General features: G+C 42.8%; 49 protein-coding genes, 1 tRNA gene and 1 pseudogene (1 of these 51 cut by a window edge). 23 read left to right on the top strand and 28 right to left on the bottom strand.

The features are described from left to right. A protein-coding gene (clpS, locus tag MARME_RS06775) for an ATP-dependent Clp protease adapter ClpS (protein ID WP_013660520.1) crosses the window boundary here: on the bottom strand, positions 1–123 show its beginning. 231 nt of this gene lie to the left of the window's left edge; the window shows 123 of its 354 coding nt (coding positions 1–123); the start codon lies at positions 121–123; its stop codon lies beyond the left edge, outside the window. Positions 124–415: 292 nt separating this feature from the next. Here clpS and MARME_RS06770 point away from each other — a divergent pair, with 292 nt between their 5' ends. The 9 genes from MARME_RS06770 to MARME_RS06730 all read left to right on the top strand — a co-directional run bounded on the left by MARME_RS06770 (position 416) and on the right by MARME_RS06730 (position 9,878). Further along, entirely contained in the window at positions 416–670 is a 255-nt protein-coding gene (locus tag MARME_RS06770) for a cold shock domain-containing protein (protein WP_013660519.1), read from the top strand. Between the two features lie 113 nt (positions 671–783). Next, positions 784–1,482, top strand: coding sequence for a pseudouridine synthase (locus tag MARME_RS06765; protein WP_013660518.1), 699 nt, complete (start codon positions 784–786; stop codon positions 1,480–1,482). Next, positions 1,424–1,819 (top strand): NUDIX domain-containing protein, encoded by a 396-nt coding sequence (locus tag MARME_RS06760; RefSeq protein ID WP_049787759.1) that lies wholly within the window; start codon positions 1,424–1,426, stop codon positions 1,817–1,819. The genes MARME_RS06765 and MARME_RS06760 overlap by 59 nt, the downstream gene beginning before the upstream one ends. Positions 1,820–2,093: 274 nt before the next feature. Beyond that, entirely contained in the window at positions 2,094–3,209 is a 1,116-nt protein-coding gene (gene mnmA / locus MARME_RS06755; RefSeq protein WP_013660516.1) for a tRNA 2-thiouridine(34) synthase MnmA, read from the top strand. Positions 3,210–3,304: 95 nt separating this feature from the next. Beyond that, entirely contained in the window at positions 3,305–3,928 is a 624-nt protein-coding gene (gene hflD, locus MARME_RS06750) for a high frequency lysogenization protein HflD (RefSeq protein ID WP_013660515.1), read from the top strand. 369 nt (positions 3,929–4,297) lie between these two features. Further along, a complete protein-coding gene (locus tag MARME_RS06745; RefSeq protein ID WP_013660514.1) occupies positions 4,298–6,517 on the top strand; it encodes an NADP-dependent isocitrate dehydrogenase in 2,220 nt (739 codons plus the stop codon). 206 nt (positions 6,518–6,723) lie between these two features. Next, a complete protein-coding gene (gene purB / locus MARME_RS06740; protein WP_013660513.1) occupies positions 6,724–8,097 on the top strand; it encodes an adenylosuccinate lyase in 1,374 nt (457 codons plus the stop codon). Between the two features lie 151 nt (positions 8,098–8,248). After that, positions 8,249–9,442, top strand: coding sequence for a cupin domain-containing protein (locus MARME_RS06735; RefSeq protein WP_013660512.1), 1,194 nt, complete (start codon positions 8,249–8,251; stop codon positions 9,440–9,442). Positions 9,443–9,461: 19 nt separating this feature from the next. Beyond that, positions 9,462–9,878 carry a GNAT family N-acetyltransferase gene (locus tag MARME_RS06730; RefSeq protein ID WP_013660511.1) on the top strand — a complete coding sequence of 139 codons (417 nt, stop codon included), beginning with the start codon at positions 9,462–9,464 and terminating at the stop codon, positions 9,876–9,878. Between the two features lie 44 nt (positions 9,879–9,922). Here the strand turns inward: MARME_RS06730 and MARME_RS06725 are convergent, their stop codons facing one another. Next, the gene (locus MARME_RS06725; RefSeq protein ID WP_013660510.1) at positions 9,923–10,543 is read right to left on the bottom strand and encodes an FKBP-type peptidyl-prolyl cis-trans isomerase; all 621 of its coding nucleotides are present in this window, start codon (positions 10,541–10,543) and stop codon (positions 9,923–9,925) included. A gap of 294 nt (positions 10,544–10,837) precedes the next feature. Here MARME_RS06725 and MARME_RS06720 point away from each other — a divergent pair, with 294 nt between their 5' ends. From MARME_RS06720 to MARME_RS06710, 3 genes are all read left to right on the top strand, one after another. Continuing rightward, entirely contained in the window at positions 10,838–11,026 is a 189-nt protein-coding gene (locus MARME_RS06720; protein ID WP_013660509.1) for a hypothetical protein, read from the top strand. A gap of 92 nt (positions 11,027–11,118) precedes the next feature. Next, the gene (locus tag MARME_RS06715) at positions 11,119–11,601 is read left to right on the top strand and encodes a universal stress protein (RefSeq protein ID WP_013660508.1); all 483 of its coding nucleotides are present in this window, start codon (positions 11,119–11,121) and stop codon (positions 11,599–11,601) included. 80 nt (positions 11,602–11,681) lie between these two features. Beyond that, positions 11,682–13,703, top strand: coding sequence for a DNA topoisomerase III (locus MARME_RS06710; protein WP_013660507.1), 2,022 nt, complete (start codon positions 11,682–11,684; stop codon positions 13,701–13,703). A 50-nt stretch (positions 13,704–13,753) separates the two neighbouring features. Here MARME_RS06710 and MARME_RS06705 read toward each other — a convergent pair whose 3' ends face one another. From MARME_RS06705 to MARME_RS06690, 4 genes are all read right to left on the bottom strand, one after another. Beyond that, positions 13,754–14,371 (bottom strand): LysE family translocator, encoded by a 618-nt coding sequence (locus tag MARME_RS06705; protein ID WP_013660506.1) that lies wholly within the window; start codon positions 14,369–14,371, stop codon positions 13,754–13,756. A gap of 88 nt (positions 14,372–14,459) precedes the next feature. Then, positions 14,460–15,248: a hypothetical protein gene (locus MARME_RS06700; RefSeq protein WP_013660505.1), complete on the bottom strand. Its 789-nt coding sequence runs from the start codon at positions 15,246–15,248 to the stop codon at positions 14,460–14,462. An 83-nt stretch (positions 15,249–15,331) separates the two neighbouring features. After that, positions 15,332–16,033 (bottom strand): hypothetical protein, encoded by a 702-nt coding sequence (locus MARME_RS06695; protein ID WP_013660504.1) that lies wholly within the window; start codon positions 16,031–16,033, stop codon positions 15,332–15,334. Positions 16,034–16,352: 319 nt separating this feature from the next. Further along, complete coding sequence (locus MARME_RS06690) at positions 16,353–17,930, bottom strand: inorganic phosphate transporter (RefSeq protein ID WP_013660503.1); 1,578 nt, start codon at positions 17,928–17,930, stop codon at positions 16,353–16,355. A 414-nt stretch (positions 17,931–18,344) separates the two neighbouring features. Here MARME_RS06690 and MARME_RS06685 point away from each other — a divergent pair, with 414 nt between their 5' ends. The 3 genes and pseudogenes from MARME_RS06685 (at position 18,345) to MARME_RS21795 (ending at position 21,692) form a co-directional block, all read left to right on the top strand. Beyond that, positions 18,345–18,785: a universal stress protein gene (locus MARME_RS06685; RefSeq protein WP_013660502.1), complete on the top strand. Its 441-nt coding sequence runs from the start codon at positions 18,345–18,347 to the stop codon at positions 18,783–18,785. A 15-nt stretch (positions 18,786–18,800) separates the two neighbouring features. Further along, positions 18,801–20,345 (top strand): alanine/glycine:cation symporter family protein, encoded by a 1,545-nt coding sequence (locus MARME_RS06680; RefSeq protein WP_013660501.1) that lies wholly within the window; start codon positions 18,801–18,803, stop codon positions 20,343–20,345. 123 nt (positions 20,346–20,468) lie between these two features. Further along, positions 20,469–21,692: pseudogene (locus MARME_RS21795) on the top strand (IS3 family transposase). Positions 21,693–21,830: 138 nt separating this feature from the next. On the opposite strand, the gene exaC reads toward MARME_RS21795, so the two are convergent. Next, the gene (gene exaC / locus MARME_RS06665; RefSeq protein ID WP_013660498.1) at positions 21,831–23,348 is read right to left on the bottom strand and encodes an acetaldehyde dehydrogenase ExaC; all 1,518 of its coding nucleotides are present in this window, start codon (positions 23,346–23,348) and stop codon (positions 21,831–21,833) included. Positions 23,349–23,544: 196 nt separating this feature from the next. Between exaC and MARME_RS06660 the strand changes: the two genes are divergently transcribed. The 3 genes from MARME_RS06660 to MARME_RS06650 all read left to right on the top strand — a co-directional run bounded on the left by MARME_RS06660 (position 23,545) and on the right by MARME_RS06650 (position 26,812). Further along, positions 23,545–24,468 (top strand): AraC family transcriptional regulator, encoded by a 924-nt coding sequence (locus tag MARME_RS06660; RefSeq protein WP_013660497.1) that lies wholly within the window; start codon positions 23,545–23,547, stop codon positions 24,466–24,468. Between the two features lie 96 nt (positions 24,469–24,564). Then, on the top strand, positions 24,565–25,494 hold the full coding sequence (locus MARME_RS06655) for an adenosylmethionine decarboxylase (RefSeq protein WP_013660496.1): 930 nt from the start codon (positions 24,565–24,567) through the stop codon (positions 25,492–25,494). A gap of 100 nt (positions 25,495–25,594) precedes the next feature. Next, on the top strand, positions 25,595–26,812 hold the full coding sequence (locus MARME_RS06650) for an MFS transporter (protein WP_013660495.1): 1,218 nt from the start codon (positions 25,595–25,597) through the stop codon (positions 26,810–26,812). A gap of 106 nt (positions 26,813–26,918) precedes the next feature. Here the strand turns inward: MARME_RS06650 and MARME_RS06645 are convergent. From MARME_RS06645 to folM, 4 genes are all read right to left on the bottom strand, one after another. After that, positions 26,919–27,003, bottom strand: a tRNA-Leu gene (locus tag MARME_RS06645). A 57-nt stretch (positions 27,004–27,060) separates the two neighbouring features. After that, positions 27,061–27,390, bottom strand: a complete 330-nt coding sequence (locus MARME_RS06640) for a hypothetical protein (RefSeq protein WP_013660494.1) — start codon at positions 27,388–27,390, stop codon at positions 27,061–27,063. A 64-nt stretch (positions 27,391–27,454) separates the two neighbouring features. Then, on the bottom strand, positions 27,455–28,141 hold the full coding sequence (folE, locus tag MARME_RS06635; protein ID WP_013660493.1) for a GTP cyclohydrolase I FolE: 687 nt from the start codon (positions 28,139–28,141) through the stop codon (positions 27,455–27,457). Between the two features lie 53 nt (positions 28,142–28,194). Then, positions 28,195–28,920, bottom strand: coding sequence for a dihydromonapterin reductase (gene folM, locus MARME_RS06630; protein WP_013660492.1), 726 nt, complete (start codon positions 28,918–28,920; stop codon positions 28,195–28,197). A 544-nt stretch (positions 28,921–29,464) separates the two neighbouring features. On the opposite strand from folM, the gene MARME_RS06625 reads away from it, so the two are divergent. Beyond that, the gene (locus MARME_RS06625) at positions 29,465–30,370 is read left to right on the top strand and encodes a dienelactone hydrolase family protein (protein ID WP_013660491.1); all 906 of its coding nucleotides are present in this window, start codon (positions 29,465–29,467) and stop codon (positions 30,368–30,370) included. Positions 30,371–30,473: 103 nt separating this feature from the next. Here the strand turns inward: MARME_RS06625 and MARME_RS06620 are convergent, their stop codons facing one another. The 11 genes from MARME_RS06620 to MARME_RS06570 form a co-directional block, all read right to left on the bottom strand. Beyond that, a complete protein-coding gene (locus MARME_RS06620; RefSeq protein WP_013660490.1) occupies positions 30,474–31,559 on the bottom strand; it encodes an MJ1255/VC2487 family glycosyltransferase in 1,086 nt (361 codons plus the stop codon). Continuing rightward, positions 31,556–32,074 (bottom strand): phosphatase PAP2 family protein, encoded by a 519-nt coding sequence (locus MARME_RS06615; protein WP_013660489.1) that lies wholly within the window; start codon positions 32,072–32,074, stop codon positions 31,556–31,558. Before MARME_RS06615 ends, MARME_RS06620 begins: the two co-directional genes overlap by 4 nt. Positions 32,075–32,282: 208 nt before the next feature. Then, complete coding sequence (locus tag MARME_RS06610; protein ID WP_013660488.1) at positions 32,283–32,852, bottom strand: hypothetical protein; 570 nt, start codon at positions 32,850–32,852, stop codon at positions 32,283–32,285. Between the two features lie 116 nt (positions 32,853–32,968). Continuing rightward, on the bottom strand, positions 32,969–33,964 hold the full coding sequence (locus MARME_RS06605; RefSeq protein WP_223295016.1) for a phospholipase A: 996 nt from the start codon (positions 33,962–33,964) through the stop codon (positions 32,969–32,971). A gap of 20 nt (positions 33,965–33,984) precedes the next feature. After that, positions 33,985–34,332 (bottom strand): 5-carboxymethyl-2-hydroxymuconate Delta-isomerase, encoded by a 348-nt coding sequence (locus tag MARME_RS06600; RefSeq protein WP_013660486.1) that lies wholly within the window; start codon positions 34,330–34,332, stop codon positions 33,985–33,987. A gap of 282 nt (positions 34,333–34,614) precedes the next feature. Next, on the bottom strand, positions 34,615–35,559 hold the full coding sequence (locus MARME_RS06595; RefSeq protein WP_013660485.1) for a 2-hydroxyacid dehydrogenase: 945 nt from the start codon (positions 35,557–35,559) through the stop codon (positions 34,615–34,617). Between the two features lie 17 nt (positions 35,560–35,576). Beyond that, positions 35,577–37,979, bottom strand: coding sequence for a putative bifunctional diguanylate cyclase/phosphodiesterase (locus MARME_RS06590; RefSeq protein WP_013660484.1), 2,403 nt, complete (start codon positions 37,977–37,979; stop codon positions 35,577–35,579). 448 nt (positions 37,980–38,427) lie between these two features. Beyond that, positions 38,428–40,311, bottom strand: coding sequence for a PhoX family protein (locus tag MARME_RS06585; RefSeq protein ID WP_013660483.1), 1,884 nt, complete (start codon positions 40,309–40,311; stop codon positions 38,428–38,430). A gap of 214 nt (positions 40,312–40,525) precedes the next feature. Then, a complete protein-coding gene (locus MARME_RS06580; RefSeq protein WP_013660482.1) occupies positions 40,526–41,602 on the bottom strand; it encodes an FUSC family protein in 1,077 nt (358 codons plus the stop codon). A gap of 165 nt (positions 41,603–41,767) precedes the next feature. After that, positions 41,768–43,132 (bottom strand): molecular chaperone, encoded by a 1,365-nt coding sequence (gene yegD, locus MARME_RS06575; RefSeq protein ID WP_013660481.1) that lies wholly within the window; start codon positions 43,130–43,132, stop codon positions 41,768–41,770. A gap of 201 nt (positions 43,133–43,333) precedes the next feature. Next, positions 43,334–45,877, bottom strand: a complete 2,544-nt coding sequence (locus MARME_RS06570; RefSeq protein WP_013660480.1) for an ExeM/NucH family extracellular endonuclease — start codon at positions 45,875–45,877, stop codon at positions 43,334–43,336. A 412-nt stretch (positions 45,878–46,289) separates the two neighbouring features. On the opposite strand from MARME_RS06570, the gene MARME_RS06560 reads away from it, so the two are divergent. Then, entirely contained in the window at positions 46,290–47,858 is a 1,569-nt protein-coding gene (locus MARME_RS06560) for an HD domain-containing phosphohydrolase (protein WP_013660479.1), read from the top strand. Between the two features lie 2 nt (positions 47,859–47,860). Next, positions 47,861–49,237 carry a sensor histidine kinase gene (locus MARME_RS06555; RefSeq protein ID WP_013660478.1) on the top strand — a complete coding sequence of 459 codons (1,377 nt, stop codon included), beginning with the start codon at positions 47,861–47,863 and terminating at the stop codon, positions 49,235–49,237. A gap of 68 nt (positions 49,238–49,305) precedes the next feature. Here the strand turns inward: MARME_RS06555 and MARME_RS06550 are convergent, their stop codons facing one another. The 4 genes from MARME_RS06550 to MARME_RS06535 all read right to left on the bottom strand — a co-directional run bounded on the left by MARME_RS06550 (position 49,306) and on the right by MARME_RS06535 (position 52,842). Beyond that, entirely contained in the window at positions 49,306–49,746 is a 441-nt protein-coding gene (locus MARME_RS06550; protein ID WP_013660477.1) for a pseudoazurin, read from the bottom strand. After that, a complete protein-coding gene (locus tag MARME_RS06545) occupies positions 49,736–50,626 on the bottom strand; it encodes an ABC transporter ATP-binding protein (protein ID WP_013660476.1) in 891 nt (296 codons plus the stop codon). The genes MARME_RS06550 and MARME_RS06545 overlap by 11 nt, the downstream gene beginning before the upstream one ends. Before the next feature lie 4 nt (positions 50,627–50,630). Further along, positions 50,631–51,683 carry a FecCD family ABC transporter permease gene (locus MARME_RS06540; protein WP_013660475.1) on the bottom strand — a complete coding sequence of 351 codons (1,053 nt, stop codon included), beginning with the start codon at positions 51,681–51,683 and terminating at the stop codon, positions 50,631–50,633. Between the two features lie 64 nt (positions 51,684–51,747). Next, positions 51,748–52,842 (bottom strand): ABC transporter substrate-binding protein, encoded by a 1,095-nt coding sequence (locus tag MARME_RS06535; RefSeq protein ID WP_013660474.1) that lies wholly within the window; start codon positions 52,840–52,842, stop codon positions 51,748–51,750. A gap of 202 nt (positions 52,843–53,044) precedes the next feature. Between MARME_RS06535 and MARME_RS06530 the strand changes: the two genes are divergently transcribed. Then, positions 53,045–54,133: an ABC transporter substrate-binding protein gene (locus MARME_RS06530; RefSeq protein WP_013660473.1), complete on the top strand. Its 1,089-nt coding sequence runs from the start codon at positions 53,045–53,047 to the stop codon at positions 54,131–54,133. A gap of 97 nt (positions 54,134–54,230) precedes the next feature. Here the strand turns inward: MARME_RS06530 and MARME_RS06525 are convergent, their stop codons facing one another. Further along, complete coding sequence (locus MARME_RS06525; protein WP_013660472.1) at positions 54,231–55,172, bottom strand: DMT family transporter; 942 nt, start codon at positions 55,170–55,172, stop codon at positions 54,231–54,233. A 231-nt stretch (positions 55,173–55,403) separates the two neighbouring features. Between MARME_RS06525 and MARME_RS06520 the strand changes: the two genes are divergently transcribed. Further along, positions 55,404–56,510, top strand: a complete 1,107-nt coding sequence (locus tag MARME_RS06520; protein ID WP_148231007.1) for a GGDEF domain-containing protein — start codon at positions 55,404–55,406, stop codon at positions 56,508–56,510. Between the two features lie 95 nt (positions 56,511–56,605). Here the strand turns inward: MARME_RS06520 and MARME_RS06515 are convergent, their stop codons facing one another. After that, complete coding sequence (locus MARME_RS06515) at positions 56,606–57,454, bottom strand: delta-class carbonic anhydrase (RefSeq protein ID WP_013660470.1); 849 nt, start codon at positions 57,452–57,454, stop codon at positions 56,606–56,608. Positions 57,455–57,671 lie beyond the last annotated feature (217 nt).

Below are 57,671 nucleotides of genomic sequence, written 5' to 3'. Positions count from 1 at the left end.
CAAAACCACCTGATACATGGAAGGAGGTGACAACTCCACATCATCGGGTGCCGTAGCGACTGACGAGTGTCCGTATTGATCCTCGTCTTCTAAATTTAGTTGAATTTGTTGAAAAACAAACATCTTAAGCCTCAAAGACTACAAAATTACACGTAACCCACCTAAAACAACGCACAGTACGTTAGTTTATAAACAGATCACTCTTACATTTTACAAATTGCCAAACCAGTTCTAATCTCATTTATGAGGGCTTTGGTTTGCGCAATCAATGATTATTTACAAATTTGTTAAAAATAATCTTTTCATGGTAGCACTCTTCGAAGTTCGAATCTTGAACCAAATGTGAGCAATACGGCTGCCAACGCGCCGCAGCCACGTAGAGTGTTTAACATAAAGAGTGTTTAAGGAGTAACTGATGCACCGTGGATCTGTTAAATGGTTTAATAATGCTAAAGGATATGGCTTTATCGTATCAGACAGCTTTGATGAGGATTTGTTCATTCATTATTCAGCAATAAATGTGGAAGGCTACAAAACACTTAAAGCTGGTCAATCCGTCACATTTGACGTAAGCCCAGGCAAGAGAGGACTCCATGCCGTCGATATAACCCCAGTCGATCAGGCAACCCCTGAAGAAGCTGTCGAGAACAAAGAAACACAGCCAGCCTGATTACGTTTTTGCTCGATACAACGTATGAAATCAGGCTCACCCTTCCCTTACAGGATAAGCTTGGAAGGTGGTATCATTGTGTCTACATCTTTTAGAAAAACGACAGACACTGTATGCCGGAAAAGCTCATCATTTTAAACAAACCTTTTCATGTGTTAAGCCAATTCACGGCTGACGATGGTAAAGACACATTAGCGAACTACATAGACGACGAAAACGTTTACGCTGCAGGTCGATTAGATTACGACTCCGAGGGATTGCTGCTGCTGACAAACAATGGTTCTCTCCAGCACTTAATCGCATCCCCTAAATTTAAAATGCCCAAGACTTATTGGGTACAAGTTGAGGGAGAGATTACTGACGACGCAATAGGCTCGCTATGCAGAGGTGTTGAACTAAAGGATGGAATGACAAAGCCAGCTGAATGCAGAAAAATAGACCAACCGAATATTTGGGATAGAACGCCTGCCGTTAGATACAGAGCCAACATCCCCACGTCGTGGGTGGCACTTACTATCACAGAAGGGAAAAACCGCCAAGTAAGAAGAATGACTGCCGCGGTCGGTTTCCCTACCCTAAGGCTAATTCGTTACTCAATTGGCCCTTATACAGTAGACTCATTACGCTCAGGTGAATCCAAAATCGCTGAGCTGACATCACAACTTCGTGAACAGGTATCTGAATTTGAGCAAAAAAAACGGGCAACCCCACCTAACCGTAGCCGCCATCGTTCAAAAGGACAATCACTTCCTGATGGTAAAGGAAATACAAGACGGCATAGAAGTGCTCAATCAGCCCGCAGGCCACGTTGAAAATAACGAAAGCCTCACGAGCGCAGTCATTAGAGAGACATTAGAAGAATCAGGCTGGCTGGTCGAGCCTAAAGGCGTTCTCGGCTTCTATACATTGACCCCCCATCCAGAAGCAGATACCTACCACCGAATTTGCATTGTGTGTGATGCCATAGAGCAAACATCAAAAGAGCTGGATCTCGATATAATTGAAAGCATGTGGGTTCATGAGAATGAGATCGAAAAACACGCTCTAAGAAGCCCATTGGTGAAAAAGTGCATAGACGATTTTCTGTCATCACAAAAGCGGAATGCGTCACTAATTCCGCTTAACGTAATTTGTAATGACTATTTATAGTGTTTTTTGCTGTTTTTGTGGATAGGTCGTTGTTTCTATGGAGATCAGTACTTAATAGAAAAACAACGACTTGTGAGAATGGTTACCTGCAAAAACAGTGATCTGTAAAAAATGCAGCAAATATTAAGTTCAATACAAGCGTATCGTCCCTTTCACCTAACTGGTGTACAATTAGACTAATTTACCCAATAGATGTGAAGTTTTCGCTGAGCTAGGTCGACAAATTACCTCGACGATTCAGAAGAAGACAAGCTTCAATACATTTTGAGACCCAATGAACAGTTCAGAACAAAATTCCAACACAAAAGTAATCGTCGGCATGTCTGGCGGCGTTGATTCATCCGTTTCGGCTCTACTCCTTATGCAACAAGGCTATCAAGTAGAAGGCTTGTTTATGAAAAACTGGGATGAAGACGACGGAACAGAGTATTGCACCGCAAAAGAAGACTTAGCAGATGCTCAAGCCGTCTGCGACAAGCTTGGAATCAAGCTTCATACCGCTAACTTCGCCGCCGAATATTGGGATAACGTATTTGAACATTTTTTAGAGGAATACAAAGCGGGAAGAACGCCAAACCCCGATATTCTGTGTAATAAAGAAATTAAGTTCAAAGCGTTTCTTGAATACGCGATGGCTTTAAAAGCGGACTACATTGCAACAGGCCACTATGTACGCAAAGGATTCGACGAAAATGGCAATGCGCTTCTATTAAAAGGTCTTGATAACAACAAAGATCAGAGCTATTTTCTTTACGCCGTTGGGAAAGGTGAGATCGCTAAGACCTTTTTCCCAGTAGGGGAACTTGAAAAGCCAGAAGTGCGCCGTCTAGCGGAAGAGCACGACCTAATAACTCATAACAAGAAAGACAGTACTGGCATTTGTTTTATTGGCGAGCGACGCTTTAAAGATTTCTTAGAACAATATTTGCCTGCTCAACCTGGTGATATTGAAACTCTCGAAGGCGATAAAATTGGCCGTCACCACGGTCTGATGTATCACACAATTGGGCAGAGACAAGGGTTAGGTATTGGTGGTCTATCCAAATATCCCGATGAACCTTGGTACGTTGTCGCAAAAGACTTAGAACGCAACGTGCTTCAAGTTACCCAAGGTGGACAGCATCCTTCTCTGTATAAAACACACCTTATCGCTGATAACTTTGATTGGGTTGCACGAGAGAAACCATCATTACCACTAACGTGCAAAGCAAAATGCCGCTATCGCCAGCCCGATCAAGATTGCACCATCAGTGAATTGAAAGATGGTCGTATTGAAGTGAGCTTCTCAGAGCCACAACGTGCTATAACACCAGGGCAGTCCGTAGTTTTTTACCTCGACGAAAACTGTCTAGGCGGCGGAATCATTAACATCGCATTTAATAAGAGTTAACTTTTGTTTGTTCTATCTGTCAGACCGCCTATTGCTTAATCATGACAGCATGGGCCTTTGATCAATAGAACAAGCCTTTAGATTTGGATAAGCCAGTGAGCCAACAAGAAAAACACCAAGCAATCGCTCTATCTGCCGTATTTCAGGCTGCCGACCTCGTATCTCAACTTGCGAAGAGTGGCGGCGCTCCAAGAGAGGAAACACTGCCTTTAATCAAAAGTATCCTTACCGTTAACGCGAACAGTGCTGAAGATATTTATGGCGGCCAATGGGACTATAAACAAAACTTAAGCCTTGGACGTCGCATTGCGCGCCAAACATTTGGCAAAGACAGAGCAGAAGTTAACCCTGAAACGCTTAGGTACGCATTAAGCCTTGTTCACCTCGAAAACAAACTTCGAAAATACCCTGATATGCTCAGCGCAATAGGAAACAGAATACAGCAAATAGAACGCCAATCGGAGCACTACGAAGACGCCATGCATGAAAACGTCATCGCTGGTATTGCAGGAATGTATCAAGATACCTTAAGTACACTCCCTTTTCGTGTCCAAGTGCAAGGCGACAGTCGCTTTCTGCAACAGCCCCATGTTGCTAACCAAGTGCGCGCAATTTTAATGGCAGGGATCCGAGCATCGATGCTTTGGCGTCAATTGGGAGGAAAACGCTGGCATTTAGTTTTTAAACGCAAAGCATTACTAAAAGCCCTAGACGCATAACACACTTTTGAAAAAATATTTATTTGACAATAATTTAAGAGAATTTTAGGCGGATATAAGTTAAGCAATTATTGTAAACACGCCTGTAAAAATAGGACTATATAGGCGGCATCAATTCCCACTATATCCTCCTGCAATGTCACTCTGAATTAATTTTATGTACTATATTCGCGAGTTTATACTCGACATCATTTGATAAAAACGCACATTTGGCCTTGGACGACACTCGAAGTCGATATCTAAATGTAAAACACGATGTCGAAACAAAAACCTTAAAAAGTCATTTTGAGGTTTTTAAAAGGAATGGCGACCATAAGTCACCTTCTATTCATTGGCAAACAATCAGGCCATAAACGTTAGGGGAATTACATGTCAAAGCACACTATCTACTATACACTGACAGACGAAGCGCCAGCACTTGCTACCGCATCTTTACTGCCTATTTTTCAGGCATTTGCAAAAGAAGCTGATATCAACTTGCAACTGACGGATATCTCATTGGCAGCGCGCGTATTGTCTTTATTTACTGACCGCCTACCTGAAGATAAGCAAGTTGAAGACGGTCTTTCTTTCCTAGGTGAATTAACTGCAGATCCAGATGCTAACTTCATCAAACTGCCGAACATCAGTGCTTCTATTCCTCAATTAACGGCAACAATTAAAGAGCTTCAATCACAAGGCTACGAAATCCCTGACTACCCAGAAGCGCCAGCAACAGATGAAGAAAAAGAAATTAATTCTCGCTACTCTAAAGTGCTAGGTAGTGCTGTAAACCCAGTACTGCGTCAAGGTAACTCTGACCGTCGTGCGCCTGCAGCAGTAAAAGGTTTTGCTCGCAAACACCCTCACTCCATGGGTAAATGGCAAAAAACGTCTCAAACTCACGCTGACTATATGCGTGATGGCGACTTTTTCTCTTCTGAACAATCCGTCACTATGGACAAAGCTCAAGAAGTACGCATTGAGTTTGTAAACAAATCAGGCGAAGTAGACGTTAAGAAAACGTTGCCTTTGTTAGAAGGTGAAGTACTTGACGGAATGCGCATGAGTGCAAGCAAACTTCGCGACTTCTTCGAGCAATCTCTTCAAGAAGCAAAAGAAGCGGGTATCATGTGGTCACTGCACGTAAAAGCGACCATGATGAAAGTATCTCACCCTATCGTATTTGGTCACGCTGTAACGGTTTACTACAAAGAAGTTTGGGATAAATTTGGCGACCTTTTTGATGAACTTGGCGTTAATCCAAACAACGGTATCGGCAGCGTTTACGATAAAATCAAAACTCTTCCACAGTCAACTCAAGACGAAATTTTAGAATCTATCCACGATTGCTACGAGCACCGTCCAGAAATTGCAATGGTAGACTCAGTTCGTGGTATTACAAACCTGCACGTACCAAGTGACGTAATTGTTGATGCTTCTATGCCTGCTATGATCCGTAGTTCTGGTAAAATGTGGGGACGTGACGGCAAGACTAAAGACACTAAAGCCGTTATGCCTGAAAGCACATACGCTCGTATTTATCAGGAAGTTATCAATTTCTGCAAAACAAACGGTGCATTTGATCCAACAACAATGGGTACTGTACCTAACGTTGGCCTTATGGCTCAAAAAGCAGAAGAGTACGGTTCACACGATAAGACGTTTGAAGTTCAAGAAAACGGTACAATGCGCGTGCGTGATGCAGAAGGCAATGTCCTAATGCAACACGACGTAGAAAAAGGCGACATTTGGCGCGCATGCCAAACAAAAGATGCTCCGATTAAAGACTGGGTAAAATTAGGTGTTACACGAGCTCGTAACTCTGGCACTCCTGCAGTTTTCTGGTTAGATGCAGAGCGCGCACACGATAATGAACTACGCAAAAAAGTAAAACTATACTTGCAGGATCATGATCTTGAAGGTCTTGAAATTCATATCATGTCTTACAACGAAGCGATTCGTTTCTCTATGGAGCGAATGATGCGTGGCCAAGATACTATCTCGGTTTCTGGTAACGTACTTCGTGATTACCTAACCGACTTGTTCCCAATCATGGAGCTAGGCACATCAGCGAAAATGCTATCGATCGTTCCTATGTTGAATGGTGGCGGAATGTACGAAACAGGTGCAGGCGGTTCTGCTCCTAAGCACGTACAACAGCTTCAAGAAGAAAACTACTTACGTTGGGATTCTTTAGGCGAATTCCTTGCAACTGCCGTTTCTTTTGAAGAATTGGGCATTAAGCAAGATAACGCTAAAGCAAAAGTACTGGCTGCTGCCCTAGATCGTGCGACTGAGCAACTGCTGGATAACAATAAATCTCCATCTCGTAAAGTAGGTGATATTGATAACCGCGGAAGTCATTTTTACCTAACAATGTACTGGGCTCAAGCATTAGCGACTCAAACTGACGATGCTGAACTTGCTGACAAGTTCGCAAGCGTTGCAAAAGCGTTGGTCGAAAATGAGTCTAAGATTGTTGAAGAGCTTAACTCTGTTCAAGGTAAAGATGCTGGTCTAGAAGGTTACTACCACATGGATCTGGATGCCGTTACTAAAGTAATGCGTCCAAGCGCAACCTTTAACGAGATTCTTGCTGCGATCTAATTTTAGCAAACTCTAAGATCCCTCCCTAGCCCTCCCCTTATAAAGGGGAGGGAAATATAGGCCAAATGGTTTACACCTCCCCCTTGCTAAGGGGGAGGATGGGAGGGGGTCTTTTTCTATCTATCCCTCTGTTCCAATAGAACTCGAAACCACTTTCACCTATAATAGCGGCTCCCTGAAAACCACATGGTCGAGGCGTTATCTCAATGCAATTAACCAGCTTAAATGCTATCTCTCCTATCGACGGTCGTTACGGCTCTAAAACTAACGTACTTCGTCGTTCTGTAAGCGAATTTGGCTTACTACGTATGCGTGTTATTGTTGAAGTCCGCTGGCTTCAAGCTTTGTCAAATCACCCTCAAATTTCCGAAGTGCCTGCTCTTAGCGCTGAAGCGAATCAGTTGCTAGACAATCTGGCGGAAAACTTTAGTGAAGAAAACGCACAAGCGATTAAAGACATTGAGAGAACGACTAACCACGATGTGAAAGCGGTCGAGTACTTCATTAAAAATCAAATGGCGGATAACGCTGAACTTGCCGCCGTTTCTGAGTTTGTTCACTTCGCATGTACATCGGAAGATATTAACAACCTTTCACACGCACTTATGCTTCGCGAAGCATTAGCTGAAGGCGTGTTGCCTGACTTGAAAGCAGTAACAGAAGCCATCGAAGGCCTTGCTATTGAGCATGCTGATCAACCAATGCTGTCTCGCACACACGGACAAACGGCATCGCCATCAACAATTGGTAAAGAGATGGCAAACGTCGCAGCGCGTCTACGTCGCCAACTTAAGCAAATTGAAGCAGTTGAATTCTTAGGCAAAATTAACGGTGCAGTAGGTAACTACAACGCCCATCTATCTGCCTACCCTGATGTCGATTGGCAAGCTCATGCTGAACAATTTGTTACGTCACTTGGCCTAACTTGGAACCCTTACACAACCCAAATCGAGCCACATGACTACATTGCCGAACTGTATGATGCAATCGCTCGTTTTAATACAATCTTGATCGATTTCGATCGCGATGTATGGGGCTACATCTCAATGGGCTTCTTCAAGCAAAAAACCATTGCTGGCGAAATCGGTTCTTCAACAATGCCGCATAAAGTTAACCCAATCGATTTCGAAAACTCAGAGGGTAACTTAGGCATCGCAAATGCGGTTATGAACCACCTAAGTGCCAAACTGCCTATTTCTCGCTGGCAGCGTGACTTAACCGATTCCACTGTATTGCGTAATTTAGGTGTTGGCCTTGCCCACAGTTTAATCTCTTACCAAGCAACACTTAAAGGGATCAGCAAGCTAGAAATCAATGCTCAGCGCTTAAATGATGATCTGAATGCATCATGGGAAGTGCTGGCTGAACCTATTCAAACGGTTATGCGTCGCTACGGCATCGAATCTCCATACGAAAAACTGAAAGAGCTTACTCGTGGACGTGATATCGATCAGGAAACCATCAGTGAGTTCGTTGATACTCTGGAACTTCCAGAATCAGCAAAAGCAGAGCTTAAAGCACTGACGCCAGCAACGTATGTTGGTAACGCAGCGGCTCAAGCAAAAGCAATTCGCAATTAACAGCTAATTTAGCGGCAACGTTAATAAATGCTGAATATAGGGCGTTGGTTTCTTCTAAAGAGTCAACGCCCTATTTTTTTCCAGCACGGTTCGAATACACTATACGAACAAGCTAATCACAGAATGCTCGCAACTAGAAATGGAATGTAACATGACACCTGATACTCCGATCAGCATTTTAGGCGGAATAACACTTGAAACCTTTTTAAGCGAATACTGGCAAAAGAAGCCTCTTATTATTCGCAAGGGACTGACGGACATCGAACTTCCGCTAGATGCAAATGAACTCGCTGGCTTATCAATGGAAGAAGAAGCGGAAGCACGAATTGTCATCGAAAATGGAAAGACTTCATGGCAACTAATGCAAGGTCCATTTCAAGAAGACACATTCCAAAACCTACCTGAAAAAGAATGGACGTTATTGGTACAAGCCGTCGATCATTGGGTTCCAGAAGTACAAGCATTAAAAGAGCGCTTTTACTTTTTACCCAGCTGGCGTTTAGACGATGTGATGATCAGCTACGCTACTGAAGGCGGCAGTGTTGGCCCACACTATGACCAATACGATGTATTTTTAGTTCAAATGTCAGGAAAGCGACGCTGGCAAGTCGCAGAACCGACCGAATACGAAGACTCTGCTGTTGAGGGTACTCAACTTCACATCCTCGACAATTTTCCTAGTACCCCATCCATTGAATGTGATCTAGAACCTGGGGATATTCTCTACCTCCCGCCTAATTTTGCTCACAACGGAAGAGCACTCAATAGCGAATGCTTAACTTACTCCATTGGTTTTCGTGCTCCATCTTCAAGCGAAGCGCTTTCTGGGGTAAATTCGTTAATAGAAGAGCAATTAGGCGAAGACAAATCTCTTGAAAAGCGTCGATTCTGTGCTGAAGAACCTCTAGAGCGCGCCCACCACGGAGAGATTAGCCAATCAGATGTTGACCACCTGCGTACAAAATTAATTGAGCTCATCGATCAACCAGAGTTACTAAAAGACTGGCTTGGCGAGACAATGAGTGAAAGCAAGTACCCTGAGTTCAACCCAGCGCTAAACCAGGAAGAAGAAGATCAAGCTTTTGAATTAGCAATACAAGGTGCTAGTTTTATCAGACCAGGTGACGCTCGTATTTGCTATTATCAAAGTGGCGACCATACCTCTGTGTACTGTAATGGCGAAAAAATGACGGTTCCGCTTGAACTCACATCCTTTGTCCAAGCGGTGAGCGACGACACAGAGTTTGATTTTAGTGGCCTAGATTTATCTCAATCAAGTGATCTAGAGCCCTTGTTACGCTTTCTTTTAAAACGTCAGGCCTTGGTCGCCTTACCAGCAGAATAAGAACACGAGGATACACAATATGAAAGTGCTTACGTCCGATTGGGAAAGCAGCAAAGCCCAACTGACTTTCGTTCGAAAACAGGTCTTTATTCTAGAGCAAGGGTTCGATGAACAAGACGAGTGGGATGGAAAAGATGACGAAGCTGTACACTTTGTCTCATTTGGCACCACCGCGGTTCCTACTGGCGTATGCAGACTTACTGAGAACGGACAAATATCTAGGTTAGCCGTTCTCCCCAACTACCGTAGTCAAGGCTATGGGATTATGCTTATGAGGCGTGCCGTTCAGGTAGCTCGTGAAATGGGACTAGACAGTGTTTTTTTGAACGCTCAAATTGAGGCTCAGGTGTTTTATGAGCGTATAGGGTTCAAAACAGACGGGAAGATCTTTCTGGATGCGGGTAAACCGCATGTTCGCATGGAAAGAAAAATTTAAAAAAATGGACGGCAGCACCGTCCATTTTTAATCTAACATCAAACTTATTTAACTTCTAAAAGCTCAACGTCAAATACAAGTACAGAATGAGGCTTGATCATCGCGCCTGCACCCTGAGCTCCATATGCTAGCTCAGCAGGGATAGTGAAGCGGTATTTTGCGCCTTCTTTCATTAGCTGAAGACCTTCAGTCCAACCTGCGATAACGCCACCTAATGGGAATTCGATTGGCTCACCACGTGCAATTGAGCTGTCAAATACTTGTCCATCAGTCAAACGACCTTCGTAATGAACTTTTACAGTAGACTGTGCAGTCGGTGTTGCGCCATTACCTTCTTCAAGAACAAGGTATTGCAAACCACTGTCTGTCACTTGAATGCCTTCAGCAGCTTTATTTTCAGCTAAGAATGCTTCGCCAGCGGCAACTACTTCTTTGGCAGACTCTTTAGATTTTGCTTCCATTTCTTCTTGAAGCTTCGCAAATGCAGCTTCCAACTCAGCGCCAGGTACACGCATAGCAGCACCATTTAACGCATCTTCAATGGCAGCATATAGATGTGGAAGAGACAATTCACCCAAATCTCCACCTTTAAGTTGATCACCAATTTGACGACCTATGCCGTAGGCAATTTTTGCTTCATTCGTGTCGAAAGACAGTTCTGACATGTTCAATACTCTTAGTCATTTTAAAAAGAAGCCGAATATTAACATAACGAACAGTTGACTGACGACAGGTACACCTCATCCAAAAACGAAAACATCGCTGCTTAGAGACTCATCATTAAAATATGGCCGTAGATACCATTTATTGGGACTCGTGCAGCCAACTTAATAAGAAACAACAAGAAACACCTAATGAGCAAATATAAGACATAAAAACATTGAATGATATTGATTATCATTTATAATTAGAATCATCGTCTCTTGCTCACGCTCTATTCGCGAAGGAAAAAGAACATTATGAATAAAATGCCACCTCAAAACACGGAAGTATGCAGCCAAAAACAAAATCGCTGGACCGTTGCATTTGCTAGCTTCGTATTAATTTCAGCCGCAACAGGCTTTTTGTTCGACGCTCATTACGAACAACGAACAATTGAAAAAGCAATAAGTACTATTGATCTATATCAGTTCGAATATTTGGGATGAGGCTACACTAAAGTTGTCGGGAGATATTCCCTAAACAATAAGAGGGCGCAGCGAATAGACGTACTGCAAAAGCCTCTCTAAGGAGAAAAGCTATGTTACCCCAAATCAATACTATTCTTTACGCTTGTGACCTTTTAGACAACAAAAGCAGCGAAGCGCTTGGCTACGTTATGCAGTTAGCAAAAATCAATGAAGCAAACGTTGTCTTAATGCATGCGATGGAACCATTGACGACGCATTCTTCTTATATGATTAACAATTACATTCCGGAAGAAACGCTGGAAATGGTTCGAAAAGAAACATTGCAAGCGACCACTGATAAAGCAGAAACCCAACTCGCTAACTTTTTAGAAGAGCATAAAAGTGACTTAGCGGGCATCCCAAAACCTGAAGTATTGATTACGACAGGTGCACCCGCGGATGCTATTGAGCAGACGGTAAAATCAAAAGACGTTGATCTCATTGTTATGAACAGTCGCACACACAGCACGATTGGTCAGATGATCATTGGTTCTACCGCGAATAAGGTAATTCATCATAGTAATGTACCCGTACTCGTTGTACCGATCAAATAACGATATAAACAGTACACCTTACAAATCTTCTGAAGATTCGATAAACTACTGTATATATACCCATATATGCAGTAGTTTTTATGATTCTTTATATAGCCGAAAAGCCCAGTCTAGCTCGTGCCATTGCCGCAGCCCTTCCCTCCCCTCAAAAAAAAGAAGATGGGTGTATTTGGCTCCCCAACGGTGACTGTATTTCATGGTGTATTGGCCACCTTCTAGAACAAGCCGAACCGCACATTTATAACCCTGCATACAAAAGCTGGTCTCTCGATCACCTACCCATTATTCCCGACGACTGGCAATGGCAAGAAAAAAGCCAAACAAAAAAGCAGCTTAGCAAGTTAAAAAAATTGATTAAGCAAGCCGATCAATTGGTTCATGCTGGTGACCCTGACCGCGAAGGGCAACTACTGGTAGATGAAGTATTGCACTACACGAACGTCCCAAAGAAAAAGCTTGAAACGACAAAACGCCTACTCGTAAGCGATCTAACGCCCTCTTCTATCAAAAAATCGCTGGGTAAGCTCAAGCTAAACAGTGAATATTCAGCACTGTCTCGATCAGCACTCGCAAGAGCAAGAGCCGATTGGATATATGGACTAAATCTTACCCGAGCTTATACTATCAAAGGCCGCCAAGCTGGATACCAAGGCGTACTATCAATAGGTCGGGTACAAACGCCTATTCTGGGGCTTGTGGTTAAAAGAGACTTGGAAATAGAAAACTTTGTGACAAAAGATTATTTTCAAGTACATGCCCACTTAGCCACCGAAGCGAATGAACACTTTGTTGCAAATTGGGTTCCAAGTGACGCCTGTAAACCACACATGGATGAAGATGGAAGGGTTATTAATCGAGCACTAGCAGAAAATGTAGCAAGGCGAATTACACACAAACCAGGGACGGTCGTGAAAGCGGAATACAATACCAAGCGACAGTCACCTCCTCTCCCTTACAGCCTATCTAGCTTACAAATCGATGCAGCCAAACGTTGGGGCTTGTCCGCGAAACAGGTTTTAGACACCTGTCAGGATTTATACGAAAAGCACCAAATGATCTCCTACCCACGTTCTGACTGCCGATATTTACCCGTAGAACAAATGTCAGAAATATCGTCAATTATCAAAGTACTAAAAAGCACCTCTTCAGAAATCAATAACTGGTGTGAAAACGCAAACCCACATCTAAAAAGCAGTGCTTGGAATGATAAGAAAGTCGGCGCACACCATGCCATCATCCCAACCCAAAAAAGTGGTAAATACGCCTCACTTAGTCATAGAGAAAAACAGGTATACGAACTCGTCGTCCGACAATATTTAATGCAGTTTTATCCAAATTATGAATATTTAGCCGCGAAAATCGTCGCAGAAATCGAGGGTGGTACCTTCTCGGCAACGGGGAATACACCGCTAACGCTTGGATGGAAGTCGCTTCTTGGCGCTACTTTAAACAATGACGACAAAAAAACGGAAGAGACCGAACCAAATTTACCAAAGCTAACTCAAGGAGACCCTCTTTTCTGCCGCTTAGGCGAAGTCGTTCAAAAGCAAACCAAACCTCCAGCTCACTTTACAGACGCCACCCTATTAGCGGCCATGACAGGAATCGCAAAGTACGTCGAAGACAAATCAGTCAAAGACATACTGAAAGAAACGGACGGACTTGGCACAGAAGCCACCCGAGCAAGTATTATCGAGCTTTTGTTCAAGCGTCAGTTTCTGTTTAGGGACAGCAAAAAAATCAAAGCAACAGAGGCAGGAAGGCTATTTGTCAGCTGTCTGCCACGCTCGACCATAACACCCGATATGACGGCAGTTTGGGAGTCAACGTTAAGTGCGATCAGCGTCAAGCAAGCTTCTTATGAGGCTTTTATGACATCCCTCGAAGCGACATTAACGCATTTACTTAATGAAGCGAGAAATACTCCTCTAACGTCATTAACGTCGCTCGCTAAAAGTACGCCCGCCAAAACAGCATGGAAAGCACGTCGATCAAGCTCGTCACGAAGCTCAACAAAAAAGGAGCCAACCAAAAGAGGATCAAAAGGTACGGGGCAGAAAACAACCTACAAAAAGAAAACAACGTACAAGAAAAGCAATTAAACTTTGATCGCTAAAGATACACACGCTAAAAATAACAATGCAATTAAGCGCTATCCAAAGGCAAGCCAAACACCGACCATTAGCATCAAAGTTCCTGCGATTCGATTCATCGCTTTAACATTGCCATTTTTCATCAACAGAGACTTCATACTGCGTCCACCCGCAGCGTAAATCAACAAACACATAAACTCGAGTACAAGAATGATAGACACTAAAATCGATAATTGAGAAAGCAGAGAGGAATCGGCAGATAAAAAGGGGGGAAGCAATGCAACAAAGAACGCCCAACCTTTTGGGTTCGATACTGCGGTCAAAAAGCCTTGGGTAACAAGCTCGATTTTAGAAGCGGGTTTTACCTCCTCTTCCATCTTGATCGCCATTTTCCCCTTTGAAAGCCACATCTGAACACCTAAATAAGCCAAATAGGCACCACCAGCGTATTTCAACACTAGAAAAGCACTCGGGTAACTCAACAAGATAGTTGCGACGCCAATCGCAGTAAGAACGACAACGAGACCGACTCCAGCGAGCTCCCCCACCATCATCCACAAAGCACGGCGAACACCGACCGTCATACCCAATGTCATAGCAAGTGTCATGCACATGCCAGGGGTAATGGAAACAAAGAAAAAAGTGGGAACAAAAACAGAAAGCAAGTTCAATGTCACGAGTGTGCCTACTACATGTAAGAATTAAAGTCGTATCGACTAGTATGGATTAAAACTCAACTGAGAATTCGACCGAGAGTTCAACTTATTAAAAATGTTTCTTCTTTTTGAATGTGTTTTGATCCATAAACTGACTCCATTCATCATCCAAATTTTCTTCTGCTTGCTCATCTTCTTCGGTGTTCGACGAAAGCGCCTCTTCCTGCCGCTGAAGCTCCAAATCACTTTCTATTTCATCAATGATTTGTTGATAACCCGCGATGGCAGATTTGGCTTCAGGGTTTTCACTGATAGGCTCAAGCTGTGACATTGCTTCTTTGTACAATTCAATCGCTTTGTCGAACTTTTCCGTCAGGAAGGCCTGACGAGCCATATAGACATGGTAATCGGCATTAACACGGTAACCATAAAAGCTAAACAAGTCCTTATAGCGAACATACAAGTCGGGGTTAATTTTTTTGTTTTGCTTCGCAAAATCAAGATAGGCAGAAAAAGAATCAAATAACCGTCGTAGCTCACTAATTTGCAATTCATCATTAATCGGCTTTGCTTTACGCTTCGTTTTGCTTTCCTCGAACTGTTTCAGCTCTTCAACAAAAAAACCACGGTGACGACGCAACGTATCATCGGCTTGCAGATCGATTAATTCATCATATACAGAAACCAATCTGCGCAAAATCCAAATGCGCATATCCTTAGGCTGATATTGTGGAGGAAGATCGTCAAGGTAGCGCCTTAACTGACGCGTCTGGTTCCCAAGCGCTGCGGATTTTCGTAAGCGTTCTAGACGGGCTTGTTCTTTTAATTGTAAATAGATAGCAAACGCAATAAAGCCCCCAATTGCTATCAACATCAGTGTAATAGCAATTGCAGTCATATTTCTTCTAATACAAGTAACGTCATAAAATTGCTCGAAATATCATCCAACATAGGTAGAGGGCAGATTTAAGTGTTCAGAAGCTATCCGTTGTCTTCATTTTGTTTCTTTTTAAATAATATACCTTCAATCGCTTGGATTCTATTTTTTAGTGTATTTATTACACTATTTGACTCAGGAACAAAGCTAACTGTTTCCATTTCAGCCAATGCCGTACGATATTTCTCCAACGCTCGGGCTTTTTTGTCTAAATCAAGGTCATCTCGCGCTTCTTTCATCAACATATCACAGTGAGCTAAAAGGTAACCGTACCGAATCATAGTCAGTTGTTGCTTCGCAGACGCCATGTCTATTGTTTTGTTTGATGCAAACGCTTTCACCAAGGTTATCAACGCCTTTAATGCTCCTTGAACCCTAACCAGCTCGGCCTGCGCAACGACCTTCTCTTTTTTTGTCGCTTGTTCTGCATACATTAACTCTTTACGAAGGCCAATATACTCTTCCTGCTTCTCAATTAAGGCAATCGAATTAGGCAGCGATTTTACTGTTACCATCGATTCAAGAACATAATTAACAAGCACTAGCTTTGTCGTAATGGGAATATAGCGGTCTGAAAGAACGCTTAGCAACTCATCAATTCTATAGCAGCGTTTAAGCAACAAATTATTCGCTTCCAACTGCAAAGTGCGTTGTTTTTTACGCCACCGCATTATTGATATAGCGAGCGCAACAGAAAACAGAAAAGCTAAGCCTGCAGCAATTAGAATAATTTCTAAACGTAACATAAAATGTTTAGCATCCTTGGAAAAGGGTCGCATCGGAAAGTTGCACTTTAAGAAGCTTCAAGTCCCTTTTCTAAAGCATAGTTTAAAGAAGTGACTACGAATCTAAACCTCACCTTTTCTATTCTAGTACCTCAGAATCAATCCTAAATAAAAGAGTTCATCAATTCTGCGGCTCTAAAACGCCAAAAAGAGAGATCTATAAAATTAGTTCCCGTTATTTATATCACAAAAGATTACAATTCAAGAAACAAAAAAGGCTGGTTAATCCAGCCTTTTTTGTCATTGACTTACGTTCACCTGCAAGATGAGCGTAATAAGATCAACTATTTACAAGATCGAATCCCACTAACGTGTAGAAAATTAGGGCCGACAGTAGTGCAGAAGCAGGCACAGTGATAACCCAAGCAGCAGCAATTCGAAGTAACGCAGAGCGCTTAACCAACTCTTTCTTGGTCGCTCGTTTTAGCTTTTTACGATCCTGCTTCGAGATAGGCGCCATGTTCTTTTCTGACTTAAGCTCACTCAGAATCGCTCGCTTCTCATCGACATCCGCATTTTTGAAGCGCTCTACAAATAATGATGTTTGCTCCAGATCGTGACCTGCTCGCTTAGAATGCTCCATCACTTCATTAAGCTTTCGTTCGTACGCCGCTTTTAGATACTCGCGCAGGAAACCAACACCAAATATTCCACCTACCGCAATGTGTGTTGAACTAACAGGAAGACCCAATTGAGAGGCGATAATCACCGTAATCGCAGCGGCCATTGCGACACAGAACGCACGCGTTTTGTCCAGATGTGTAATTTCTGAACCCACTGTTTTAATCAACTTAGGACCAAATAATGCAAGACCTACAGCAATACCAATACCACCCACTAGCATAATCCATAATGGTATCGATGCTTTGCTGGATATCCCTCCGCTAATTAACGCATCATTGATCGCTGCCAACGGTCCAATCGCATTTGCGACATCGTTTGCACCATGAGCAAAGCTCAATAACGCGGCAGAAGCAATAAGTGGTAACGTGAATAAACTATTCACAGAATCTTTTTCATTTTTCAGCGTAGAAGCTACTTTTGCAATCATAGGTCGAACGATAAGATAGACTGCAATGGCGATCAAAAGACCTATACTCAGCGCACTAACGAAGTCAACTTTGAACAGTTTCTTCAAACCTTTAACAATCAGATAGGTCGAGAACGCCCACACCATAATCGCAATGAGAAGAGGCACGACTTTCTTAGCTGCGCCGATCATGTCATTTTTATAGGTGACTGCACGCTTCACATAAAAAAGAAATACCGCTGCAATGAGCCCCCCTAACACAGGAGAAATCACCCAACTAGCAACGATCGCACTCACTTTACTCCAGTTAGCAATATCCCAGCCACCCGCTGCGATACCGGCTCCCATAACACCACCAACAATAGAGTGTGTCGTCGAGACTGGTGCGCCAAGATACGTAGCAAGGTTTAGCCAGATCGCACCTGCTAATAGAGCGGCCATCATGACCCATATAAAAGTCGTCGCATCAGCAATAGCTGCAGGGTTAATAATACCTTTCTTTATTGTACCGACAACGGAACCGCCTGCAATAAGAGCGCCACTTGCCTCAAAAATAGCGGCAATCAGAATGGCACCTGTCATCGATAATGCTTTTGCGCCCACCGCAGGGCCTACATTATTGGCGACATCATTCGCGCCAATATTGATCGCCATATAAGCACCTATCGCGGCGGCGATAGCTAAGATAGACAAATTGGAAACTTCAACGCCATTTGAAGATGCGTAATAGCCTGCGCAACAAATAAACGCTAAAGCAATAAGAACTTTAACAAAGTCAGAGCTGCGAGAAGTTGTGGTCGATTCGGTGGTGTTGTTTGATAAATCCATAAATAGTTCTTTATGTAGAGTTAAACAATGCTAAGTATCACGGAGTAGCAACCTTTTCCCATCCCTATATAAACAGGCTAGTATCATGCACTTAATCCAGTTCTCGCCCAACCCGCAACATTATGGAAATATTTCTGAAACCATACTGTCACATTTTGAGGCACGGCAATTTTACACATCCAAGTTTCAGATAAAACCCCTAGCGGGTAATTTCTCATAAAACAGCAAGAATATCTGCTTATTTAGACGAATAGACGGAGGAAAACCTTCTTATGAAGCAAAAATAGCATTAAATATGGCTAAAAAGTGCAAATTTAGTTTGAGTTCTCAATCAACTTTCAGTTTAATAATAGTGAAACAACGTATGTAGCCCCAAAATGGTGCGCATAATAATAAACGAAAGGATGGGGAATTATGTCCGTTACATTTATAGTCGGAGTTGACGGTAGTGACGCTAGTAACCGCGCTTTGGCCTTTGCAAAAAGACAAGCTACTTTAGTTGGCGACGAGTGTAAGCTTTTGCTTGTGTGTGTTGTCGAGTGGTCTCCTTACAAGTTCCAAACGACAGAGGAAAATGCCATTCGCCATAAGCAGAAATTAGATGAGATTAAGAGTGCCCAGCAGCGCGTCATTGATCCTCTTTTGGAAGAACTAAAGAATGATGGCGTTCAAGCTGAAGGCCGTGTTATTCATGGTAAAGCATCGACCATTCTCAACAACATGGCAGTTGAAAACAACGCCGAACAAATCTTCGTTGCTCGCTCGACAGAACAAGGTTTAAGTGCACGTGTTTTCGGTAGTGTTACCGCTAACCTTGTCATGAGCTCTAATGTTCCAGTCACTGTCGTAAGCTAATCTCAGGTATTTTCTATGATTTCAAAACTGTTTGCGGCTTTGACCGTTTCGTTTTTTTCACTTTTCAGCTCTCTAGCATCCGCTAGTTCTATTGATGAAACTATTAATAGTGTTTTCTCTTCTGCCACTGGCTGGTTTGTCAGCCTTATTTTCTCTCCACTTCCTGGTACAAGCTTTCCTTGGATCGTCCTTTGGTTGGTAGTAGGTGCAAGTGTCTTCACATTGTATTTTGGTTTCATCCAATTCCGAGCAATTGGTCACTCGATTTCCCTAGTAAAAGGCGACTACTCAAACCCAAACGACGCGGGTGAAGTGAGCCATTTTCAAGCTTTGACAACAGCACTTTCAGGAACGGTTGGTCTAGGTAACATTGCAGGGGTTGCAGTAGCCGTTAGCATCGGTGGTCCTGGCGCGACATTCTGGATGATCTTAGCAGGTCTTTTAGGTATGGCTTCGAAATTCGCAGAGTGTACTCTGGGTGTTAAATACCGTAATGAATACGAAGACGGGCGTGTATCAGGTGGTCCAATGTACTATATCTCCAAAGGATTTATAGAACGTGGTCTACCAGCAGGTTTCGGTAAGTTTCTAGCAGTCATGTTTGCTATCTTCTGTATCTTCGGTGCACTTGGTGGCGGCAACATGTTCCAAGCAAACCAAGCACACGCTCAATTGAGTGGTGTAATCGGTGACTACCCAGGCTGGATCACGGGTATTATATTCGCTGTAGTGGTCTTCCTTGTTATCGTTGGTGGTATCAAATCGATTGCGAACGTGACCGAAAAAGTAGTGCCTTTCATGGGTGTTATTTACGTCGGTGCTGCGCTTGTTATCATCCTGATGAACGTTGATAAAATCGGTTGGGCATTTGGTCAGATTTTCGAAGGCGCCTTCACAGGTTTGGGCGTAGCAGGCGGTATGGTTGGTGCCTTGATTCAAGGCTTTAAACGAGCTGCGTTCTCTAACGAAGCTGGTGTCGGTTCTGCTGCAATTGCTCACTCTGCGGTAAAAACCAACGAGCCAATTACCGAAGGTCTTGTTTCCCTACTAGAACCTTTCATCGATACCGTTGTTATCTGTACGATGACGGCTTTGGTTATCATCATCACTCAACAGTTAGTCACTGATCCAGAAACAGGCCTATATGTATTAAATGCATCTGGCACGATTCAGACAGCTGACGGTTCGTCAGGTGTTGCCTTAACCTCTGCTGCATTTGCTTCTGCGTTTAGCTGGTTCCCATACATCCTTGTAGTGGCCGTTGTATTGTTTGCATTCTCTACCATGCTAAGCTGGTCTTACTACGGTCTAAAAGCTTGGACTTACCTATTTGGTGAGAGCAAAGGCGCAGAACTAACGTTCAAAGTGATTTTCTGTATCTTCGTATTCATTGGTGCATCAATTAGTCTTGGTCCTGTTATTGATTTCTCTGACGCTGCTATCTTTGCAATGGCGGTCGTGAACATCATTGGTTTGTACTTCTTAATGCCTATCGTTAAGAAAGAACTAAACTCTTACATGACCCGCCTTCGTGCTGGTGAGTTCAAGAAATACAAATAAGTATTAGATCGCTCATAGACGATGAGCCTGTTATCTAATCTAAAAAGCCGATGCTAAATAAGCATCGGCTTTTTTTGTGGAACTGTTCCGTCCTGAAATAGGTTTACACCTAGGAGACCTATTATGGGGACATCAAGTAATACCAAGCGCAAGCGTACTCAACGTGACTATACAATGGGCTTTAAACTACAGATAGTGATGGCCGTCGAAAAAGGCGACATGACTTACAAGCAAGCTCAAAAGATCTATGGAATCCAAGGCCGATCAACAGTGCTGACTTGGCTTCGAAAACACGGCAAAATGGATTGGTCTACCAAAGTGAGGCGACCCATGTCTAAATCCCCGAAAGCAAAAGAAACACCCGCTCAAACAATCAAAAGACTAGAGCGAGAGTTGGAAGATGAGCAACTGAAAAATCGTTTACTCAATACGGTGGTTGATATTCTGGACGCTGAGCACGGGATGAGCCTTAGAAAAAAGTATATAGCCAAGGAGCGAGATGCCTTCAAGCTGAAGAAAAAATCAGTTTAAGTCGTTCTTGCCATTAGTAGGCAGGCCGTCTACCAACAAGAGCAGAGACAGTTAATACGACAGGATAGTCTATCAATCATTAAAGACTTGGTCATGGATATCCGTCGTTTCATGCCTAGACTTGGAACAAGAAAGTTATATTTTTTGCTGAAAGACAAGCTTAAAGAACGGGATATAAAACTCGGTCGAGATGGCTTGTTTCGTTATTTAAGAGAAGAAGGTCTCTTGGTTAAGCCAAAACGCAGCTATACCAAAACAACGGACAGTAAGCATTGGATGAAGAAGTACCCGAATCTCTTAATAGGTCATCAACCGACAAGGTCAGAAGAGGTGTTTGTAAGCGATATTACCTATGTTGAAAGTGATGAAGGTGTGCATTATCTCTCGCTTGTGACAGATGCTTTTAATCGAAAAATCATGGGATATAAGCTCAGTCATGATATGAAAGCAGACAATGTCGTTAAAGCCTTAAAGAAAGCGGTTCAGTCTCGTAAAACGACAAAGCCATTAACGCATCATTCAGACAGAGGGTCGCAGTATTGCTCGGCTCTTTATCAAAAAGAATTACAGCGTAATAAAATACGACCGTCGATGACAGATGGCTATGACTGCTACCAAAATGCGTTAGCAGAAAGGGTGAATGGCATATTGAAGCAAGAATTTTTGGTTGAACGGTGTAGGACCTTTAAAGACTTAGAAAGGCATGTAAGTGAGTCTATTGATATTTATAATAGATATCGACCACACTTAAGCCTTAATATGAAAACACCTGAAGAAGTACATGAAAAAGCCAGCATGGAATCCATACTGGCTTAACAAAAATCGTCAACGTATTTTAGGACGAGACAAACAACTTTGTATTGTTATGTCGATATTAGTTATTCATCTCAATCCTATCCATCTCGACCTTATCCACTTAGACCCAAAGCTTTAGAAGCCGCTATCTACAAGTCGCTAAAAGAAGCCCAATGGGTTGATATCATAGCTAACTAGCATATTCTTAGTTTGCTGATAGTGTTCCAGAGCCACTTTATGAGTTTCACGGCCAACACCAGATTTTTTGTAGCCACCAAACGCCGCATGAGCAGGGTATTGATGATAACAATTCATCCAAATACGGCCAGCTTCAATGTTTCTCCCCATGCGATACGCTAAATTGGTATCTCGAGTCCATACCCCTGCACCAAGACCAAATTCAGTGTCGTTCGCAATAGCAAGCGCTTCAGCTTCGTCTTTAAAAGTAGTAACACTCACGACTGGACCAAAAATTTCCTCTTGGAAGATCCTCATATCGTTATTGCCTTTCATTAACGTAGGCTGAATGTAAAAACCGTTGTTAAAGCCATCTAAACTCTCCGCCGCACCACCGCATAGCACCTGTGCGCCCTCTTTACGACCAATATCAATATAACTAAGTATCTTATCAAATTGCTCTTGTGAGGCTTGAGCGCCGACTTGCGTTTCCGTATCTAAAGGGTTGCCACGTTTAATTTTTGCTGCACGCTCTAAAACATGACCAATGAAATCATCGTAAATCGATTCTTGAATAATCGCACGAGAAGGACACGTACAAACTTCACCTTGGTTAAAGAAAGCCAAGACTAAACCTTCAGCTGCTTTTTCAACAAATGCGTCTTCCTGCTGCATGACATCTGCGAAGTAAATGTTAGGAGACTTACCGCCTAACTCGACGGTCGATGGAATGATGTTTTCTGCTGCACATTTTAAAATGTGAGAACCGACGGGCGTTGAGCCTGTAAAAGCGATTTTGGCAATGCGCTTGCTGGTTGCTAGCGCCTGCCCTGCTTCTGCGCCAAAACCATTTACGATATTGAGAATGCCTGCGGGCAACAGATCTTCTATCACCTTGATCAATTCTAAAATGGAAACTGGTGTTTGTTCTGCAGGTTTCAAGACAATACAGTTACCCGCAGCCAGAGCAGGCGCGATTTTCCAAGCGGCCATCAGAATCGGGAAGTTCCACGGAATAATTTGACCAACAACACCTAAAGGCTCATGAAAATGATAGGAAACGGTATGTTCATCCAACTCTGCCGTACTGCCCTCTTGTGCACGTAGGCACCCAGCAAAGTAGCGGAAATGATCCGCCGCCAGTGGAATATCGGCGGCCAATGTTTCACGCACCGCTTTACCATTATCCCAGGTTTCTGCAACGGCGATTTTTTCTAAGTTTTGCTCGATTCGATCCGCTATTTTTAGAAGGATATTTGAACGGGCAGTAACGGATGTTTTTCCCCACGCAGATTTCGCGGCATGGGCGGCATCTAACGCCAAATTAATATCGTCTTCACCAGATCGAGGAATACGGCAAAACACATCACCATCAACAGGACTGACATTATCGAAATACTGACCCTTTACAGGTGCAACCCACTCTCCGCCAATGAAGTTTTCATATTGGCTCTGAAAATTAACAACGCTACCTTCGGTTCCGGGTTTTGCGTAAATCATATGAGCTCTCCGTTTTATTTATTTTATTTGAACCCTGAATTTAGTCAGCACGACAAAGAAACGCTTGCCTGAGAGTCTAAAAAGCTTGCCCGCTAGTCTCGAACTCAATTTTTTAACCCATCTTGGTACATTTAGGTATAGACTTAGGGCACGCTCTCATCATAAGTAACAATAAAAAATAGGTAGGGTAGGCTTCATGGAGCAGACTTTGAAACAGGTTATTGCCAGAACAAATAAATCCGTAAAACCATCAAAGCTAATAGAAAATCGTATTTGTTATGCGGGGCCAGAATCGGAGCTCAGTGTCTATGACACCTATGAGCAAGCCAATCGGGTAAGCCTAAAAGCAGACTCTTTACTGTATTGCGGTATGGTGACAGGTTCAAAGGTAATGCATACTAAACGCGAGGAAAACATTCCTTTTCTTCCTCATGAATCTTTTATTTTGGCCCCGAAAGAAGAAGTGTTTATCGACTTCCCTGATGCCAATATGGACGCCCCCACGACCTGTTTAACCATTGAAATATCTTCTGAACGCATTGCTCAACTGTGCGATAGAATGCATGATGTGACACAATCTTCGTCCATTTATGTGCCCTATACTTTCAGCGCAGATCAACCTCTCCATACTCTTCATAATCAGGCAACCGAGCACCTACTTAAACGACTCGTCAGCGACTTTGTCCAAAATGACCCAGATCGAGACTTATTAGTTGATTTTGGCGTCAGTGAATTGGTGACACGAATTCTGCGCCATCACGGCCGCGAGACGCTTCTTAAATACTGTCAGCAAGACCCTGAAGCAAATGGATTGAATCTAGCCGTTACTTGGATAGAGACCAACTTGGCTGAGCATTTGGATATCTACGAATTAAGTAAAATGGCGTGCATGAGCCGTAGTCGCTTTTACCGAGAATTTAAACGCCACTTAGGTTGCACGCCAGCGGAATATCAACATCAGCGACGCATGAGCACTGCCTACCAAAAATTAAAACAAAACGGCTCTGTTACACAAGTCAGCTATGATTTAGGCTACCAAAGCCTCAGCCATTTTAGTCGACGCTTTCATCAGCACTTTGGTATTCCACCAAGCCAAGTATTCAGCAAGAGTTTAAACTAAATTATCTAAAAAATTGCTATCGATTTTTAGCAATATAGATACAATACCCCTTTTAAAAAAAAGGCATTTTTAGCCGTTAGGGGGAAACAATAATTGATGTTCTTTGAAGGTTCCGAAAAAAAGGTTGAAGTGGTCGTCAGTGAGCTTGCTCCATCACTTCGATCACTAGGAAAAAATTACTGGAGCAACATTGTCTCTCAAGCAAACGCGGAGATACTCTCTACCGTATCCAACGAGCAATGTGACGCCTATCTCTTGTCCGAATCAAGTTTATTCGTATGGGATCATCATTTTGTGATGTTAACGTGCGGAACAACAACGCTTGTAAGTGCAGTCCTTAGTTTCCTTGAAAGCTATGAAAGCGACCAGCTTCTATCACTCATCTTTCAGCGTAAGAATGAGTACCTTTCGCACTTACAAAAATCATCCTTTAGTGAAGACATCGATAAACTTCAACAAAATTTATCGGGTAAAGCTTATCAGTTAGGTAACTTAGACACACACCACAACTACGTTTATCATCTAGATAAACCTTATGTGGCAACACCGGACGACTACACCTACGAACTTTTGATGTACCATATCCACGGCGACGCCGCTCAATATTTGAGGAGCGAACATCAATCCGCCGCGACAATTCGAGAGTTGCTCGAGCTGGATAAGCTGCTACCAGGGTTTGAAATAAATGACTTTGTTTTCGCGCCGTTTGGCTATTCTATGAATGCGATAAAAGGCCATCAATATGCAACAATCCACATTACCCCACAAGAAGAAAGCTCTTACGTTAGCTTTGAAACCAACTTGGATTTGAGCACGCCCAACTCCAATGTAATTGAAAGGCTGACATCTATTTTACAACCAAATAGCTTTGATATTATTAGCTTTAACGGCATCCCTAATATTCAATCTTCGTCACATACCCTAATGAATCACGTGTCAGAACCATTAACTTGTGGGTACACGATGCGCTTCTATGAGTTTATGCGCAGTGAACCAAAAATAGGAAGGGCCGTTTCTATTTTATAGGACATATCACACCGTTTTATTTTATAGTACGCACCGTACTATAAGGACACCGACTATCAATAAAGCGCCTTTTGGCGCTTTATGTTTTTTTGGAAAGAATATGCAATCCGAATCTATTTTTAAGCAATCAAATTTTGTTCAGTTCTGGTTTGCCCAGATCGCCTCGTCATTTGCATTTCAAATGCTGGCGGTCGGTATGTCTTGGCAAATATATGATCTCACTGGCAGCCCTCTCGCATTGGGGTTAGTTGGCTTATATCAGTTTCTTCCACAACTAATACTGACGCTCATTACAGGCCATATTGTAGACCGTTATAACCGTCGGCTGATTTGCTTTATTACGCGTCTAATTATGGGGATAACAGCCTTACTGCTGGCGTATACCAATTTAGTCAATAGCCTAACGCCAAACGTGATCTACCTTTGTGCGGTGTTATTGGGCATGGCAAGATCTTTTGAATTGCCAGCAAACCAATCCATTGTTCCAAATCTCGTTCCTAATAACATGTTATCTCGAGCCGTCAGCGCCATTGCATCAGCTCGCGAGATATCCGTTATTGCTGGCCCTGCTTTAGGTGGACTGGTGTTTCTTCTAGGCGCACCCACGCTATATTTTTCAAGCATGAGCTGCTTCTTGCTCTCTTGTATTCTGATATTTCTCCTTAAATATAATTATACGTCTTCCTCAAAAGCGCCTGTGGACCTATCCCATTTATTGGGCGGGTTTCGCTTTATTAAAAACAATAAAACCATTCTCGGGTGCATTTCCTTAGATATGTTTGCTGTGCTTCTTGGCGGCGCGACTGCTTTACTTCCTATTGTTGCAAAGGATATTCTCCAAACAGATTCTTGGGGGTTGGGACTATTGCGAAGTGCGCCTGCAGTGGGCGCGTTGCTCATGTCTATATACCTTGTTAGATTCCCTCTTAAGCATAACGTCGGCAAAATCATGTTTGGCTCCGTTGCCATATTTGGTATCGCGACCATTTTGTTCGGTTTTTCTCAGAACTTGATTCTTTCCATGGTGGTTTTAGCAACATTAGGTGCGGCGGATATGGTCAGCGTCGTGATTCGCTCAACATTGGTCCAATTGGAAACTCCCGACGACATGCGTGGACGTGTCGCAGCCGCAAATTCCATATTTATTGGTAGTTCAAATCAATTAGGGGAATTTGAGTCAGGCGTTACGGCAGCATGGTTCGGAGTTGTGCCCGCCATTATACTTGGAGGGGTAGGAACGCTTGCGGTGGTTGGTATTTGGATGTATTTATTCCCTCAAATAGTCGCGAGAAAAACCTTAGAAACAAAAGAAGAATAAACACCAAAACAGATGGGCGGCGTATATGGAAATATGCCGCCACAAATAAAGTACCCAGAAACGAAAAAAGCCAGTAATTACATAGTAACTACTGGCTTTTCGAATATGGTGCGGAAGGAGAGACTCGAACTCTCACGCCGTGAAGCACTGGAACCTAAATCCAGCGTGTCTACCAATTCCACCACTCCCGCATAGGAATGGCGAGCATTATAGGGAATTGAAAAACTGAGTCAACCTATTTTTATACATTAATCGTTTTTCTTTTTATTAGAGCCGTTTTGACTATCAGCTTCTTGGTCTAACGTCTTTTCAAGCCGAAATAAAGATCGCTTTTCCTTTTCTATTTTTTTCCATTTCCAATTAGGAGCCTCTCCCTTGACCCGAATAACAAACAACAAGCCAGTGGTCAAAGCCACAGACGATATAGCCCAATTAACCAACGCTTCTTTAGGATGAATAAGGCTGGTTAATAAAATAAAAAGAGCAAGATACACCGCCAGCACAGCCCAACCCTGCCAACAAGTTGGCGCTTGCCAACCCCATCCATTCTTTTTTGCGGGAAACCATACGTTTTTCATATTTTTCTCATTAAAAAAAGGGCAAAAAGCCCTTCTTTACATTATAAGTAAATCATTCAGCTAACTAGTTAGATAAAAACTCACCTCGAGTTTTATCGCTGCGCTTAAATAACCCACCTAGTGCCGTCGTCTGCGTCGATGAACTAGCGTCCATAACACCTCGAGCTTTAACACAGTAATGCGTGGCTTCTATACTTACCGCGACGTTATCGGTTTCAAGAAGTGTCTGCAGTGTCACTAAGATTTGCTGCGTTAAACGTTCTTGCACCTGAGGCCGTTGGCCAAAGAATCTAACAATACGGTTGATCTTTGATAACCCTATAATTTTTTTCTTAGGTAGATACGCCACCTTCGCAAACCCGTCAATAGTGACAAAGTGATGCTCGCAGGTACTTGTAAAACTAATATTGTTCACCTTCACCATTTCATCAACATTCATTTTGTTGTCAATGACCGTGATTTTCGGGAATTTAGCGTAATCTAGCCCCGAGAATATTTCTCGGACATACATTTTTGCGATTCGGTGAGGCGTTTCTGCCAAACTATCGTCGTTCATATCAAGACCGAGTGTGTACACAACGTCTTCAAAGGCGGATTTGATTCGCTGATACTTCTCCTCAGTCGACAATCCGTTTTCAATCATCGGTGTCTCTAAACCGTGCTTAACGAGCGCATCTCGCACTTTTACTGCTTCTTCGGACAATCCGATCAACTCTAAAGAAGACTTCTCTTCTGCAATTGCAGTGCTCATAATAAATTCCTAAAATCCTAAATTAACTGGGCATAAACTCATAACAATGGACCTCAAGCTAAATGCCGTCCTCCATCAAGAGCAATTGTTCTTCCAGTCATATATCGGCTACTTAAAATGTATTCTACTGCCGCTACCGCTTCTTGTTCACCCGGTTCAATCTGCATAAGTGATTTCGCCAGCGCCTTCGCACGATACTCTTCATCGTCTTTATCATTAAACTTTAGAAGAGATGGAGCAATGCTATTCACTTTTACGTGAGGTGACAACTTTTTTGCAAATGATAATGTTAAATTTGCAAGAGCCGCCTTACTTGATGAATACGCAATATGCTTGTCACTCCCCTTTTCCGCAACATAATCCGTAAAATGGATAATATCCGCTGATTGATCTTCACCACTACACGCCGCATGCTTCAAAAGCTCTGAAAAAGCCATATTCAACTCATAAGGCGCATTGACGTGGATTTTAAACATCCTTTCGATCAACGCTGAGTATGACACCTCGTCTTCAGCCTGCCAATCCGATGCATTATGAATGATCGCCCTAAGCCCTTGGCAATCTTGAGTGATTGTTTCCACCAATTCGGCAATACAATTAGCATTTTCGAAATCTGATCGAATACACCTAACACCCATTTTTCTAAGCTCATCAACCGATGCCTTGGGTGTTCGATAAGTCACAATCAATTCGTATCCATTTCTCAATAACGCATGGACAATCGCTAAGCCTAAGCGTTGTGTTCCCCCTGTCACTAAGATGGGTAGTTTCTCTCGCATGCAATTTTTTTCCTAGTATTTTAGAGGTATCTAACCGATAGCAAAATTCAATAATACAACCATCAATATCTCTTCTACGATTGATTATAAAACTTAGATCAGATAAGGAAGGTACGAATAAGTCTTATGAGCTTCAGTCTTATCAGAGAAACAGGCTATTAAGGCGAGAGTGAGCAGAAATGTTAATACCTTTCAATCACTCTCAACGAAGATAGGCTGTTTCTCTGAAAGACCCAAAGGGCGAGGGCTAAACTCTCTTTAATTCTTGTTAACTTTCTTGCCAATATGCTCAATATTGAACAGCGACACTTGCCTCGAATAAAGAAGAGTTATCCGTACGCTGAAGCCAGTGGACTTGTTCATACCTTCCGTAACTAAACCAATCCATAGACAGTGAACGTATCGTAAAGTGAAGGCATCGTCTAATAAAGTTGTTTAAAAAACTTTATTAGACGATGTATTTGAACCCAGAACCAGTAATCAAAACCGGTAGTCGGAACATTTCTTAAACTGCTCATACATCAGAAAAGGGAAAGGTGAACACGTGACTGAACTCAAGCAAGCAAAAGAAACGATCGAAATACCTCAGGAAGCATTTGATTGGTATGACGAATACGCCCATGGCGACATTGACCGCCGGACATTTATTTCGAGACTGGGAACGCTGGGGATTGCTGGACTGTCCTTATCGGCAGTTGCGAGTGCGTTAATCCCAAATTATGCATTGGCAGAGCAAGTGTCTTTTAATGACCCAGAAATAAACGCGTCTTATTTGGAGTTTGACTCACCACAAGGACACGAAAAAGGGCGAGGCTATTTAGTCATTCCAGCAAACACATCAATGGATAACAAAAAACCCGCCGTTTTGGTTGCCCACGAAAACAGAGGCCTAAACCCTTACATCAAAGATGTGGCTCGACGTCTCGCTAAAAAAGGGTTCGTTGCCTTTGCACCCGACGCGCTGTTCTCTCTAGGTGGATACCCTGGTAATGATGACGAAGGCAGAGCGATGCAAAAAACGCTCGACCGAGCAAAAATAGAAGCGGACTTTATCGCCGCTGCCAACCTACTGAAGCAACATGACATCACCACAGACAAACTCGGTATGGTTGGATTTTGCTTTGGAGGGTACTTAACCAACCAACTTGCCGCATCTCTGGGGGCAACTTTAAATGCCGGAGCGCCGTATTACGGCACACCACCTAAGTTACCTGTAGCGGACATTAAAGCACCGCTTTCACTTCACTTCGCACAACTAGATAAACGAGTAAATGGCTATTGGGGAGAGTATGAGAGCGCGTTAAAAAATGCCGGCGTAAAATATTCAGCGTATATGTACGAAGGTGTAAATCATGGATTTCACAACGACTCGACTGCAAGGTACAACGAAGAAGCTGCAGAACGTGCATGGGACAGAACCATTGCATTTTTTAACGAAACACTAAGCTAGGAAGCCACTAACAAAAAGTACGAATAAAAAGAAGGTACAAATAAAGGCAACGGATAGAAAACAATGAACCCGTTGCCTTTATGACAAATATTAGGTAACTAAATCAGTACGCTTTTGCAAGCTTGAACTCTCCAGTGTCCCCTAAACCAAAATCTAAACCAGGTATGGGAGACACTTGATCCCACAGGCTACGACTTAATTCTTCGATAGAACCTTCAGCGCCGTTACAGATCCATTTTGCCACGGCACTTGCAACATCAGGATAATCAATTTTTACCACCGAACCCTCTTGTAACCATTTACGAATCACGGTATTCGACAAATAAGAGGTTGTACTTGCAATACCCAATAAGTCTAAGGCCAAGGCGTTCGAATGTTGTTCAATCTGCCCTTTCAATGGCTTTGCTAAAATTCGACGCCCCAGCATTAATGCCTCAGAATTCAACTCAAAGCCAGCATTGCAAAGTACGGAACGACACTCACCTAGATTCTTATGAAAACCGCCTCTCGAAAACGGATAAACGGTCACGTTATCGTATATACCTGGTTCAATGTCATTACAATGAAAGCGAAAATGGTATCCCGGTATATGCTCTAACCAATCCATCACCTCTTCACTGTTCTCAAACGGTAGATACACCAATACGTCCTTCTCACTAACAGAGTATTGAGTATCTTTTTCTTGCATCAGAGGAGGTAAAATAGGGTTGCCAAAATGATGCCAATGGGCCCCCAATGAGACATTAACAGGCGCGAAATTGGACATAATCCACGCTCCCAATTTGTCGCCTTTGTGTTTAGGGACGTTATAATTAAAGGCATACTGATGACCAAACCCAATACAACGGATTCCTTTTCTTTTTGCTGCCCACGCAACAACCGGCTCATAATCGGTGATAATTAAATCATAGCCGTCTAGATCTAAGCGCTTAATGTCTTTTCGCAAGGTCAGCAAAGACGCTTTGCGACAAGTAGCAAATAAATCTAACTTACCGTCTCTCGCGACAAAAGACAGGCCTTTAAAAGTACGATAATTTCCAAAGGCCTCCATATCGAAATAGTCTTTCTCTTCCCTGCCAGAAAAGACGTAATCAACTTCGATATCCAATCCCTCAAAAGCATCAGCCATTGCTCTAGCACGCGTAATATGACCATTTCCAGTCCCTTGAACACCATATAATATTTTCATATACCAACCATTGTTAACGCCATCATTGCACAACTAGAGCCAAGCAAAGCGCCCATAAGCGTGTCCGTTGGAAAATGAACGCCTAAAAAAATTCTCGACAACCCAACATGGTAAGCCCAGACATACCAACCAATTTGAAAGTCAGGTAACCATTCCGATAAAAGAAACGCCATAAAAAACGCCCCTGAGGTGTGACCAGAGGGAAATGAAAATTTATCAGAAGGAATAATAAAACTGCTAAAGTTGTCTAATATATCGGCAGGACGATTTCGTTTGAAGCCTTTCTTTAGTACCAAGTAAGATAAGCGCTCTACAGTGAAGCCCGCTCCCATGATAATCACCCAAGCCGTCTCACCAACGTACCAAAACACCATTGCTAAAACTGCATACAAAGGGCCATCAGCCGTCTTGGAGATAGCTCTACTCATATTGGTAATCAATACACGGTGTTTACGAGCCATACACCAATAAAAGGTTTGCACATCCAATGCGTGGATACTTTTCAGAAAAGGCATATCACCACCTCGATTAGCTGATTTTTTGCTTATTATCAGTAATGTACCGAGTATAAATGTCAGTAAGGTGGCTATTTAATGACGCTTTTATGACGTGAGAATTGAGGCAAGAGTCATCTAAAAATACCGTACCGGAAATAAAAACGCCCCAGTGATTGGAGCGTTTTTATTGGGGGAATTGCTAATTCAGAGCATATTCAGCGTAAGCTTACTTCATGCCGTTCATTGCTTTGAATTTAGCGATAAGCGCTTCTGGCTTATTTTTCTTGTTGCTAGAATTCAAAGCGTAAACGACTGTTTCGCCTTTTGGACCCGCACCAATGTCAGTGTAACGCAATGGCACTTCACCCACTGTACGCGCCGTATTCATCTCTTCAAGAGATTGGAAAACATAAATACGGCCTTCTGTACGCATTTCACCGTAGAAGTCTTCTGCGCCTTCTAGGTTACCATCGTACATATCGACGCTCGCGATGCCCGATGTTTTCTTTTTGTCTGCGCCAGTCAAACCGAAAACAATTGTTTCGCCATGTGGGCCTTCGCCGATGCGAACTTTACGGAATGCGGTTTCACCGACAGCCATGAAGCTTTCGTAGATACCTTTATCATCAAAAACATAAATACGGCCTTCATGATGCACTTCGTACATGTCTTCGTTATTCAAAGACATTTCAGCAGAAGCCATATCATCAGAGGACTTTACGTTGCCTTGGCCACATGCCGTTAGCATTGCTGCAACCAATAACCCGCTTGCAAGAGGTAGGAACTTTTTGTTCATGGTTTATCTCCTAGTTAAATCTAGGTAACACCCTAAGAGAAAAATGTGTCAGAAATAAGACAAAAAGATGACCATATGCTTACAGGTCAGTTTTATGGCCTTTTAAATCTTTGATTCTAAAGCCAATTGGTAAGCATAATTCCAAAACCTAAACTTCGCACATGATTATTATAATCCAAGAGAGATTGACCATAACCTTCAAAGTATTGCACATACCCTCGTGTTTTCCCCCAAAGAGGGAAATTAACGCCAAGCTGTATCGCGCCTTTATTACTTGAACGAAGATTATTTCTGATCATTACGTCATAGCTGTAATCCTCATCAATTAAGACTGCCGCCACTTCACCGTAACCGAGATACCGCTCAATATTAGGGTTGTCATCGTCCTCACGGTTTTCATGTATGCGGTACCAAGGCTTAATCGACACGGCAAGATGTTCATATTCAAAAACAACATCAACAAACAGACGATTCCAAGAACGAGACCTCGCACCACTTTGACCATTAGATTGATGGTTGATTCCGTAAGCTATGTACGAAGGTGTGACGCCCAAAAACTGGCCATCGAGCTTATCCACGATAAACGCCTCTGGCTCATGAGAGGTGTCTCTAAAGGGTGCTGATATTTTACTATTATACGCTTGCCAGAAAGCTTGCTGCGTATAAGCGAACCACAGAGTAGAGCCACGCCCAACAATGTCATACGCCACGGGAAATTTCACACTTAGTTGAAATTTAAACTCAACATTGTCAAGAACCCCGTCGCTACTGTCGTTTACAACAAACTCTCTACCGTTAGGATCGTCTGTGTAGGTAACGGGTAAAAAATAATTGGGGCGGTGTGGCGTCAAAACAAATGGGTTTGACAACGAGCTCTGCTCCCTTAAAGTTCGCTGGCGAATCAAACCATCTTGCTGAACCCGCTGTTGTATGCTCTCAGGGACCTCTGGCTCTTTTGGCAAAGGAATCCCCAGCGAAGTTTCGTCCTCTGTCTTTAATGCCTCACTACCATCGAGCTGTTGAGAGGTGGCAAAAGCGACATTCACGACACAACTACCTATCACAGCCAACAAAACAATGACTCGAATAATATTCTTTGTTGTCTCAGCCACAACTTGGCGCAGAGCCACCATCAATCAAGCACAACACGTTTGGAATACGTTGCCAATTCCATCTCAACGACTTCAACCGTTAAGCTAATATGTTTAACAGCCAGTAGCGTTAGCTGATGCAAAACCTGTTCTGATAACATCGCTCTTTGAGCCTGAGTACGACCCTCAAGAATTTTAACAACAACATGCACGAATGCATCTTCTTGACCGCCCGTCATATAGGTTTTATAAGCCACCGCTCGCAGCTTAAGGTCAGACTCTTCAAACAACTCGGACTCTAAACACCCTTTTTTTACGGCTTCAAGCCATTCGTCTGGAGGAACTTCCTGCGCTAGGTTTTGACTGTATTCAACAATGCAGTGTGGCATATTAGACTCCCTATTGTTTTCATTTTACACCTCATCAAAAAGGCGGGGGCAAAGACCGTTTAAGGACAGTTACAAGCCATATTAACGGTCTTAAACAAAAGGCTCAATATACGAAACACCTAATCTGCTTTTCACACTACAGCCATAGGGAACGCATGAACAAGTCCACTGGCTTCAGCGTGAATAACGCTTCTTTATTCGAAGTAAATGTCTGGAGACAAGTGTCGCCGTCCAATATGAGCATATTGGCAAGAAAGTTAACAAGACTTATTCGTACGTTCCCTAGTACCCTTTTTTTACATCTACGCATTCAGGCAGCATATTAAGATTACGATACGCTCGAATATTATTCGCGACGATCACACTGGCGGTATCAGGATTCGTCGGCGCAGAAATGTGCGGTAATACGGTAATGCTTGGGTAGGTCCAGAACGCATGAGAACGAGGCAAAGGCTCTCTATTAAACACATCAAGCACTGCATGTTTGATAAGGCCAGTATTCAGGCCATACAAAAGTGCATCTTCGTCAATTATTGGACCACGCCCAAAATTAATAATCTGAGCGCCCGGCTTCATTTTTTTAACCGTTTCAAGGTTAATAAGCTCTTTCGTACTGGGCGTAGACGGCAATAAGATAACGATAATATCACTTTGAGACAGAATAGAGTCCAACCCTTCTTCGCCTGAATAACACTCGATACCCTCTAACTCTTTTTGTGATCGGCTCCAACCGCTTACTCTAAAATAATTGCCCTTCAACCTCTTCGCGCATACTTGACCCAACTCGCCAAGCCCAAGCACACCGATTTGCACCTCCTCCGGTTGAGCAACAAAGTGCTGATGCCATTCTGCTTTTTGTTGCTGTTTAAGGTAAGCAGGCATATCTCTATGCAAATAAAGAACCCAGCTCAAAACCGCTTCAGACATCGTTTTCGAAAGATTTGGATCCACCATTCTAGCAATATTAAAAGACACATTAGGTAACTCTTCCAACATGCGCTCTACCCCAGCCCATACACTTTGTACCCATATGAGATTAGGTAACGTCAACAGTTCTTTCGGATCAGGGTTCGCAACAATAGCAAAATCGGCAGCGTGACGCTCTAAATCAGATAACTCCGAACAAGGTCGAATAGTTTCTTCAGGCAACAAGTTAGACAGCTTGTCTATCCATAACAATTGTTCATTAGACGTTAAACGTGAACAAAAAGGGATTGGGGACTTCATAACTAATCCATAGTCTACTAGACGTTAACAACTGACAACCACGCTTTAGAGAAAAGGTGTGCAGGTGATGGTTTACCAAAGTAATAACCTTGATATAGAGTACAATTCATATCAGTAAGCCGATTTTGATGCGCCTGAGTTTCAACGCCTTCCGCTAAGACATCGATATTAAGTGCTTTTGCCATAGCAATAATGGTAAGAACAATAACTTCATCACTATGATCACTTAGGAGATCGCGAACAAAAGACTGATCAATTTTTAATCGGCTAATTGGAAGTGACTTTAGGTATTTTAAAGATGAATACCCTGTACCAAAGTCGTCTATCGATAAACTAACACCTAACGACCGAACCTGATACATTAAATCCAAACTGGACTCCGAATCCGACAACAGCATATTTTCTGTAATTTCTAAATCCAAACAATGCGGAGGAACATTAAAGGTTTCAATCGCGGACTTAAGCATTTGCATAAAGCCAGCATGCTGAAACTGCATAGGGCTGACGTTGACCGACACCTGTAATGAGTCATCCCAAATACCTTCGGCACGCCATTGACTAACATCCCTTAGCGCTTGGTGAAGTACCCACTCCCCCAATTCTACAATCAAACCAATTTCTTCTGCGATGGGTATAAACTTGGCGGGTGAGATAAAACCTTGCGTAGGCTCATTCCAGCGAATCAAAGCCTCTGCACCAATCAGCCGCCCAGATGCGTCGTTTTGAGGCTGGTAATACAACTCAAAATCTTCGTTTTCCATCGCAAGAAACAAAGCACGCTCCATCTTTAGATATTCGTCAGATATCGCCTGCATATCTTCTTTATAAAACTCGTAGGTATTCCTACCGACTTCCTTAGCTCGATATAGAGCGCTGTCCGCTTGCTTTAAGATAGATGTCGACGTCTCATTACTTCCATCAAATAAGCAAATACCGATACTGGCACTGACATGAAGATCATGCTCGCCAACTTTCTTCACCGCATTACATCGAGACAAGATGTCTTTTGATATTTCGACCAATGAGCGATTCGGCTCTCCTGCCTCTTGAGAAAACTCAGGCAACAAAACAACAAACTCATCACCACCCACTCTGGCAAACATTGCTTTTTCAGGAAGTAAAGGCGTGATGGCGCCGACCACCTTACATAGAAGCTCATCGCCAACGTTATGCCCCAAAGAGTCGTTTATATTTTTAAAACGATCTAAATCAAACATAATCAAAGCGGACTGACGACGGTTAATACGCAACTCATCTAACAGCTCATTGAGTCGCTCTACAAAGAAATGTCTATTTGGCAAGCGAGTTAGAGAGTCATAAAAGGCTAAACGATTGATACGCTCTTCCGCACTTTTTCGCTCTGTAATGTCACGTACCAGCAGTACGATTTCAACGACCCGGTGAATTTCGTATTTCGCAATGCGTATTTCGACTGGGATACGTTTCCCATGCGAAATAAAATACGTCTCAATCGTAATCGACTGATCTAAATGCATATCTGCTAAGATTTCCGACATTGAAATCCAAGGGTCATCATAGAGTGATGACACTTTTGTATTGATCAGTTGCTCGCTCGTCTGCCCTGTAAGACGCTCAGCAGCCGGATTAGACAAAGTAATGCAACCTTTTTCATCTAGCAACAGAATAGCATCAGCGGCATGGTCTATAATCGCTTTGGTGTGCAAGTTACTTCGTTCTACGTCCGCCAAGGCTGTAGACAAGCGCCCCCATAATTTTGAAAACACCCCCTTCAGTCGGCCCAGCTCGTCGTACTTATGATCCTTTTCGAAGGATTTAGGCAGGGTTAAGCGTCCAGTATCCGGAATATTAGACAATGCTCGGGTAAGCTGTTCAACAGGGCGAGTCACAACATAATAAAAAAGCAAAGAGATCAGAAAAGCGAGGATAAGATCCTTGAATAAATTCTGTACAAAAACACTAATACTGTAAGTCAAAATTTGATGGGCGAGTGAAGAGCGATCTAACCGAATAGTAATCGAACCGAGAAACAGCTTAGGCGACACCATTTCAAGACGCCTTGATTGTCCTGTTTCCTCATCAATTAATACATCAACCAACCATTTACTTAAATTCGGCTTAGCAAAAGACACACTCGATGCTACAAACTGAGCACCGTTTTCATCCAATATGACCACCTTGGAAATATCAGATCGGCTTAGTAAGCTGTTAACTTGCTGTTGAGCTAGCACCTTATCAATTCTAAATAATGCCTGCTCTAGAGGCTCTTCAATCACATCAAGTAGTTGATTTATTTCTTCTATTCGCTGTGCTTTTTGGTACTTTAAAACCTGATAAAACTGCAAACAACTCAGGACAACGCTTAAAAAGATAGCCAGCAAAAAAGTTAAAACGGCTTGTTTCAAATAGAGCGACTGAGAAAAATCAAAGTTTTTCGACATTAGTCGCCCTCGTAAACAAATTGTAGGAGAAATGAACTGACTTGCTTAATAGCAATCATTTCGACGATCCTTAAAATATCAAATTGTTGTAAGAGCTATTTTAAACCATGTTCGTTTACACATACTGATCAAGAGACTAAATTGCATCGTTCTTAACATCACACAAAGCAGATCACATTTCTAAGGTGTTTTAATGGAACTTTAATCAACGTATTACTTTTTGTAATAGACTTACAAATTTAATTCTCAATGTCACCTTAGAAAATGAAAAAGAATGATCTTGCTCAATAAGTTTTTGTATAAGCAATTTTTATACCGTTTATGAATAAGATTCACAACCAATTCCCCACGTTTATCTAATTCTCCATGAAAATGAGCACATATAAAAAAAGCCAGCTCAAGGAGCCGGCTTTTCTAATGATCTAACGTCGAACGAAAGCATTACTTGCTATACGATCATCTCGCCATCTTCACGAGAGATAGCAATAACACTTGATAGTGGCGTTGAACCTGTCGGCCAAGTACCACCTGGATGCTGGATGCTAACAAACATAGTTGTATGATCTGCACTCCAAGCTGCACCAGTAACTTCACACTTAGTCGGTCCTACCATGAAACGTTTGATTTCACCAGTTTCAGTATCCGCTACCAACATTTGGTTGTTACCCTGACCAGCGAAGTCACCTTCGTTCGAGTAGTTACCGTCTGTTTGAATCCATAGAAGGCCATTACGATCAAACTTAAGGCCATCTGGAGAGTTAAACATGTTGTCTTTATTGACGTTAGCAGAACCTGCATACGCGTCATCAAACACAGCTGGGTTACCCGCAAGAACAAACAGATCCCAATCAAATTTAGCTGCAGTATGATCTTCGTTCATTGGCTCCCAACGAACAATTTGACCAAACTTGTTTTTAACACGTGGGTTTGGACCAACGGCTGGCGTTTCGTCGCCTCCTGCATTCGGCTTAACGCCACGGTTCTTATTGTTTGTTAGACAGCAGTACGCTTCAACTTTGTTAGGATTCGCAGCAACCCACTCTGGACGGTCCATAGTAGTTGCGCCAACTTTAGACGCTGCCAAACGAGTATGGATCGCGATATCCGCTTCTGTCATACCTGTGGTTTCTGGCGTCAATGCAAGCCATTCACCTTTGTTGTTTTCGTGGAACTTAGCCACGTACAACGTACCTTCAGAAAGCAGCTCAGAATTATCACCACCTACTTGGTATTTACCCTTAGAAACGAAACGGTATAAGAACTCACCACGCTCGTCATCACCCAAGTAAACGACAACATGACCATTTGCAGCGATCGTTACTTCTGCATTTTCATGCTTAAAACGGCCTAAAGCGGTACGCTTCTTAGGACGTGCATTCGGGTTCATTGGATCAATTTCGACAATGTAACCGAAACGATTTGGTTCGTTTGGCTCTTTTGAAAGATCAAAACGCTCGTCAGCCATTTCCCACTTATAACGACCTGTTTTAGCACTTACACCGTAACGCTTAAGCTCTGCTGGTACTTTGTAGCTTCCATCGCTTGCTGCGAAATAGCTGTTAAAGTTTTCTTCACACGTTAAGTAAGTACCCCAAGGTGTTTGACCTTGACCACAGTTGTTCCAAGTACCTTTTGCCAATACACCTTCTGGATCAGCAGAAGTTTTAACTAAATCATGACCACGCGCAGGCCCAGTGATTTCCATTTCAGTGTCAGCCGTAATACGACGGTTATACATTGAATCTTGTACAACATTCCACTTACCACCGCGTTTTGCTACTTCCATGATAGACACACCGTGAGCCGCTTTGTTCTTACGAACGTCATCAGCAGTCATTGGCACACCGTCTTCACGATTTGCATGCAGTGTTTTCGGGTTTACGTACTCGTTGTTAATTGCCATAACGTAACGGCCATTCGCATTAAAGAATGCCATACCGTCATTGTTATCACCGAATGCAAGCTCTTGAGAAGCACCAGTTCCGCCTGTTGCGGTATTTAGAGTTGGTGCATTTGACCAAAGTGGATCACCCCAAGAAACCAATACATCCCACTTATAACCTTTAGGAAGGGTAATCGTATCCGCTGTTGTTGCTTTCACCATATCAAACGCTAAGCGAGTTGGCTTGTGATTAGCAGCAACTGCTTGAGCAGCACCAAGAGTAGATCCCATAACAAATGCCGTCGCACCTACTGCTGCACCGCCAGATAGGAAACCACGGCGAGAAACCATAGTATTCGCTACTTCTTCAAACTCTACTACTTCCGGCGCTGGACGAACCATTTCATCAAACGCGTCAAAGCTTAACTCTTCATGCTTCTCGATAGTCATTTTTCTGCCCTTTTATATTTTGTCAATCAATGGCTTTGTACCACTCAAAGCCACCGTTATTGCCTGTAGAGCTTCGCTACCAGACAAAGCTCATTCGTTGCTTGAGGTTATTGTTTTCCTCAAAGACGAACTTAATGTACAGAGCATCAATGACAGTCCAGTGACAATTAAATGACAATTATGACACGCGTTAAATTGGGCTAGATATCGAGGTTTAGTCCTTTTTTCTGGAGAGCAAGAGAGACAGGGACTTTCGTTCATCCATTTTTTTCTCAAGAGACGTAAGCCATTGAGTTTTATGAAAAATAGTGCCACCAACAAAGCCAATAATACTACCAAAGACAATGTCAAAAATGCGGTATTCAAGCAGTAAGGCTGGCGACACTTGTGTATTCGTCACCTCCGCCATGATGACCGTTAACGGGGTAATAAAAATAACCGCGTAACCGTAATTTTTCGCAATCAACATCTCAATGGCGAATTGTAGAATGAGAATAAGGAAGGCGAGAACCCAAGCATTAGGGTGAAAAAAGAAAATTGCCGATGCAAGGAGCATCCCAACCAACGTGCCCATTATGCGATGGATTTTTCGATGCCAAACTTGTCTAAAAGTCGCACCTTGCAGGATTGCAGCACATGAAATTGGCACCCAATACGGATTGTTCATTTGCAGTGCTAGTGCAATGCCGTAAGACCCACCCACAAAGACCGATACGAAAAGCGCTTCTAAAACAATCGCGTTGACGCGCGCATCTAATTTAATCTCGGTTTTGGGCAATGTATTTGCCCCAGTCAACAAGCTATACACAAAGCAAGCAACACACGACGTCATTCCACCAATGGCCAACAAACCGATATTAGTTGGCAAAGACGGGAGATCAAATGGCATCGCAATGGATATCGTTGTCACCAATACGAAGAAAAAACTTCCAGGCGGAGGCAATAAGTAATAGCGAGACATTATGACGACTAGAAACATCGCAAGAGACAGCGCAAATGGAGGAAGCCAACTTACGAAAGTCGAGAGAGACCCAACCATAAAACAAAAAATAAAGCCGAAGCTACATAGGCTGAGCGTTACTATACGATGGGCGGTGCGTGTGTTTGGCATGTAAAGCACGACCATAGCTCCTAAACTTGCAAGCATACCTTGTGGGAACTGCTCTAACGCTGCACCGATTATAGCTGGTAAGCCGACGCACAACGCTGCAATGAAAGAAAGGTGCCATGGTCGCTTAACATCATTGAGTGTAAAAAGGTCTTTGAAGAGCCGTCTGGCTTTGGATAACACAACATTCCCCTTTATTTAGAGTGCAATAAAGTAAGTCACTATAACTGTTTTACTATAAAACAGTTATAATTAATCGTGCACTTGCACTATCACTATGCAACTCCCAGACAAAGCAACTTTGAGACAAAACAACTTTAAGACAAAGCGTACACTATCGCGACACCGCTAGGAAAAAATTCTCTGCGCCCAGACTGTCAAGCCTGATGCAACACTACCGAAGTGGTCGCCATCAAGAACGGGGATATCACCAATACGCTCTCGTATCTGCTTCTGAATAATAGGCGATTTTGCTGAGCCCCCGGTAATATATATGACATCCGGCGTCTCTCCAGCCTCTTCAATAGCGCTAGACATTAACTGCATCATCTTTTCAAGAGGCGGTGTTATAGCTGAATCTAATTGGTCTCTAGAAAGCGTTTTTGACAATGATTTTTCTATGTATTCAAGCGAGATTAGCGTCTCATTACTGTCCGACAAGTTAATTTTTGCTTCCTCTGAGTTTCGAACCAGATGGAAGTTATGCTTATGCTCTCGAAGGTATGCAAAGCGGTCTAATAAGGACGGGGTTTTGGAATCTAATCTCAGCTCTTCTATTTGCTTTTTCGTTTCCAAACTGTTGAATACAGCCTGCGCAGTCACGTCATTTGTCGTAACCGCATTCCAAAATAGCTGAGTAGGCATAGGAAGCCCTGTCTTCAAAGGCGCCCCCATCCCAAAAAGAGGCATAAACTCTTTACCAGCGAGCTGAATGTCCAGATCGTTACCGCCAACCCTTTCACCAGTATGCGCTAAAAAGTCCGCGGTTCTGTCCAGTTTATCTCGATAGCTTGGTCCCATTCTGACCATGGCGCAGTCCGTTGTTCCACCACCAATATCAACAACCAAAACCGTTTGATCTTTGTCTAGTCGACGTTCAAAATCCATACCTGCGGCAATTGGTTCAAATAGAAACTCGACGTCAAGAAAACCCACTCGTTTTGCCGCCACACTCAGTATTTCTAACGCTTGTTTATTGCTCGCTTCCGCATCGATCCCTTGAAAGTTCACAGGGCGACCAATTACCGTTTGGGTCAATGGTATACCTGTTTTCGCTTCTACTGCACGCTTCACTTTCAACATCATTAACGTAACAATGTCTTCAAAGAAACGAATATGCTCCGTTCGAAGCCCTGAGCCACCTAAAAAGGATTTGGGCGATTTAATGAAATAGCCTTCATCCGGGTAGTCATAATATTCTGAAAACGCTTCACGACCATAAAAAACAACTTGGTCATCAGCCTGATAGTCTTCCTCTCGTCGTACTCTTTGCGCACGTGTTAGAATCGCCTTTCGGCTCTCGATATACTCGCGTCGTGCAGCATCATCTTGAATAGACTTTGCAACCCCTTCCGTAATGAAATCACGACTAAAGGCATACAAAGCAGATGGTAGGAAGGCCTTCCCTGCTTCGAGAGGTATCAACTGAGGCTCATCATTTTCAAAAACACCCATAGCACAATTAGATGTTCCATAATCAAAACCGCAGTACATGCTTACCTCTCTTAGATTCAAATTTAAAGGGCCGCGGAATTTACCACACTGGTTAAAAAAAGAAAGGGCTACATTTAGAATGCAGCCCTTTAATCAACTCTCGTTCACCAAATCACCTAGGGTGAAATAGAGGCAATAGCTAATATAAACCTATCGCTCAAAGCGTACTTGAAGGAGATAAAGACAAAGCACCCGCTTTGCTTATCTCCACCAGCCCCATCTCATTGGTTGATGGCGCCAATTAGAATGCTCATTCCAGTAACCAAATAGGTAACCAGCATGCCACGGACGATGATGCCAACCATACCAATGGTTCCAGCGACGCATTTTTAACTCAACCACAACAGGATCATGATCAGAAGATGAATACGCATTGTCTGACTTAACTAAATCGCCAGTGAACTCGCTAGAGTACTCAAACAAATTCGATTCCGCTGAGTTAATATGCCAATCATCTGCATCCACAACATGCTTCATTAACTGCCAGTTTGCCAACGCGTGATCTAAGCTTCCCAATTCACCATTAAAGGTATAAGAGAAAGCTTCATCTCCTTGGAAGTGAGGCACCAAATTGGTAAAGCCATAGTTGCGTGTCACTTCGACAGATTCGCCGTCATTAATAGGCGCTCCATTCAGCGTCGCTTGCTCAGCCGTATAAACTGGGAACTCAGGATCAAACGCATTGTAGTCGGTTAACACTCGTATCGGATCTTCTTTTCCGTATGAGTTAAGATCACCTAAGATCATAACCTTACCTCGTACATTTCGCTCTAAGTAATCCCCAAGCGCTACCGCCGCCGACACTCTGAAAGCACTACAGTTACTTTGCGGATCAGACGCTTCTCTGTTGGCATCTTCAATACATCCTGACCCTTTGGATTTAAAGTGGTTCACAACCACTGAAATACGCTCTCTCGAACGTCTGTGCTTGAAAGTTTGCAACAATGCTGTGCGCTGATACTTATCAAACTGATTTCCTTCAGCGTCAGTACCATGTTGCTCTGGCATATCAATCAATACTGCTTTTTTCTTAGGCGTTACGACACTAGGGCGGTAAATAAGTCCGACTGCTATTGCGTCTGAGCCAACATAGCCAGCGTCCGCTGAAATAAATGCATATGGCGCAGCGCTGGCAGGTTGCGTTGTGTTAACAGCCTCCACTAAGGCAGCAATTGCACTTGTCTCATCAAACCCATTGTTTTCAATTTCCATCAAACCGACGATGTCTGCATCTAACAAGGTGATCGCAGATGCAATTTTCGTCAATTGCAAATTGTAGTCTTCTAGCGACTCCGCTCCACGGTTGTCACCAAATGGATTTTCGGCACCGTCAAATGGCGAATTGAACAAGTTTAGAACGTTAAAGCTGGCTATACGAAGATCACCTTCTTTAGACAACTCTGGCCCATAGTTTGAACGATCCGTAAACGTATGCTCAAAGTCTGACTTGGCTAGGTTCTCGTCCGCCACAGGAATCAAACGGTACTGAGAGAAGCTATAACCAATAACGCCTTCCAAGTTTTGAACTTCATCCCCCATTCGAATGTAGCCATCTTCTGCATTAAAGTCAGAAAAATAAGGAATCACGCCATCAGCTGCTTTTGCATCCGTATCGACAAATAAAGCGCCTTTTTCGTTGTCTTCCGCTAACTGCTTTTCTTCGTCTGAACCAGCAATATAAAGATGCGTTGATTTATAAAGAGGAGATTGGAAGCTCAACACCATGTTATTTCGGTAAGAATCATAGTCAAAGCTATATGGACGAGTCACAACAAGATCGCTGTCAGTTGTCGATACAAGCATGCCTTCGTATTTTTCCAGTTGATCGTGCAGCAAAGAACCCTCTTCAAGCTCTAATGGTGTCGCAGCAAGCTCATTGCCTTCTGACAACACTTCAATACTATCACTATCTAACACAAGCTCAGTTAGGTTGTAATACTCTTTTACTTCACCAAGAGCACACACCTCATCACCCACTTCAACATCGCTTGGTATGTTTGAACTAAATACAAACAATCCGTCTGATGTAGATTCATCGCCATCTCCAGCCGCGTCTTGTATAAATACACCTTTATACAGACTAGAAACAACACGTGTCACAACACCCGTTGTATACACTTTGTCTCCAACCAAAAGACTGGTCGAGCCATTTCCTTGAATATCATAGACTGGCGTCAGCGTCTGGCCTTCACAGCTAAATACGACTGGTTCGGTTACTGAGCCATCAGGCGCGACACCCAAGCCGGAGAAATCGTTCTTCGCCAATACATTCCATGCAGCACTGTTCCACTCACCGTCAGACAACGGTGTTAAATCAGTTCGAGCGTACGTTTTGTCTTTTGCAAAGTTTGAACTTGTGTATTCACCAAAGAAATCAACAACGACACCGTCTTTTTTCAACGCGACGGGATCATTGCCATTAAAGTTAAGCGATGTGATTCTATTTGCTTTTGCCTGAAGCGCTGCGTCGGTATTGCTATTGCTTTCAACAAGGACATACGTACCGCCCGCAGGAATAGAGTCTTCCCCCAAACTAATGCTGTAGGAGTTGGTTGTACTACCATTCACATAACGAGTCATCACATAATCTGCAAGTGAAACAGATTCTGTACCGGTGTTGTATAGCTCGAGCGCTTTGTTATAGCCGCTCCCCTCAACGTATTCACTGATAATAAGCTGAGCTTGCGACACTGACGCTAACGTCAATCCCGATGCACTTATCAATGCTTTAGTTATTGTATTCATTTCAAGGATCCTGGATGTTGCTTACTGATGTTTGATTTATATTTTTGGTTTCAGTAAACGTTTTGTGTTTGAGTCTATTCACAGTCACGTAATAGCCCCCCTTTACCAACGATTTCAGGCATAACAAATAAATCATGTCATACCCTATAGTCATACCAAATTTTTATCCATTTGGTCAACAATTACACAAACATCGTAAGAAATTGGTATGACACTGTCATGAAAGATTCGTGACGGTCCCCCACTGAACGGAAATTTCGCTTGATACACTGCTACCTTATAAAGAGCACACTCACGTTTTAATAAAACAATGTCGCCAAATGCCAGTGACGAACGCAAATCGTGCATACTATCTGCACAATTAATGCGTTAAATAGTAATGATAGAAATCCATTTATAGGTTGGACCCGACATGAAAAATTCGCTCTTTGCCTTAGCCCAAAAAAAGGCCGCCGAAACAACCTTTAGCCAGGAAAAGGCAACGAGCCGACCATGGAAAGTGTTATTGGTAGACGATGAACCAGACATTATCTCTGTTTCAAAAATGGCGCTCAAAAACCTTCATTTTGATAACGCCCCGATTCAAATTTTCGAAGCGACCTCAGCGAGCGACGCAAAGACGATATTGGAGCAAAATGAAGACATTGCTTTAGCCTTTATAGATGTCGTAATGGAAACCGACCATGCTGGTTTAGACCTAGTGAAATGGATTCGAGAAACTCAAAACAACAAACACATAAGATTGGTATTGCGTACAGGACAACCGGGGCAAGCTCCTGAAGAGAAAGTCATTCAAGAATATGAAATTAATGACTACAAACACAAGACCGATGTGACTGCCATTCGATTAAGAACGTCAGTATTTGCTTCGTTACGCTCATATCGAGACTTAAAAGTGATTGCAAGCAATCAGCGAAAAGTTGAACAGATGCTCGAATCATGTGCGTCTGTCTTGAAGCATTCTAAAGTTGATGACTTTCTAATTAAAGCACAACAAGAGCTAAGCACGTTCCTTAAGCAACCAGACCTGCATTTAGGTGTCAGCTACCATTCATACATCCCTTATGCAGAGAAGTCACAAAATCAATTTTACGTCTCAAACAGCAGTATTAAACAAGACCAATCACTAGACGAGTTAAGCGAAGCGCTAACACAATTCAATCAAAATATGGCGTTTCCCGATTCTGATCAAACGGTCATGGATTCTGGAGAATCTTATGTAACCCATCAAGTTTCGACCGATGAGTTTAGCCACGTTATCGTACACCTCCACTTCACAGGGCAACTTAAAAGCAATACCTCTCGTTTGCTACCGCTATTTACCGCTAATCTCGCGTTAGCGTTCGAAAAACTGTGTGCTAAACGTGAGGTGGAGAATGTTCAAGAAGAACTTATGTTGATGCTAAGTGAAGCCATTGAAGAACGCTCAAAAGAAACAGGAGCGCATGTTCGACGCGTTGCTCATATTTGTGAGTACATCGGCGGCCTTCTAACCTTACCTGACAAACATGTCCATATGATAAAGCATGCAGCTCCGATGCATGATTTAGGTAAGATTGGCGTGCCCGAAAGCATCCTACATAAGCCAGGCAAGTTAACTGATGAAGAGTGGGATATTATGCGATCTCACCCCACAATAGGCTACAAATTGCTAAGTAGGTCAAAACACGGCCTTCCTAGGATGGGTGCGATGGTTTCGATTGCCCATCACGAAAAATGGGACGGCTCTGGTTATCCAAATGGCACCAAAGGTAATGATATCCCTTTGGAGGGGCGAATTATGGCCATTGCCGATGTTATTGACGCCCTAGGGTCAAATCGGTCCTATAAAAAAGCATGGAACAATGATGACATCTCGAATTTCTTAGAAGAGCAAAAGGGTAAACATTTTGACCCAACACTATGTGATTTAGTCATTAATAACTTCGATGCAATCATGAAAATACGTGAAAAATTCCCTGATCCAGAGGAATTGCATTGATTATGAAACATCAAAAATATCTATCAAAATTACTGCGAAATTCAGTCATTGATTCAGGCAATATACATGAAGCGTCAAACGTGGTTTTGAGTGCTTATGTAAGAGCGAGTTATCTTAAAGATGGCAGTATTTGGTTGTTAGATGATAACGGCTCTATGGTATGTTCATTTATTTTAGATAACCATGATTCGTCACCTTCGCCATTTTCGTCGATGGATGAAACACAAGTTCAGGCTCTGATCGACTCACTCAATAACCTCCCCTACCTAACACTTGATAGAGCCCAATTAACCAGTGCGTATTGGGTCTCTAATATTGACCTAGTCAATCATACTCTTATCTTAACGCCCGTTTTTTACAAAGGTCAGATGGTTGGACTCATTCAAGGTAGGCGACAGGCACATCAACCTGAGTTTGATAACGATGACATTCAATTTGCTATTGCCCTCGCCGACATATTTGGGAGAGTCATTCTTGCTACTCAAAACAACAAGCTTCAACATGCACTTAAAAATGCTAATTTGGAGCTGGAGCAAAAGATTCTTAAACGAAATACAGATCTAAAGAAAACACTCGAAGACTTACAAACTGCACAAAACCATCTCGTCGAATCGGAAAAAATGGCGGCACTTGGACAATTAGTCTGTGGTGTAGCGCACGAAGTTAATACACCGTTAGGCGTCGCAATTACGTCTCTTTCCATCCTAGGCGATGAGGTTAATAAACTAAAAAACGCCTATGACGCGGGAACATTAGACGAATCTACCTTCATGGCATTCGTCGAATCAGCGAAAAGTGCGCATGATATTGCCGAAGTGAACATGCATAGAGCGGCAACGTTAGTGCGCGAATTTAAGCAGACTTCGGTTGATCAAAGTCACCGTGCATTGATAAAACTAGACTTAAAAACACTAATAGAATCCATAATTAGCAGCCTCACGCCAATATATCAGCCCTATCGCGTCGAATTCGCAATTGATATACCGGAAAACATAACCATCACCACCTACTCTGAGTCTATCGACCAGATACTCACCAACCTTATCAACAATAGTTGTATTCACGGTTTTAGAGAGTCAGATCGGCCACACAACCTTATTTATATAAAAGTATTTATCCAGAAAGACGATTTTGTCATTGATTATCAAGATAATGGCGTCGGTATTGATGATGCTATTGCCAAAAATGTCTTTACCCCTTTCTTTACGACAAATAGATCCAATGGTGGGTCAGGCTTGGGGCTGTCGGTGATTTACAACCTTATATCACAGAAGTTAAAAGGCGATATTCGCGTTGTCGAGCAAGACGCATCGTTAGGTGCACACTTTCAGATACGCCTGCCTAGAACATTAACATTAGATCAAGAAAGTGAAACATAAACACGCCTTGACTAACTTAAAAAACTCACTTTTCGAGAAATCAGGAATTCGATTTAATAGAGGGTTCGTTATTCCTGAATCTGCTCCATCAGTGCATCGACACGTTCAGGCTTTAAAGCGACTTTAGACTTCAAACGCCCTACTTTTGCATTGATCACCTCTAGGTTTGCGGGTTTACCAACTTGAATCATACCGACCATCCCCATCATTAAATGAGGTGGGCAATAGTACAAATGAACGCCCTCATGTGAAAGCGTAATCGAGAACGGTTGATTCATTGTAGATTTCCAAGCTGACTGGCCTTCCGGCACTACATAGGATTGAGCATAGTGCCCTGCGTGTGTCGGAACGAACGTCACTATATCGCCCAGTTCAGCACGAACAAAAGAAGGCTGAAAAACCATGCCGCCTTCTGGGCCGTAGTTCAACATTTCTATCTTGATTTCTTTAGCAACACCGAAGGTTGCAAGTAAAAGACCAAAAACCAGTGTCATACTTCTAATATACATTTGAAACTCCCGTTTCCTTTATCGTTGTCGTTTTCTCAACGTTTCTATTTTCTATCTCTGTGGCCTTTTTGTGGCTCGATCGCCGAGTACGAATAAAGGGGACACCTTGCCCATCAACGGTGACCTCGGCCTCAACACCATAAACATCTTTCACCAACTGAGGGGTAAGAATATCCTTGGGTGCACCGCTGGAAACAATCAACCCATCCTTTACGACCAGCAAATTATCCGCATATTGCGCGGCTAAGTTTAAGTCATGCAGCACCATCAAAGAGACCCACCCGTTCTCTTTCGTTTTCCTATCTAGATAATCAAGCAAGACCTGCTGAAAATGCAGATCGAGCGCACTGACAGGTTCATCAAGCATTAAAATACTTGGCTTGCGCATCATAGCTTGAGCAAACAATATCATTTGGCATTGGCCACCACTCAATGCGTTCACAGAACGATTTGCTAAGTGCAACAACCCTATCTGTTCTAGCGCATTCAACGCTTCTGTGACCATTGATTCATCGAGACGCAAACTAAGTGCATCTAGCTGACCCAGTAAAACGACTTCAAGTACACTAAGCTCAACGTCTAAATGGATGTCTTGTGGCATGTAGCCAAAAAACTGACGCCATTTACTCAACACTTTTTTACTCAGGCTTATGCCTTGAAAAGAAACCTCGCCTTGCTGCTTGTTAATGTCGCCAAAGAGAGTCTTGAGCAATGTACTCTTTCCCGTTCCGTTCGGGCCAATAATAACCGTTACTTCACCTGGACATAGATCAAACGACATACCTTTTGCCAACGTCAACTGATCAATTTTGACATGCAAGTCTCTGACACTTAAACAGTTTTTGGCACCTAAAGCGCGCTCACTTATTTTTCGATTCATATGCTTACCGACGACGTCCAATTATTAGCCAAAAGAAAAATGGAACCCCAATAATTGCGGTAACAATTCCGATTGGAAACAATGCCCCAGGAACAATAACCTTCGAAAGGACAGAGGCACTAGAAAGTAAAAAGGAGCCAATGATAAACGATAAAGGCAGAAAGAAACGTTGATCTTCCCCTACCAAAATACGTGCAATATTAGGCGCGACAATACCAATAAAGCCAATAATCCCTACAAAACTAGTGACGGTAGCCGTCATGACCGCGACAATAAATAAGGTTCTAAGCCTCAAATTATTAACGTTCACACCAAGACTTTTTGCTCGCTCTTCACCTAATCTTAAAGCCGTTAAGCGCCATGCATCCTTCATCAACAGACCCATACTTACCGCTGTCACACCAGCAACAATGGCTAGATTTGTCCAACTACTCTTGGACAAACTCCCAAACAGCCAAAACAAAATTTGCTGACTAAGCTCAGGAGAGGCAATGAATTGAACTAAAGACAACATGGATTGGAACAAAAACAGCAGAGCAATACCGGATAAGATGAGCTGACCGGACGTAATGTGTCGCATGGATGCCAGACCAAATAATAGGCAAGCAGCCAACATGCAACACACAAAAGCACCAATTGGTACGGCGACATTAGAGCTTAAGCCTAGTGAGCCGATGTAAAGCATCAGCGCAGCACCGAAGCCTGCGGCAGCAGCCATGCCTAATGTATAAGGGCTCGCCATTGGATTATTAAGTAAAGTCTGCATTTCTGCGCCCCCTACTCCTAACACACCCCCAACAATCACGGCCATTATAGCGATAGGCAAGCGTAATTCAGTAACGATAACAAGCGTGGTCACATCAACCTGAGAAGGTAAACCGAAAAATTGCAGAAGTGCTCTCGACACCTCAACAACACTGAGCATAGAAGGCCCGGTTGCGACATCGAGTACGAAAGATAGGGTAAGAACAACAAAGAGCGCACAAATAACAAACCAGCGACGCTTTTCACTGCGACGCTGGTCCTGTATTGCACTCGCTAAAGAGTCTGAATGCATAATTTTTTCTGAGCAAAGTATAATTAGCGCCCATTATAAATGAGCGTCAATTACATGCCACCCATTACTCCGTGATAGAGATAGCAAATGTTCCTGTTGGCGTAACAGGCAAATACTTTTTATAGAAATCCAAGTACGCTTGCTGAGGGTTCGCATCTTTGAACAGATCTGGATAAAGAGATTTTGCAATGTACTGCGCCATAGAAGCATCTAAGATTGAACGGGAAGCCCCTTGGTATATACCATGAAGTCGCTCGTTCTTCACCGCAGGCATTTCAGACCAGCCCGCACGATTAGCAAAGCCTTTCAAACGCTCAACGGACACTTTAGGGTCAATGCCCTGCCCCATAACCATGGCTTTACCTTTAGCGCCAGATTCGGTGCCTGAGATAAATACAACTTCTGGTTTAGAGGCGATAACTTGCTCAGGGTTCATAGGTCCCCACCATTCAACATACGGCGCAGCAATATTATCGCCACCCATTGCCGTAACCATCGCGCCCCACATATTTTTACCGTATGTGAAACTGTACTGATCAGGTCCTTTTTTACCGAACTCTACATAAGCACGAGGTTTTGGAAGGTTTGCGTCTGAGATTCGCGTTTGAGCAGAAACAATCGTCTCTTCATACTCGTTCGCTATGTTTTTCGCTCGTGCTTCTTGACCTGTTAGCTCACCCAAAATTTCAGTACTTTTAAGGTGTCGTTCCAGCGTTTGAGCATTATAGTCAACGACGACAACTGGAATACCAGCATCTTCTAGACGATCAACATCCATGCCTAGCCCTTTGTATTGCCAGTCCGCCAATACAACAACACTCGGTTTTAAGCTCAACACTTTTTCGATAGAAAATGTCTGTGATTCAACTTCACCAACATCAGGAATGTCTTTTAAGGAAGGACGATATTCAGTGTAAAGCTTCCAGCTTGCAGGGCGCCACGCTTCCCATGTGTCGCGAGAAATACCCACTACTTTATCAAAAGCAGCTTCAGTACCGATCGCCATGTAATCTTCAGCATAAAAGCCCAGTACAACTCGCTCTGCAGGTAGGTCGATATCTACTTTACGATCTAAAACATCGGTTATCACCTGCGCCTGAGCTGAAACGGAACATACCACAGAAATTGTTGACGCCATCAACCATTTACCAAACTGCATTTACCTCTCCTTCCAAGAGTATTTTAAGAGGGAATTAAAGTATCTGGTTCATACCAGATTTCCATTTGCGAGAATACTACTAGATTTCTATTTAGAATCAATAGAAATATTGATTTCCAATATCATATAAGAACCATTATCATAAAGGCAATAAATCTGAACTGAAAATCTTAATTAACTAAACTGAAACGGTGTGCCTTTAATGTTTAAATACCTAATACTAAGCTTAACCCTATTTTTTCAAGCCAGTAGCATCTGGGCAAAAGAGACAACAATCCATGATGTATTAGGGAGAGAGGTAACATTTGACGCACCTGCTCAGAGGGTTATTGTTGGTTTCTACCCTGAAGATTATATGGCCATTGGAACGGAACAAGCATATGACAAGGTCGTTGGGCTCTCTAAATACATATGGCAAGCACGTCCTGCAAATTGGGAAATGTACATCAAACATCGCCCGTCACTAAATACTATTCCCGCGATAGGGAAGATTGGATCTCAAGCTTTTTCTGTCGAACAGGTCATTAGTCTAAAGCCTGATGTCCTGCTACTTGCAGATTGGCAGTTCAAGGCACTTGGCACGCAAGCGCAAAAGATAGAGGATGCTGGTGTCCCTATTGTTGTCATTGACTACAATGCTCAAACACTACAACGCCATGTAATGAGCACGAAAATCATCGGTGTAATTACAGGACAAAAAGAACGCGCAGAAAAGATAGCGAACGAATACACAGAAAACCTCAACAGAATATCGACTCGTTTAAAAGCGAAAAACCTAGCAAAACCAAAGATTTATGTGGAGTATGGCGCATCTGGCGTAAACGACATGGGTTACACTTTTGGCAAAAATATGTGGGGAGCCATTTCGACTATGTCAGGTGGCGACAATATATCGGCACCTTATATTGAATGGTGGGGAAAATTGAACCCAGAACAGGTCATTGCTGCGAACCCAGATATCATTGTCATGACAGGGTATGAATCAGCAAGTGCCAGTGATGGCATCGTTATGGGACAAGGCATTTCAGAAAACATAGCGAGAGCGCGTTTAGAAGGGTTTAAAAAGCGTCTCGGCTGGTCTAGTGTGTCTGCCATAAAACAGAACCGCTTATTTGCAGCCTATCACGGTGCCTGCCGAACCATTCTTGATGGTGCTATGATTCAATTTTTTGCAAAGTCCCTTTATCCAGAGGCGTTTGCAGACCTTAACCCCGAAGAAGCCTACTTAGACTTCTATAAGAAATACCTTCCAGTAACCCCAACAGGCACATTCACATTAACGCCTAAGTAACACGGTTCGCGAAGGTTATTTACAAAGGCTTCAGCGTGCGGATCGTTGAAGCCTATCATCCGCCTAAAGACAGAAACACCAAAAGAGCCAAGCTTGTTTATCTCACACGCGGAGCCATCCCAGCTAAAATATAAAGAAAAACGCCCCCCAGTATTGTTAGGCTGGATAAAAACAAATGCAGCGTCACTTGTTCTCCCAACAGCAGTACTCCCATAAAAATAGCAATCACTGGAACGCTAAGCTGCAATGTCGCTGCTGTCGTTACTTTTAATGAAGGTAATACAAAGTACCAAAGCGCGTACCCCAGCCCTGATGTCACCCCACCGGCCAATAGCGCGTAGAGCGCGCCCATACTGTCCCACGTAAATTCCGAGATAAAAAGTAGTGACATAAATAGCGACAAGATGCTCGCTTTCAAAAAATTAATCCCCGTCGTTTGAATAGGGTTCGATGCTCCCTTTCCTCGAACCGTATAAACGGCCCACCCAACACCAGATACCAACATAAGCGCACTCCCGATTAAACTAGGAGCCGACGCACCGGGAAGAAAGAGCACCAATACTCCGAATATCGCAACGAACAAGCCACACCATTGCTTTTTATTCAACCTCTCGCCCGAATATAAGCCATAACCGATCATCGTGAATTGAACCGCACCAAACAACAGCAATGCTCCAATACCTGCCGGTAACGATACATATGCGAATGAGAAACTCACTGCGTAGGCCAATAGTGCTAAAGGCGTAATCCATCCTTTGTTAAGAAAAGCAGCGTTCAAACAAAGTGTGTTGTTCTCACTTCTGTTTTCACCTCTCTCTCTATTTTCACTCCTACCTTTTATTTCATTTCTATTAGTTAAGACCACTAACATCGCCAATACCAAGGCGCCAGACATGAGACGAAGAGTTGTGAAAGACATCGGATCTAACGAAGTTTGAACAAGGGCCAAACGACATAAAATGGAATTCAAAGCGAACGCACATAGGACAACCAGAATAACGAAGTGTATCTTCATTTTACTTAGATGCTCGGTATTCATAATCAGCACTCACTCGCTTCATCAACGTACAAAAAAATACAATATCGTAAAATCAAAATGACCGGATCATCTACTATCAAATCAAGTGTTTTTGAGATATCACTTTATTTCGATACAATAGAGCATAATGATAAAGAGAATCCATCTTATTTATCGAGATTAATCGAAAAACACAACGCTCTCTTCTACCAAAACCCGTACAACGAGCAGCTAGGAAATCTAGGTATTCTTATGGATATTATTCGAAAAACGTCCTCAACCACAGAAGCTGCGCTGCTAAAACCTCATGTATTTCGCGGTCTCCTCCTGTTCGCAATGAGTGCGTTCGCGGCCATCTGGTCTATTGATTATACAAGTGGCATCATCGCGCTTTTTGACGCTGCCTCTTATCCTATATGTATCGCAGGATTTGCCACAATCTATCTATTAAGTCGAACAAAAAAGGCATCTGAGCAATCCCTTCATCTTACTACCTACCTTATTGTTGCGGGTTACCTGACCAGCAGCAGCATTTGGCACCACATGGCAGAAAATGGCTTATTTTCAAACTCAGCTCAATGGCTAGGGTTGAATTACGTAATAGCCTATTTGTTTTTGGAGGTGCGTAAAGCGGTTATCGTGACAATAGCGTCCTTTATAGTTACCTTAATCGGACACTACCTCGCACTGATTCAACACTACCCACTGGATGATACGGTTGGTGTTGTTTTAAATATAGGCATCGCTCATACCGTTTATATCGTATTGCTTTGGACGGTCGTACAAATGCGAGTGGAACATACTAAAACTCACGAACGACTGAGCACACTTGAACAACATGCGATGATCGACCAACTAACAAACGTTTTGAATCGTCGAGGCATTGAAGATGTATTTAAACACGCAGAAGAAAACTGGATAAATCATAAACAGCCTTATGCCATTCTATTGATAGATATCGATCATTTTAAACAAGTTAATGATCAATATGGCCATTTAGTGGGCGACAAGGTTCTCGCTGACTTTGCCGCTTTGCTAAATAAACTCACAGTAGCGAGTAATAGCGTTGGTCGGTGGGGTGGTGAGGAGTTCATCATTCTCGTCAAAAGTAGAAGCAATGAAGAGTGTTTCTCGCTCGCAGAAAAAGTGCGACAAACCGTTGAAAGGTCAACGTTAGGGGGGCTAAAAGAGCTGTCGATTAGTATTGGGGTAGGCTATGCCAACGAGGAAAAAAGCTTGTTCGAAACGTTCCAGCAAGCTGACTCTTACCTTTACGCCGCGAAGAAAACAGGCAGAAATAAAGTAATTGACCGCAACCAGATTATTAAGAAGAGGCAGGAAAGCGCGACTGAAGTCTAAGATCGCCTCTTTTTGCACATGCCTAAAGCCTATCTATATGCAAGAAGCTTCATACAAACTGTTATAAAGTCTGTATGAAGCTTGAGAAGTTCAAATTAAGGAATTTGAGACAAAAGCTCTGGGTTCGTAATTAGATTACGTACGCCATGAGCGTGATCTTCCTTAAAGATGTTCCCTTCACACCATTCGCCAACCGTTTTAATGTTCACTTTAGATACAAGTGGACGAACGTTCCACGTTACTTGGAATGGAGAACCTTTTTCATTGTAACCAGGACCTGTTGTAGAACCCGCGTATTCAATCGGCTTACCTGTGTCACTAGGAATACCCGTCGCTTGGTACAAGCCGTTTTGCTTCTCATGCGCTACAAGGTCCATAAAGTTCTGAGCCTTGTCATCGTTCACAACCACAAATACTTGTGATTCAACACGCAATTGAGGGTTGTTGATGACATCAGGGCTCAAACATGAACCAAGCGTTGGACCAGGTTCAATGTCAGCAGTTGAAAATACATAATGCACTTCAATCGTATCGCCTGAATCTAGACCGCCATGCTTACTGTCACAAATATCTGCAACTGGCTTTAGCTCTGCTTTAGTAAGTACGCCGTCGTACTTGTAGCCACTATTGTAACCATGGCCATCGCCTTGTCCTGCAAACGTTGTGAACTGTCCACCTTTATGTTCAGCGTTTTTATGAAAATGAATATTACAAAGGTTCATTTTCTGGTATTTCGGTGCAGTTGAGAATGTACGCTTGTTACTACCATATGGCGCATCAATATCTCGAGGCGCTTGTGGTCCGAACCCTTTTCCAAACGTGTTTTCCGCCAGCTCTTGCCTTTGCTTAGCAATCACATCTCCAGATAATGAGTGTTCACTTGCGAATACAGATGCTGGCACAATAGCGGAAGCCAACATCAATGAAATGATCTTCTTGTTCATAGTTACCTCACAAAAGTTACGATTATTATTTCCATTCTTTGATTCAATTCTAACAGCTAGTCTGATCGCTCGTTATGTAGCCTCCCAGCGCGCACGATAGTAAAGTGAAAGTTGTAAAAAAACATGAAAATTATACCTTTCTTCTACGCCCTATCATAAATTATGCTTATAGAAAGTTACAAAAGTCCTACACTGTTTGTAATAGCTGAGCTTGTAT

Origin of the sequence: Marinomonas mediterranea MMB-1 (assembly GCF_000192865.1) — a bacterium.
In the GTDB taxonomy this organism is placed as follows: domain Bacteria; phylum Pseudomonadota; class Gammaproteobacteria; order Pseudomonadales; family Marinomonadaceae; genus Marinomonas; species Marinomonas mediterranea.
This window is presented reverse-complemented; position numbering and strand designations above follow the sequence as displayed.

Coding starts and splice junctions, on each gene's coding strand:
- MARME_RS06770 (WP_013660519.1), top strand. CDS start 416: ATGCACCGTGGATCTGTTAAATGGTTTAATAATGCTAAAGGATATGGC.
- MARME_RS06765 (WP_013660518.1), top strand. CDS start 784: ATGCCGGAAAAGCTCATCATTTTAAACAAACCTTTTCATGTGTTAAGC.
- MARME_RS06760 (WP_049787759.1), top strand. CDS start 1,424: ATGGTAAAGGAAATACAAGACGGCATAGAAGTGCTCAATCAGCCCGCA.
- mnmA (WP_013660516.1), top strand. CDS start 2,094: ATGAACAGTTCAGAACAAAATTCCAACACAAAAGTAATCGTCGGCATG.
- MARME_RS06745 (WP_013660514.1), top strand. CDS start 4,298: ATGTCAAAGCACACTATCTACTATACACTGACAGACGAAGCGCCAGCA.
- purB (WP_013660513.1), top strand. CDS start 6,724: ATGCAATTAACCAGCTTAAATGCTATCTCTCCTATCGACGGTCGTTAC.
- MARME_RS06735 (WP_013660512.1), top strand. CDS start 8,249: ATGACACCTGATACTCCGATCAGCATTTTAGGCGGAATAACACTTGAA.
- MARME_RS06730 (WP_013660511.1), top strand. CDS start 9,462: ATGAAAGTGCTTACGTCCGATTGGGAAAGCAGCAAAGCCCAACTGACT.
- MARME_RS06725 (WP_013660510.1), bottom strand. CDS start 10,543: ATGTCAGAACTGTCTTTCGACACGAATGAAGCAAAAATTGCCTACGGC.
- MARME_RS06720 (WP_013660509.1), top strand. CDS start 10,838: ATGAATAAAATGCCACCTCAAAACACGGAAGTATGCAGCCAAAAACAA.
- MARME_RS06715 (WP_013660508.1), top strand. CDS start 11,119: ATGTTACCCCAAATCAATACTATTCTTTACGCTTGTGACCTTTTAGAC.
- MARME_RS06710 (WP_013660507.1), top strand. CDS start 11,682: ATGATTCTTTATATAGCCGAAAAGCCCAGTCTAGCTCGTGCCATTGCC.
- MARME_RS06700 (WP_013660505.1), bottom strand. CDS start 15,248: ATGACTGCAATTGCTATTACACTGATGTTGATAGCAATTGGGGGCTTT.
- MARME_RS06695 (WP_013660504.1), bottom strand. CDS start 16,033: ATGTTACGTTTAGAAATTATTCTAATTGCTGCAGGCTTAGCTTTTCTG.
- MARME_RS06690 (WP_013660503.1), bottom strand. CDS start 17,930: ATGGATTTATCAAACAACACCACCGAATCGACCACAACTTCTCGCAGC.
- MARME_RS06685 (WP_013660502.1), top strand. CDS start 18,345: ATGTCCGTTACATTTATAGTCGGAGTTGACGGTAGTGACGCTAGTAAC.
- MARME_RS06680 (WP_013660501.1), top strand. CDS start 18,801: ATGATTTCAAAACTGTTTGCGGCTTTGACCGTTTCGTTTTTTTCACTT.
- exaC (WP_013660498.1), bottom strand. CDS start 23,348: ATGATTTACGCAAAACCCGGAACCGAAGGTAGCGTTGTTAATTTTCAG.
- MARME_RS06660 (WP_013660497.1), top strand. CDS start 23,545: ATGGAGCAGACTTTGAAACAGGTTATTGCCAGAACAAATAAATCCGTA.
- MARME_RS06655 (WP_013660496.1), top strand. CDS start 24,565: ATGTTCTTTGAAGGTTCCGAAAAAAAGGTTGAAGTGGTCGTCAGTGAG.
- MARME_RS06650 (WP_013660495.1), top strand. CDS start 25,595: ATGCAATCCGAATCTATTTTTAAGCAATCAAATTTTGTTCAGTTCTGG.
- MARME_RS06640 (WP_013660494.1), bottom strand. CDS start 27,390: ATGAAAAACGTATGGTTTCCCGCAAAAAAGAATGGATGGGGTTGGCAA.
- folE (WP_013660493.1), bottom strand. CDS start 28,141: ATGAGCACTGCAATTGCAGAAGAGAAGTCTTCTTTAGAGTTGATCGGA.
- folM (WP_013660492.1), bottom strand. CDS start 28,920: ATGCGAGAGAAACTACCCATCTTAGTGACAGGGGGAACACAACGCTTA.
- MARME_RS06620 (WP_013660490.1), bottom strand. CDS start 31,559: ATGAAAATATTATATGGTGTTCAAGGGACTGGAAATGGTCATATTACG.
- MARME_RS06615 (WP_013660489.1), bottom strand. CDS start 32,074: ATGCCTTTTCTGAAAAGTATCCACGCATTGGATGTGCAAACCTTTTAT.
- MARME_RS06610 (WP_013660488.1), bottom strand. CDS start 32,852: ATGAACAAAAAGTTCCTACCTCTTGCAAGCGGGTTATTGGTTGCAGCA.
- MARME_RS06600 (WP_013660486.1), bottom strand. CDS start 34,332: ATGCCACACTGCATTGTTGAATACAGTCAAAACCTAGCGCAGGAAGTT.
- MARME_RS06595 (WP_013660485.1), bottom strand. CDS start 35,559: ATGAAGTCCCCAATCCCTTTTTGTTCACGTTTAACGTCTAATGAACAA.
- MARME_RS06590 (WP_013660484.1), bottom strand. CDS start 37,979: ATGTCGAAAAACTTTGATTTTTCTCAGTCGCTCTATTTGAAACAAGCC.
- MARME_RS06585 (WP_013660483.1), bottom strand. CDS start 40,311: ATGACTATCGAGAAGCATGAAGAGTTAAGCTTTGACGCGTTTGATGAA.
- yegD (WP_013660481.1), bottom strand. CDS start 43,132: ATGTACTGCGGTTTTGATTATGGAACATCTAATTGTGCTATGGGTGTT.
- MARME_RS06570 (WP_013660480.1), bottom strand. CDS start 45,877: ATGAATACAATAACTAAAGCATTGATAAGTGCATCGGGATTGACGTTA.
- MARME_RS06560 (WP_013660479.1), top strand. CDS start 46,290: ATGAAAAATTCGCTCTTTGCCTTAGCCCAAAAAAAGGCCGCCGAAACA.
- MARME_RS06555 (WP_013660478.1), top strand. CDS start 47,861: ATGAAACATCAAAAATATCTATCAAAATTACTGCGAAATTCAGTCATT.
- MARME_RS06550 (WP_013660477.1), bottom strand. CDS start 49,746: ATGTATATTAGAAGTATGACACTGGTTTTTGGTCTTTTACTTGCAACC.
- MARME_RS06545 (WP_013660476.1), bottom strand. CDS start 50,626: ATGAATCGAAAAATAAGTGAGCGCGCTTTAGGTGCCAAAAACTGTTTA.
- MARME_RS06540 (WP_013660475.1), bottom strand. CDS start 51,683: ATGCATTCAGACTCTTTAGCGAGTGCAATACAGGACCAGCGTCGCAGT.
- MARME_RS06535 (WP_013660474.1), bottom strand. CDS start 52,842: ATGCAGTTTGGTAAATGGTTGATGGCGTCAACAATTTCTGTGGTATGT.
- MARME_RS06530 (WP_013660473.1), top strand. CDS start 53,045: ATGTTTAAATACCTAATACTAAGCTTAACCCTATTTTTTCAAGCCAGT.
- MARME_RS06525 (WP_013660472.1), bottom strand. CDS start 55,172: ATGAATACCGAGCATCTAAGTAAAATGAAGATACACTTCGTTATTCTG.
- MARME_RS06520 (WP_148231007.1), top strand. CDS start 55,404: ATGGATATTATTCGAAAAACGTCCTCAACCACAGAAGCTGCGCTGCTA.
- MARME_RS06515 (WP_013660470.1), bottom strand. CDS start 57,454: ATGAACAAGAAGATCATTTCATTGATGTTGGCTTCCGCTATTGTGCCA.